The organism is Streptomyces sp. NPDC001153 (assembly GCF_053598315.1).
In genome coordinates this window covers 168269-223380 of the sequence record NZ_JBSFJZ010000005.1, presented here as the reverse complement: position 1 = coordinate 223380, position 55112 = coordinate 168269, and the positions used below count along the sequence as shown (strand labels likewise).

Here is a 55112-nt window from a genome sequence, read left to right as displayed (position 1 = left end):
CCGCTGAACTTCTCCTCGGTGCCCTGACGCAGTGCCTCGGCGCCCTGGAAGAAGGAGAAGCAGCCGCCCATGACGAAGATGCCGACGGCGGCGAGCAGGGACCAGAAGAAGCGTTCCTTGCCGTAGCCGAAGGGGTGCTGTTCGTCCGCGGGGCGCCGGCTGCGGCGCAGCGCGGCCAGCAGGAACACCTCGTTGAAGCTGTCGGCGACGGAGTGCGCGGCCTCGGACAGCAGCGCGGGCGAGCCGGCGAGGACCCCGCCGACGGCCTTGGCCACGGCGATCAGCACGTTGGCGGCGAGCGCCACCAGGACGGTGACCCTGGTGCTCCGGTCGGCCCTGACGACCGTGCCGGGCGTCCCGCGGCTCTGCTCACCGTTCCGCTCGCCCTCGGACGATGTCCCGCTCACCCAACGCCGACTGCCCCCGAGCAGGCGGATCACACCGTTCCACGCGCCGAAAGGGGCCAGAAGGAGTACGAGGAGGGGTGGGCGGGTGTCTTCCGGTGGCTGGAACCGATCGTCGAACGGCCGGCCGGACGGCGGTTCCCGGTCGGCGGCACCCGCACGGAAGCGGACATCCGGCTGTTCGCGACGCTGGTCCGGTTCGACGCCGTCCATCACGCCCCCCGGCGAACGGGTGGCCCCCGAGGGGCGGCCCGCATGAGGGCCGCCCGACGAGGAAGAAGTGACACATGGGCAAGACAAAGAAGAAGAAGCTTCCCTTCGTCTACCAGCCGATCGGTTTCGTGCTCAGCTGGGCGAGCGGTGCGCTGGCCGGTATCGCCTTCCGGAAGGCGTGGATGGCGCTCCGGCACGAGGAGGAGGCACCCGACGCCCTGGACCGGGACCGGGGGTGGGGGGAGATTCTGCTGGCGGCGGCGGTGCAGGGGGCGATCTTCGCCGTGGTGCGCAGTGCGGTGAATCGTACGGGAGCCAAGGCGATTGCCCGGTCCACGGGGGTCTGGCCTGTGGCCTCCGAGGAGGACACACGAGGCCGAGCCGCCCCTACGGGGCGCTGAGCCACTGCCCGTCGCGCATCAGCTCCCTGCCCTTCAGCTCGTTCTCCTCGCGCCACGCCTGCACACGCTGCGGGAGCACCCTGAAGTACAGGTAGCGCGTGGCGAGTTGGCGGGGGTCGAAGCCCGTCTTGCCGGCGAAGACCTCCGCGTCCTCCTCGGGGAGGTCCTCCGGGACGACCGACTGGACGGTGCCCTCGATCACGACGACGTCCCGGGTCGGGCCGAGGCCGAGGCGGGCCCGGCCGGTGGCCACGAGGTTGCGGCCGGTGGGGCTCTCGGCCGGGGTGGCGATCAGCAAGGTGGCGCCGTCCCACACGAAGGACAGCGGCACGAGATAGGGGGCGGCGCCGTCGGGGCCGGCGGTGGCGACCCACGCGTCGACGTCGTTCTCCAGCCGGTGGAGGGTGTCCTTCTTGCGCTCTGCGGCGGTGCGGGCGGGCGGTGGGGTCATGGCGTACGGCCTCCTCGGGATCCGGTCCCGTCCAGTGTGGCCGTCAGCCCCCGGTCCCCGCACGAATGTGATCAAGGCGTGTCCGGGCGGCCGTCAGGAGGAGTTCCAGGGCGGCCGGGTAGGAGCTGGAGCGCATGGTGGCGACGAGATGGGGGGCGGTGGCCGCGATGTGCGGGTGGGTCTCGGCGGGCAGCCGGCCGTAGGTGCTCCGCCACACCTCTGCCTCGGCCTCGCGCGCGGCCCGGGGCAGGGCGGTGCCCGCGGAGTCCAGGGCGCCGAAGGCGAGGGCCTGGTCGACGAACGCGTGGTAGATCCGCACCGCCTCCGGCGCCGGGAAACCCGCCCGGCGCAGCACCCCGAGGATGCTCTCCACGGCCTGGATCTCATGGGCGCGCCCGGTGACGCGGTGGGCGCTGAGCATCGCCGCCCGGGGGTGCGCGAGGGCCCCGGCGTGCATGCGCAGGCCCAGGTCGCGCAGGTCGGCGGCCCAGTCGCCGGTCGGCCGCCAGGTCCGCAGGGTACGGCCGATCAGCTCGTCGGCGATGGCCAGCATCAGGTCGTCGGTGTGCCGGAAGTACCGGTAGAGGGAGCTGGGGTCGGCGCCGAGGGCCCGGCCGAGGCGGCGCACGGACAGCGCGTCGGCGCCGTGCTCCTCGATCAGCCGGAGGGCGGTCTCCACGATCAGCTCCTCGGACAGCATCACGCCCTGTTTGGTGGGGCGGCGGCGCTGCCGGGCGGCGGCCGGGACGACACGGTCGGTCATGAGGCCTCCCTGGGGGTGTGCCCGGCACCTTATGACAACACCGTTGACCTGTTAAGTACCCCGGCAGTTACATGTCCGGTCACCGGGGCCGTCCGGGGCCCCGCGGTGCGAGCGGAGAACCGGCCATGAGCGACACACCCTTGGGAGTGGATCCCCCCGCGCGGCCCGAGCTGCGCAGGTCCCTGAGCGTGGTGGACGGCGTCGCCGTCGCCGCCTCCAGTACGGCCGCCACGACCAGCATCGGCATCGGGCTCGGGGTGACCGCTGGCGTGGTCGGCCCGCACCTGCCGGCCATCATGCTGCTGGCGTTCCTGCCCGTCCTCGGCATCGCCGGGGCCTACTCGCGGCTGAACCGGGTGGAACCGAACGCGGGCAACGGCTACGTGTGGGTGGGCCGTTCGCTCAGCCCCTGGCTCGGCTTCATGGTCGGCTGGGTGAACTTCGTGGCGAGCGTGGCGTTCCTCGCCTACACGACGGCCGTCACCGGGTCGGCGCTGCTGCAGCTCGCCGGTGAAGCGGGGCTGCACCGGATCGGATCCCTCGGCCTCGACCCGGGCTCGACCGCCCAGACGACGGCGGTGGGGATCGTCGTCCTGGTCGCCGTCACCCTGACCGCCGTGACCGGTGTGCGCACGGCGGCCCGGCTGCAGACCGGGCTGCTGGTCTTCGAGTACGTGGTCCTGCTCGGGTTCTGCGGCTACGGCATCGTCACCGGGGCGCACTCCTTCAGCCTCTCCTGGTTCGACCCGTTCGCGATTCCCTCGGCGACCGCGCTGGCGCAGGGCCTGCTGCTGTCCGTGTTCTGCTACTGGGGCTTCGAGGCGGCGTTCACCGTCAACGAGGAGGTGCGCGACCCCCGGGACGCCTCCCGGGCCGGGACCATCACCCTGGTGACGATGCTCGGGCTGTTCCTGCTCGGCTCGGTGGCCTTCCAACGGGTCCTGTCCCAGGGAGAGCTGGCCGGTCACGGCGCGCAGGGGCTCGCCTACTACGGGGACCGGCTGGCCGACCAGCCGCTGGCCGCGCTGCCGCTGGTGGCGCTGATGTTCTCGGCGGTGGCCTCGCTGCAGGCCGGGGTCATCCCGACGGCGCGCGGGATGTTCGCGATGAGCCGGGACCGTACCCTCGGACCGGTGTGGTCCCGGGTCAGTGCCCAGTACGGGACTCCGGCGGCCGGGACGCTGCTGATCGGGGCGCTGGCCGTCGCGGTGGCGGCGGGCGCGCTGGTGATCCCCCGCCTCGCCGACATGATCGACGCGATCGTGAACGCCGTCGGCATCGTCGTCGCCCTGTCCTACGCGCTCACCGCGCTGGCGGCCGCCGTACGCTTCCGCTCGCTGCTGCGGGACGACTGGCGGCAGGGTGTCCGGGCGGTGCTGCTGCCCACGCTCAGCGCGCTGGCCCTGCTGGGCCTCGGCGGCTATCTCTGCTGGTCCTTCTACACCTCCGCCGACCATCTCGAACTCCGCGCGGACAACGGCTGGTTCCTGCTGCTGATGCCGGTCGCGATGATCGTGTCCGGGTTCGCGGTGGCCGCGTGGGCCAGGTGGGTGCGCAGGTCGCCGTACTTCCGTACCGGGGCGGGCAGAGACGCCGACGCGCCCGAGCTGCTCACCACCTCCAACTGACCTGTCAGGAAAGGCATCATGCACGCTGATCTCCTCTTCACCGGCGGTCCCGTCCTCACTCCGGACGGCCGTACGGCAACCTCTGTGGCCGTCACCGGGGACCGGATCACCGCCGTCGGGCACGACGAGCTGCGCGACCTCGCCGGGCCGCGCACGGACGTGGTCGACCTCGCCGGCCGGCTGCTGCTGCCCGGCTTCCAGGACGCTCACGTACATCCGGTGCCGGCGGGTCTGGAACTGGCCCAGTGCGATCTGTCGGGCCGGGCGACGGCCGAGGAGACCGTGGCCGCCGTACGGGCGTACGCCGAGGCCCGTCCGGAGCGGGAGTGGATCCTGGGCGGCGGCTGGTCGATGGAGGCGTTCGAGGGGGGTACGCCGACGAAGGAGCTGCTGGACGCGGTGGTACCGGACCGCCCGGTGTATCTGCCCAACCGGGACCACCACGGCGCCTGGGTCAACAGCCGGGCGCTGGAGCTGGCCGGGATCGACCGGGACACGCCCGACCCGGCCGACGGGCGGATCGAGCGGGACGCCTCCGGAGAGCCGAGCGGCACGCTCCAGGAGGGTGCGATGCAGCTGGTCGGCCGGCTCACCCCGCCCGCCACACCGGCCGACCGGCTGGCCGCGCTGCTGCACGCCCAGCGGCATCTGCACGCGCTCGGCATCACCGCCTGGCAGGACGCGCTCGTCGGTGACTTCCTCGGGATGGACGACCCGGCCGCGGCCTATCTCACGGCGGCGCGGGACGGCTCGCTCACCGCGCGGGTGCGGGGCGCGCTGTGGTGGGACCGGGAACGCGGGGCCGAGCAGATCCCCGAACTCGCGGAGAAGCGGGCGGCGTTGAGCCGCGGCCGGTTCCGGGCGGGCACGGTGAAGCTGATGCTGGACGGGGTCGCCGAGAACGGTACGGCCGCCTTGCTGGATCCCTATCTGGACCGGTGCGGGTGCGCGACCGCCAACCGCGGCAAGAGCTTCATCGACCCGGGACAACTGCCCAAGTACGTCACCGAGTTGGACGCCCTTGGCTTCCAGTGCCACTTCCACGCGCTGGGCGACCGGGCCGTACGCGACGCGCTGGACGCGATCGAGGCGGCCCGTGCCGCGAACGGGCCGAGCGACACCCGGCCGCACCTGGCGCATCTTCAGGTCGTGCACCCGGACGACGTGCCGCGATTCGCCCGGCTCGACGCGACCGCGAACATCCAGCCGCTGTGGGCGGCGCACGAGCCGCAGATGGACGAGCTGACGATCCCGTTCCTCGGCGCGGAGAGGGCCGCGTGGCAGTACCCGTTCGGGGCGCTGCTGCGTTCGGGGGCGCGGCTCGCGGCGGGCAGCGACTGGCCGGTGAGCAGCCCCGATCCGCTGCAGGGCATCCATGTCGCGGTCAACCGGGTCGAGCCGGGCGGCAGCGGCCCGGTGTTCCTGCCGCAGGAGCGGCTCGGCCTCGCGGACGCGCTGACGGCGTACACGGCCGGGTCCGCGTACGTGAACCATCTGGACGACACCGGCCGGGTGGCCGTCGGCGCGCTCGCCGATCTGGTGGTGCTGGACCGCGATCCGTTCGCCGGGCCGCCGGAGGCGGTCGCGGAGACGGCGGTGGCGCTCACCTACGTGGGGGGTGAGCGGGTGTACGCCGCCGAATGAGTGCGTGGGCCGCCGTCCGGGTCCCCCGCAGCCGGCCGGAACGGTTCAGCGGGCCTGCTGGAAGGTCCGGCGGTACGTCTGCGGGGACACCCCGATCGCCGCGTGCAGGTGCTGGCGCAGCGAGGCGCCGGTGGCGAAGCCGACCTCGGCGGCGATCCGGTCGACCGGCAGGTCGCTGGACTCCAGCAGATGCCGGGCGCGGGCCACGCGCTGCTGGATCAGCCAGCGGCCGGGGCTGAGGCCGACCTCGTCGTTGAAGCGGCGGGCGAAGGTGCGCAGGCTCATCCGGGCGTGGCCGGCGAGGTCGGACAGCGTGAGCGGCTCGTCCAGGCGCTCCAGCGCCCAGGCGCGGGTCGCGGCCGTGCTCGCCGCGCCGCTGACGGGGACCGGCTGCTCGATGTACTGGGCCTGGCCGCCGTCCCGGAACGGCGGGACGACACAGCGGCGGGCGACGGAGTTGGCCAGCTCAGCGCCGTGGTCGGTGCGGACGATGTGCAGGCAGATGTCCACACCGGAGGCGGCGCCGGCCGAGGTGAGGATGCGGCCGTCGGCGACGAACAGGACGTCCGGGTCGAGGTCCACCCGCGGGAAGCGGCGGCGGAACAGGTCGGCCACCTGCCAGTGGGTGGTGGCCCGGCGGCCGTCGAGCAGGCCGGCCTCGGCGAGCACGAACGCGGCCGTGCAGATCGAGACGATCCGGGCGTCCGGGCGGATGTGGGCGAGGGCCGCGGCGACCTCGTCCGGCAGTCCGGCGGGGATGTGGGCGGGCGGCATCGAGGTGACCACCACGGTGTCCGCCGTCCGAAGGATCTCCGGGCCGTGTTCGACACCGATCGTGAAGTCGGCGTTGGTGCGCACCGGGCGGCCGTCGACCGTACAGGTCAGCACCTCGTACCGGCCGTCGGCGGCCCCCAGGATGCGGCTGGGGATGCCCAGCTCGAAGGGGTAGACGCCGTCGAGGGCCAGGACGACCACCCGCTCGGGACTCCGTTTGCCATGCATGGCACGATCTTATCGAAGGTTGGCATTCATGCCATTTTCCGGGAGGGCTGCTCCGGGCAGGCTGGGTGACCATGAGCGATGTGAACACGATGCGAGCCATCGGCCAGGACGTCCTCGGCGGTCCCGAGGTCCTGAAGGAAGTACGGATGCAGCGGCCGAAGCCGGGCCCCAACCAGGTGCTGGTCCGGGTCCGGGCGGCCGGGGTCAACCCCACCGACTGGAAGCACCGGGCCACCGGCGGCTTCCTGGGCGAGCCGCCGTTCGTCCTCGGCTGGGACGTCTCCGGCGAGGTCGTCGAGACCGGGATCGGCGTGGCCGCCTTCGAGCCCGGCGACGAGGTCTTCGGCATGCTGCCCTACCCGTACGGCCACGGCTCGCACGCCGAGTACGTGATCGCCCCGGTGCGCGCCCTGGCGCACAAGCCGGCCTCGATCGACCACACCCAGGCGGGCGCGCTGCCGCTGGTGTCCCTGACCGCCTGGCAGGCGCTGACCGAGCACGCGGACGTGCGGCCCGGACAGCGGGTGCTGATCCACGCGGCGGCCGGCGGGGTCGGGCATGTGGCGGTGCAGATCGCCAAGGCGCGCGGTGCGTATGTGATCGGCACGGCCAGCGCGGGCAAGCACGACTTCCTGCGGGAGATCGGCGTGGACGAGCCGGTCGACTACCGGGCGACCGACGTCACCGAGGCGGTGCGGGACGTCGACGTGGTCCTGGACACGCTCGGCGGCGAGACCTCCGTGGAGTCGCTGAAGGTGCTGCGGCCGGGCGGTGTGGTGGTGTCGATCCTGCCGGTGGGCTCGACGGAGTTCCACGACGAGGCCGAGCGGCGCGGTGTACGGGCCGTGCGCATGCTGGTGGACGCCGACCGGGCCGGGATGGAGAAGGTCGCGGAGCTGGCGGAGTCCGGGAAGCTGAAGGCGACGATCGCCGGGACGTTCCCGCTGGCCGAGGCGGCGAAGGCGCATGAAGTGGGCGACACCGGACGGACCACGGGGAAGCTGGTCCTTCTGGTCGACTGAGCGGCAACGCTCGGCCTGCTGAGAAGGGTTACCGGACGACACGCCTCAAACTCGAAGACATATGTCAACCGAACATGCTCAAATTCCTTCCATCGAGGGTAACTTGACGATCGGGAGACCGACGTCCGGGCACGGGTGGGAGGTGATGCCGTCGTGCGAGACGAGCCTGCACCGCTCACCCGTCACCTCCGTGTGTACGAGCACCGGGCGCACACGGTGCTGGAGTTGCGGGGCGAGATCGACCTGGTCTCGGCGACGGAGGTCGGCCCGTTGCTGGACCGGGTCACCGGCCGGCCCGGGGCACTCGTCGTCATCGACCTGCGGTCGGTGGAGTTCTTCGACTGTTCGGGGCTGCGGCTGCTGTACCGGGCCCGCGCCAGGGTGCTGGACGGCGGCGGGCAGGTGCACCTGGTGTGCACGCATCCGCTGACCCTGCGCGTCTTCCGGGTCACGGGTCTGTCCCGGCTGCTGCCGCCGCAGCCGACGCTGGACGCGGCCCTGGCTACGACTGCTCGAACAGGGCGCTGACCGATTCACCGTTGTGGATGCGCCGTACGGCCTCGGCGAGGGCCGGGGCGATGGTGAGCACCCTCAGCTTGTCGGTGTGCCGCTCCTCCGTGGGGGGCGGCACGGTGTTGGTGCAGACGATCTCCAGCACGTCCGGCTGCTCGCTCAGCCGCTTCAGCGCACCCGCCGCGAACAGCCCGTGCGTGCACGCCACCCGGACCGTTCGGGCACCCAGCTCCCGCAGCCGGGCCAGGAGTTCCACCACCGTGCTGCCCTTGGCGATCTCGTCGTCCAGCACGATGACGTCCCGGCCGGTGACATCGCCGATGACGGAGCTGATGGTCACCCGGTCGTCCGCGAACCGCTGTTTGGCTCCGGCCGCCACCGGAGCCCCGATCAGCCGGGCGAAGGCGGCGGCCTCTTTTGCGTTGCCGAGGTCCGGCGAGACGACCGTGGTGTGGGTCAGGTCGTACTGCCGGAAGTGCGCGGCGAGTTCGCGCAGCGCGTTCAGATGGTCCACCGGCACCGAGAAGAAGCCGTGCACCTGCGGGGAGTGCAGGGTCATGGCGAGCACCCGGCCCGCGCCCGCCGCCACGAGCAGATCGGCGACCAGCCGGCCGCCGATGGAGATGCGCGGCGCGTCCTTCTTGTCGGAGCGGGCGTAGGAGTAGTGGGGCATGACGACGGTGATCCGGGCCGCGGAGGCGCCCCGGGCGGCGTCGCACATCAGCAGCAGCTCCACCAGGTGCTCCTGCACCGGCCGGACCAGCGGCTGGATCAGGAAGACGTCCCGCTCCCGGCAGTTGGCCTGGAGCTGCACCCCGAGGCAGTCGTTGGCGAACCGGCTCATGCGGGTCGGGCTGAGCGGTACGCCGAGGTGGGCGCAGACCTCGTGGGCCAGGTCGGGGTGGGCACTGCCGCTGAAGACGGCGATGTCTCGCATGATCCGCTCCTCGCCTGATCACCGCAGGACCGGGATCATGCTACCGACCGGGGCCGCACCGGTAGAGGGTCTGGGCGGTCGCCGTCCGCGCGTCGCCGAACGGGGTCGTCCCGCCGTAGGCCGAGGCCGGGACCTCGGTGCAGGCGGACCGCACCCAGGCGGTGATCTGCGTGGCGGCCGTCCTCCCGGTGCCTGCGGACGCGGGGCCCATGCCGCGGCCGCCGCCCAGCAGCACGTACCGCACCTTGCCGTCGTCGACCAGCCGCCGGAACTGCGCCTGGGTGGGAAACGGCACACGGCCGCTGAAGCCGCCGAGCGGCAGCACGTGGGCGCCGGTCGCCAGGATGTACGGCGACGCGGTGCTCCAGCTCCCGGCGGCGAACACGTAGGTGGCGGCGCCCTGGTGCGCACGGGTGTAGTCGAGCAGCCGGCGCTGGTCCTCGCTCAGGGAGCCGCTGCCGTCGGCGCCCCCGAAGCCGCCCCAGCCGCCGGAACCGTCCCCGCCGACGGATCCGATCCGGCCCGAGCCGCGCATGCCACCGGGGACCGCCTGCCCGAACGTGCCGCCGCCGGCCCACGCCGCCCGGCCGAGCCGACCGGGTCCCGAACCTGCCGCCCCGGGACCGCGGTTCAGGGCGGACGGGCCGATCGCGCCCATGGCGGAGGTGCGGTAACCGGGGGTGAAGACCTGTACGGCCCATGCGCTCGGCGCGAGGAGCAGGGCGGCCAGGGCGGCGGCCGGCCCGGCGAGCGCGAGGCGGCCCGCCGCGCGGGGCCCTCCGGGCCGGGCGAGGAGGAGCAGCACCACCGCGGCGATGCCGAGCACGGTCACCGTGGGGGCCAGCCAGGGCAGGAACGACGGGAACCGGCCCGCCAGGTACGCACTCCAGGCGGCCGTCGCCGCGACCGCGCCCGGCAGGGCCCGGGCGCGGCGGCCGCCGGCCCGGTGGGCGCGCCACATCAGCACGCTCCCGGCACCGGTGAGCGCGGCGAGCGGTACCGCGATGACGCCCATGTAGTACGTGTGGCCGCCGACGCTGCCTGCGCTGAAGACCAGGAAGTACAGGGCGAGCCAGGCGGTCCACAGGACGTATCCGGCGCGCAGCCGGTCGGTGCGCGGCCGTCCCCGGCACCACAGCAGTCCGCAAACTGCGGCCACCGCGGCGAACGGGTAGAACCAGCCGGTCTGCGAGGCGAGCGCCGTACCGAACATCTTCGACCAGCCGTTCTGGCCCTCGCCGAACCCGCCGGCGCCGCGACGGCCCGCACCCGCCCCGGCCGTGGCCGGGGTGACCGCCGGTCCACGAGCGTCCCGGACGAGCCCGGCACCCGTGCCAACGGCGCCGCCGAATGTCCGTCCGGCGCCGGTGTGGCCGCCTCCGCCGCCCTGGGTCGCGCTCACGCTGCCCGTGGAGGCCGCGCTGATGCCGAGCGAGGAGAAGCGGTTCAGGAAGTTGTAGCCGACCACCATGCTGAACGCGGAGTTGTTGGTGGTGCCATCCACGTACGGCCGGTCCTGGGCCGGGGTGAGGGTGACGGCGAGCATCCACGACGCCGACACGGCGGTCATCACCAGGGCGGACACACCGAGGTGCAGCAGACGCCGCCGCAGGGTGAGGGGTGCCGACAGCAAATAGACCAGGGCGAGCGCCGGCAGTACGGCCCACGCCTCGAGCATCTTGGCCTGGAAGCCCAGGCCGACCCAGGCACCGGCCGCCAGCAGCGGGCGCAACCGGCCGTCGCGGGCGGCGCGCCCGGTGGCCTCGGCCGCCAGCAGCAGGCACAGCGTGAACGCGGGGTCCTCGACCGCGGTGCGGAACAACCCGACCGCCACGGGGGTCACCAGGAAGGCCGTGCAGGCGATCAGCGCCGCGTTCACCCCCGCCCAGCGGCGCACCAGGCGGTGCAGGACTAGCAGACTGGCCACTCCCTCCAGGACCTGCGGCAGGACCAGCGCCCAGGGGTGGAATCCGAAAAGCCTCGCGGAGAGCGCCTGCGGCCACAGGAATCCGGGCAGTTTGTCGAGCGTGATGGAATTCCCGGGGTCGAAAGAGCCGTAGAAGAACGCCTTCCAGCTCTCCGTCATGCTGCGGGCGGCGCTCGCATAGAACGTGTGGTACTGGCTGTGGTCGATGCCCCAGCTGTAGAGGACGGCGGCGAGCACGGTGAGGAGCAGCAGCGCCGGGCGCGCGTACGCGGGCTCGTCCGCCGGTGATCGCCAGAGTGCGCGGCGGGCGGCACCGGTGGACGCGGTTGTGTCGAGGACGTTCGTGGCCATGCGCAGCAGTGTTCGTCAACCGCCCGCCCCCACCACGCCGTAGCGGCCCGCTTCAAGGAAACTCTCACCACACCCAGGGCATCTCTTTAATCACACGACATGGAATTTGCGGCGGAAAAGCGCGTTCCTTACCTGCGACTGGATTCCGCTGTACACAGGAATCCGACAGCCGTCGCACAGGTGCCGGTCAGCCGCCGAACACCGCCGGCAGGGCCAGTACCCCCAGCACCGTGGCGCCCATCAGCAGCCAGGCCACGTAGTCGCCGACATGGCCGGACTGCAGCCGGCGCAGGAACCGGGACCAGTCGGGGGCGGCGGTCCAGTGCGGGCGGGCCACCGCGAGACCGGCGAGGGCCAGGGCCAGTGCGGTGGAGGCCAGGCCCAGCAGGACACCGTGCACCGTCCACTGCGCCGAGGCCTGGGCGCCGCCCGACCCCGCCTCGTTGACGGAACGGGCCACCAGGTCGCCGAATCCGGGGACCGATCCGACGGCGAGGGCGGCGGCGAGCAGCACGGCGGGGACCGTCGTCATGGTGTCCGGGATCCGGCTCAGCGGTCCGGTCGTCTCCGGTTCCTCCTCGGATCCGCTGGTCTCCAGGTCGGCGTCGGCTTCCTCGGGGCGCGGCCCGAGGCCGCGGAACACCCGTGCGGTGACCCGCAGGACGGCGCCGGCGGTGATCGCGGAGGCGGCCACGTACACCACGGTGAGCGGGCCGCCGACCGCCTCCTCGGTGACCGCCTTGCCGAGACCCGTACCGAACGGGGGCAGGCCCGCGAGACCGAGACCGCCCACGGCGAACATCACCGCGGTCGCGCGCAGTTCACGGGCCCGGCCGTACAGCGTGTGCTCGTCGAGGCCGCCGTAGCGGTCGAGCAGGACGCCCGCGCAGGCGAACAGCGCGGCCTTCACTCCGGCGTGCCCGAGGATGTAGAGGGCGACCCCGTCGTCGCCCCGCGGGGTGAGGACGCCGATGCCCACGAGGAACAGCCCCGTGTGGGCGACGGTGGAGTAGGCGAGGAGCCGCTTGATGTGCCGCTGGTACCAGCACATGACGGCGCCGGTCGCGGCCGTGAGCTCGCCGAGCGTCACCAGGGCCCGGGTCAGGTCGGCGGCGGGGATTCCGCCGGGTCCGGCGAAGACGGTGCCGTACACCCGCCAGACGCCGTAGACGCCGAGTTCGACCATCACCCCGGACAGCAGCATGCACACCGGGGTGGGGGCGACGGCGTGGGCGTCCGGGAGCCAGAAGTGGAAGGGCACGGCGGCCGCCTTCACCAGCAGCCCGGTCAGCACGAGGACGAAGGAGGCGAGGACCAGCGCGTCCGCACCGCCGTGCCCGGCCGCCGCGTCGAGACCGCGCCCGATCTTCGCCATGGCCAGCTCGCCGGTACGGGCGTACAGCAGGCCGATACCCATCAACATGGCGTAGGCGCCGAGGGAGTTGACGACACCGAAGGTCAGCGCGCCCTGTACGGCCTTCGGGTCGTCGATGCGGTAGCCGGTGAGCGCGTACGCGGTGACGCTCATCAGCTCGAAGAAGACGAACGCGTTGAACAGGTCGCCCGCGATGGCGAACCCGCACATGGCGCCCTGGAACACCAGCATCAGCGCGGTGAAGGCGCCGGGGTGACCGCGCGGCGGTTCGTCGAAATACCGCCAGGAGTAGGCGAGTGCGGCCAGTGTCAGCAGGCAGACCAGCGCGGCCATGCCGAGCGAGGGGCCGTCGCCGACGACGACGATGCCGACGCTCTCGCCGTCGACGGGCTGCCAGCCGCCGACCCACTCGACCATCGGCGGTGAGGAGTTCAGCAGCAGCACCAGCGCGAGGGCGGCCGTACCGCCGGAGACCACGAAGCCGGTGATCTCCGCGGCGATCCGGGGCAGACGGCGGCCGATGGCCACCAGCAGGGCGGCGCCGAGCAGGGGGATCGCGACCAGCAGCGGGAGCAGATGGGGCATCAGCCGCGCAGCTCCCGCAGTTCGTCGGGGTCAACCGTGCCGTGCCGTTTGGCGATCTGCAGGACGAGGGCGAGCAGCAGGGCGGTGGCGGTGGCGCCGACGACGATGTCGGTGAGGGTGAGCGCCTGGACGACCGGGTCGACCAGCGGCCGGGAGCCGGGCTCGAGGTCGGAGAAGACGGGTGCGGTGCCGCCGTTCCGGTAGCCGACCGCCAGCAGCAGCACATAGGTGGAGGACTGGCAGACCGCGAGACAGCCGACGGCATGGATGAGGTTGCGGCTGGTGGCGAGGCCGTAGCAGCCGGTCAGGAAGACGTAGGCGGCGACCAGGTAGGGAAGGACGTGCATCACGGTGGTCAACTCCCGTGCTCCTCCTCGATCTCGACGGCCTGGTCGAGGAAGTTCGCGAGCAGCACGACGACCGCGCTCGCCACCTCGATGCCGATGGCCGCGTTCAGCAGGGGGACGGTGCCGCCGGAGGACAGCGTGTTGAAGGTGCCGTACGGCAGCAGCGTGTTGGCCAGGAAGGCGGTGCCGGCCAGGACTCCGGCGAGGCCCAGCACCAGGTAGGAGGAGACGGCGAGGGCGTCGGAGGCCTCGTAGACGGCGAGCGGGCGGATGCGTTCCAGCGCGCGGTAGTCGGCGCCGAGGTACAGCAGGTGCAGGGCGGTCGCCGCGACGACTCCGCCCTGGAAGCCGCCGCCCGGGCTGAGCTGGCCGTGGGCGATGACGTAGAGACCGGTGACCAGGGCGACGGGCAGCACGATCAGGGCGTAGCGGCGGACCGGCCGGGCCACCTCGGCGGGTTGCGGCTGTGCCCGGTGCTCGTCGCGGGCCTGGCGCAGCAGCACCACACAGCCGAGGACGGCGGCGAACAGGATGGTCATCTCTCCGACGGTGTCGTAGGCGCGCTGGTCGAAGTTGACGGAGGCGATGGTGTTGGCGGTGTGCCGGGTGAGGGAGGCGTGCACGGCCCGGGTGCCGTACGGATGGCTCCGGCCGCCGAAGCCGGGCAGGTCGAGGCAGGCGGTGACGAGCAGGGCGGCCAGGCCGGCGCCGCCGACGGCCAGCAGGGCGAGCCGCAGCCGGTTCACTTCGCACCACCGTCCTCCGGGCGACCGCGGCGTCTGACCTTGCGCACGCTCAGCATGATCAGTAGCGGGGTGAGCGCGGAGCCGACGGCCAGCTGGGACAGGCCGACGTCCGGTGCCTGGAGCACGGTGAACAGGACGGCGAGCACGGACCCGAGCACGGACAGCACCAGTGCCTGCCGTGCGGGGTCGCGCTGGACGACGGCGGCGGTGGCGCAGCCGGCCATCAGCAGCAGGGCCACGACGATCACGGCATCGTCCACGCCGCACCTCCGCCCGGTCCGCCCGACAGTACGCCGGCCACCGCGCGCCCCTGCGACGCGCGTACTCCCCCATCGGCTCCGACGCACTGCTCCACCCGGTCCACCAGCACATCGGCGACGGCATGACCGGGCAGCCCTCGTGCGCTCACCCGGAACGCGACGCCTTCCCGCCGGCGCCTCGCGGGCACGTCGGCCGTCCCACGTCCCGGCGGCCCGTCGGCCCTCCCGGGTCCTGGCAGGCCCTCAGCGACCCCGCGCCCCTGGGGGTGCCTCACAGCCATGCCGCATCCGGGCCGCCGGGCCACTGGCAGGCTCACCGGCACGCCCGCCGCCGCGCAACGCCGCGCCAACACGCCCACGCCCGGGCGTCCATGGGGGCTGTCCGGGCTCCTGTCAGCCACCCCGCACCCCCCGGAATCCGCCGGACAGGGCGCGGGAGGCGATCACGTTGCCGCTGATGAGGAGGGCGCCGATGACCAGGAGCTTCGCCATGGCGCGGCCGGGGCCGGTGGCGGCGCAGACAGCGGCCACGACCGCCGCGCTGAGTGCGGCGGCGGTCCAGGTCAGCCCCCACGCGCTCGGCCGTTCGCCCTCCAGGTCGTCCGAGAGGAGCCGGGCGAAGACGAGCGTGCCGACCGGGCCGAGCAGGGCCAGCAGCAGGGCGAGGTCGACGTAGGCCGGGCGGCCGTAGCCCTGGGAGAACAGCAGCAGGGCCGGGCACAGGGCCGAGGTGGTCATGTTCTGGGCGACGACCCGGCGGGCCGGTCCTCCCGTGGTGACGCCCCACAGAGCGGCCGCCCCTCCCCCGCCCAGTTCGACGGTCGCCGCGAGGATCCAGCCGTTCACCGCCAGGTCACCGCCCGCCGGCCGGCCCGCGCCAGCAGCGCCCCGACCGCCGCGGCGCTCCCGCCGACGACCCGTTCGAGGGTGTCGACCGATGTGATGAACACCAGCCACAGCAGCGCCAGCGCACCCCACCAGGCCAGGAGTTCACCGAAGGTGAGGAGAACCGTGCGGGAGGCCGTACGCCGGGTCATCCGCCACCTCCTCGGTCCGCTCTGCACACGTGCGCGGCGATAGGTCCGATGCGCCGCTCGGGGCATCCAAGCACCGCCGGGTCCCTGGAGGGGCGGCGGCACGCGGGTCCGCAACCGGAGTGCCCCGGGAGCGTGAAAGGAAACGTCCCCTGGCATCCGGAGCTCGCCGCCCGGCAACCTCCCCACTGCGCGGGAGAGTTCACCGCCGGAGATGCCCGTGCCGCATGACGGCCCGTCAACAGCAGGTCTGCACCAGGGTATTGACGCCTCCTTTTCTCACTCCTTAAATCAAGAGGCAACTCCATCCCCCACGCCGAACGGAGAACCATGGCCTCCCCACGCCTGCTCCGCAGATGTCTCCTCGCCGCCCTGTCCGCCGCCCTGGTCGGTTCCGCCGCCGTCGGTCCGGCACGGGCCCAGGCCGCCGCGCCAGCGGCGGCGACCGTCACCACCTTCTCCGACAACTTCGACGGGCCCGCGGGCTCCGCGGTCGACTCCTCGAAGTGGAATCTGGAGACCGGCGACAACGTCAACAACCACGAACGGGAGTACTACACCTCGGGCACGAACAACGCGGCCCTGGACGGCCAGGGCCACCTGGTCATCACGGCCCGCAAGGAGAACCCGGCCGGTTACCAGTGCTGGTACGGCAGCTGCCAGTACACCTCGGCCCGGCTGAACACCGCCGGGAAGTTCAACGCCCAGTACGGGCACGTCGAGGCGCGGATGAAGATACCGCGCGGTCAGGGCATGTGGCCGGCGTTCTGGATGCTCGGCACGCCCGTGAACTGGCCCGACTCGGGCGAGATCGACGTGATGGAGAACGTCGGCTTCGAACCCTCGACCGTGCACGGCACCATCCACGGCCCCGGCTACTCGGGATCCGGCGGGATCGGCGCGGCCTACAGCCTGCCGAACGGACAGGCCTTCGCGGACGCCTTCCACACGTTCGCCGTCGACTGGGCGCCCGGCTCGATCACCTGGTCCGTGGACGGGACCGTCTACGAGCGGCGCACGCCCGCCGACCTGGGCGGAAAGACCTGGGTGTTCGACAACAAGCCGTTCTTCCTGATCCTGAACCTGGCCGTCGGCGGCTACTGGCCCGGCGACCCGGACGCGAGCACCCAGTTCCCGCAGCAACTGGTGGTGGACTCGGTGTCGGTGACGACGAGCGACAGCGCGGCCGGGGTGCCGATACGGGGCCTGGCCGGCAAGTGCGTGGACGTGGCCGGCGCGAACTCCGCGAACGGCACACCGGTGCAGCTCTACGACTGCAACGGCACGGCCGCGCAGCAGTGGACGGTCGGCTCGGACGGCACGATCCGGGCGCTCGGCAAGTGCCTGGACGTGACCGGCAACGGCACCGCGGACGGCTCGACCGTCCAGCTGTGGGACTGCACCGGCGGCCCGAACCAGAAGTGGACCGTCACCGGGGCGCACGACATCGTCAATCCGCAGGCCGACAAGTGCCTCGACGTGACCGGGAACAACTCGGCCAACGGCACCCGTCTGCAGATCTGGACGTGCACGGGCGGCGCCAACCAGAAGTGGACGGTCGGCTGAGCCGCGCGCCGCTCAGTGCAGCGTCCAGGTGTACTTGCCACCACCGACCCAGCGGACCATGTCGGGGTCGTCCAGGTCGTGGATGGTGATGCCGTACGAGGCGGCGGCCTCCAGTACGTCGGTGACGGTCCTGGCCTCACCGATGACCTGACCGTCGATCTCCATGATCCTAAAAGGCGGCTCGCCGGGCTTGCCGGGGCACACTCCGTGCACCAGGACCCGTGGATGGGAGATGTAGGGAGCTCCTTGTTCGGTCATGCAATAGAGCGTAGAACGCATCGCGTCCCGATGAGTCATCCACCGGAGCCGTCCAGAAGATCGAGAACCGCCGCCTCGACCATTCGGGCGCCCTGCCACCCCAGGTGCGGAAGTCCTTGGCGGTGACCTCGGCACCGGCCAGCCGGCGCGACGCCTCGTTGAGGTCGTCGCTGTGCGGGTCGCGCCAGAAGCCACCCACGCAGGAGGCGAGGAAGCGGTCGCCGCCGGGCAGGCGCCGCAACAGCGCCCGGGTGACGGCACGGACCTGTTCGAGGGCCCGGACCGTCTCCACGCCGCCCTTGGCCGCACAGCTGAAGGTGATCTCGCCCTGGCCGCAGCGGACGTGCTCGCGCAGCATGGTCGTCAGGCCGTACGTCTCACTGGAGCGCATGTGCCGGTCGCTGCCGCTACGGAAGAAGCCGAGGTCCAGCAGGCGCACCGCGCAGGCGGTGACCCGGGGCGGGCTCGGCCCGCGCCCCGCGAGGGGTCAGGGCCCGGATCCGGGTGAGCCGGCCGGAGCGGGTGAGGGGCCGGCCGGCGGTATCGGCGCAGCGGAAGCCCCGGCTACCGCCGCAACGGACGCGGCGGTAGCCGGGTCCGTCGCAGGAGCTGGTCCGCAGCCGCACGGTCTCAGGGCCGGCGCCAGTCGTCGGCGCTCAGGTGAGAGCCGGCCTGCGGGCCCATCCGCAGCATGCCGCCGTCGACGCTCCAGCACGCGCCGGTGACGTACGAGGCGTCCGGGCTCGCCAGAAAGGCGATGACGGCGGCGACCTCCGTGCGTCACCGGGTCGCCCGAGTGGCACGCCGGGCCGCCGCTCGGTGTGCACGTCGGTGTCCTCCTGGCCGGTCCTCGGCGTGGCGATCTCCCCCGGCGCGACCGCGTTCACGGTCCGCCCTTCACCGCACAGTACGGTGCCACGCCGACCCGGCACGTCGACGATCCGGCCCCCGTCGCCCTGCCGGATCGTGCGCCGGGCCGCGTGCTGCCCGCACAGGAACGGCCCGACGAGGTCGACGTCCAGGACCCGGCGTACGTCCGCGAGGGTCAGGTCGAGGAAGGGGTTCATGATGCCGGTACCGGCGTTGTCGACCAGGACGTCGAGGCGGCCCAGCCGGGCGACGGCGGCGCGGCGGCCCTTGCCGCGGACCTCCTCCGCCGTGCGTCCAGACCCGCCCCGGCCAGGCGTACGGCGGTGGCTCGGCCGATTCCGGAGTCCGCGCCCGTGACGATCGCTGCGCCGGGCATGGCCGGCCTCCGCAGCTTGCCTGGGCTTCGCAGTTCCCCGCGCCCCTTCGGAGCGTCTGAGGGAACCTTGGGTGCATGGATCCCGTGGCTGCTCTCGACCGGATCGCCTTTCTGCTGGAGCGGTCGCTCGCGCCCACCTATCGGGTGAAGGCCTTCCGGACCGCCTCGCGGACGTTGGCCGTCCTGCCCGCGGACGAGGTTTCCGAGCGGGCGGCGGCCGGGACGCTGGAGGCGCTCAAGGGGGTCGGGCCCAAGACCGCGCAGGTGGTGCGGGAGGCGTTGGCCGGGGAGGTGCCGGGGTATCTGCGGAAGCTGGAGGAGGAGGCCGGGGCGTCGGTCGGGGCGGAGGGCGCCGGGGCGGAGTTGCGGGAGCTGGTCCGGGGGGACTGTCACACCCATTCGGACTGGTCCGACGGAGGGAGCCCGATCGAGGAGATGGGGCGGGCGGCGGCCGAGCTCGGACACGAGTGGACCGCTCTGACCGACCACTCCCCCCGGCTGACGGTGGCCCGCGGCCTGTCGCCGGAGCGGTTGCGGGAGCAGCTGGAGCTGGTGGCGGAGCTGAACGCGCGGTGGGCGCCGTTCCGGCTGCTCACCGGTATCGAGTGCGACATCCTCGAGGACGGCTCGCTGGACCAGGAGCCGGAGCTGCTCGAGCGGCTGGACGTGGTCGTGGTGTCGGTGCACTCCAAGCTGCGGATGGACGCCCGCTCGATGACCCGCCGGATGGTGGCCGCCGTACGCCATCCGCACGCCGATGTGCTGGGGCACTGCACGGGCCGGCTGGTGACGGGCCGGGGGCGGCCGGAGTCGGAGTTCGACGCGGACGCGGTGTTCGCGGCCTGCGCCGAGTCCGGTACGGCGGTGGAGATCAACAGCCGTCCCGAGCGGCTGGACCCGCCCCGCCGGCTGCTGCGCCGGGCCGTGGAGGCGGGGGTGCTGTTCGCCGTCGACACCGATGCGCACGCGCCCGGCCAGCTCGACTGGCAGATCCTCGGCTGCGCCCGGGCCGAGGAGTGCGGGGTGCCCGCCGAGCGGGTGGTGACCACCTGGTCCGCCGACGAGCTGCTGGCCTGGACCCGGGAGGGCCGGGTCCCGGCGCGCGTGGCGGGTTCCTGACCCGCCCGGCGTGGCATCCGGCGCGCAGCGTGAGCCAGGAGGGGGCAGACCTGCTCGAAGGGCTCGACGGGAGGCCACTGGCGTGAGCATCATGGGAGGTGGTACACGTCACATGGCCCGCCGGAACACCACGGGATGGTTGTTCGTTGAACCGGCCGTGGGTACGGATGGGACAGTGTCCCCGGGCCTCACCTTCTGCCCACAGGGACGATCGTTCGGCTGAAGCCCTGTGGAGCCCTTCGCCGAGAGGCGACCGCCGTCCGTGCCCACCACCTGACCGCCCCGGTCGTGAATCCCCCGTCACGGCCGGGGCTCTTTCGTGTGCACCGGTTCACCGGCCGGCCGCTCCGACGCCCACCTGCTCACCGGTGCGCACGGCCCCGTCCTCGATGAACTCCCGCAGGTCGGCCGTGAGCCGGGCGGCGTGCGTGGCGAACAGCCCGTGGCCGCCGTTCTCGTACATCTTCAGGACGGCGCCCGGCAGCAGCCGGGCCAGGCGTTCACCGGTGAGTGCCGACGGCGCGGAGGTGTCGTGGGTGCCGTGCACCACCAGCACCGGGAGGTCCAGCGCGGGCAGCTCGGCGGCGAGGTCCAGCGCGGCGACGACGGCCCGGACCGCGGTCGCGGCGCGGGGCGTGGCGACCAGGCAGCGGTCGATCAGATAGCGGACGTAGGCCGGGGAGACGTCGTTGCCGGGCTGCTGGACGGCGAAGAAGTCGTCCGCGAAGCGCGTGAACCAGGCGGCCCGGTCACGACGGAAGGACTCCTCGTCGGCGCGTACGGCCGCGGGGTCGATGCCCTCCGGGAGGTTCGGCGAGCGGACCAGGCCGGGGCTGACGCCGGCGACGAGGGCGGCGCGGGCCACGCGCGCGGTGCCGTGCCGGGTGAGGCAGCGGATCACCTCGGCGGTGCCGACGGAGTGCCCGACGAGGGCGACCTCGCGCAGGTCGAGGTGGTCGAGCAGGCCGTGGAGGTCGTCGGCGAGGGTGTCGAGGTCGTATCCGTTCCAGGTGTCCTCGGAGCGGCCGTGTCCCCGCCGGTCCAGCGCCACGCAGCGGAATCCGGCCTCCGCGAGCGGCAGCGTCTGGTACTCCCACATCTCCTGGCCGAGGTAGGCGCTGGCCACGAAGACGGCGACCGGGCCGGTGGCCGGGCCGTGGTCGGTGTAGTGCAGGCGGGCGCCGTCGACCGGGCTGTCGAAGTACGGCATGGGGTGCCTCCTCGGCGGTGGGGAGCTGGTGCGACGCCGCTGCGTCGCGCTGACGTCCTCGATACTCTCCGGATCCGGCGCACCGGTCGATTACCTGTCGCGTCATGGCCGGGTGTGCGCGCGCCCGGGCCCGGGTACCCGGCCGGTCTCCCGGAGCGTGGGCCGAGAGGAGCCGAAGGTGAGCGGCGCAGCGGGCAGCAGGGTCGTGGTCACGGGTGCCACCGGCAATGTCGGCACGAGTGTGGTGCGGTTGCTCTCGGAGGACCCGGAGATCAAGTCGGTGCGCGGACTGGCCCGGCGTACGCCGGCCTGGTCGCCGCCGAAGACCGAGTGGTCCGCGGCCGACATCGCCTCCGAACAGGCGAACCTCGCCGAGCGCTTCGAGGGCGCCGACGCCGTCGTCCATCTGGCCTGGGCGTTCCGGCCGACGCACGATCCGGCGGTCACCTGGCGGACCAATGTGCTCGGCGGCATCCGGGTGTTCGAGGCGGTCGCCGCGGCGCGGGTGCCGGTGCTGGTGCACGCCTCGTCCGTGGGCGCGTACTCACCCGGCCCCAAGGACCGCGCGGTGGACGAGTCCTGGCCGACGCACGGCTGGCCGGACGCCGCCTACTGCCGGGAGAAGGCCTATCTGGAGCGCTCCCTGGACGTGTTCGAGCGGGACCACCCCGAGGTGCGGGTGGTGCGGATGCGCCCGGCGTTCCTGTTCAAGTGGCAGTCGGCGAGCGAGCAGCGGCGGATCTTCGGCGGGCGTTTCCTGCCGGGTCCGCTGGCCCGGCCGGAGCTGCTGCCGTTCCTGCCGGACATCCAGGGGCTCAGGGTGCAGGCGCTGCACACGGACGACGCCGCCCAGGCCTACCGGCTCGCCGTGCACCCGGACGGCGCGCGGGGCGCCTTCAACCTCGCCGCGGACCCGCCGCTCGACGCCGGCGTGCTCGCCGAGCTGCTGGGCAGCCGCCCGGTGCGGCTGCCGCGTACGGCGGCCCGGTCGGCGATCGCCGCGGCCTGGGGGCTGCATCTGCTGCCGGCCTCACCGCAGCTGTTCGACGCCGTGCTGCGGCTGCCGCTGATGGACTGCGGCCGGGCGCGCACCGAGCTGGGCTGGCGGCCGCGGCGTACGGCGACCGGGGTGGTGCAGGAGTTCCTCGACGGCCTGCAGAGGGGCGGAGGGATGGACACCGAGCCGTTGCGCGGGCGCAAGGTCGGCTGATCCGCCGCGCGCCCGGGCCGAGGGGAGTACGCCATGGCCGCACAACGAGAGCCGGAGCCGGACCGTGACACGAGCCCGGTCCCGAGGGACATGCCCGACCAGCAGGCGGGCGCCGGCGAGGACCCGTGGGAGGTCGGGCCGGACAAGCCGCGCGAGCACGAGGTGACTCCGGCGGAGGACGCGCCTGACGCGGACGAACCGCCGGCCTGAGCGGTCCCGGCGCCTTCGCAGCACCGGTCGTTCAGCGCGGCGCCCGCTCCCGGAGCGCCGCTCGCCACGCCGGCAGGCGGCCCTCGGTGACCGGCTCCGGGCGGCGGCCGCCGCTGGTGAAGAAGTCGGCCAGCGGCAGGATGGCCGCGCCGACGGTGACCGCGTCCGGGCCGAGCCGGCCGAGGTCGATGGTGACCTTGTCGGCCGGATGACGCAGCGCGTACGTCGCCGCGTGCCGCCGTACGGCCGGCAGGAAGCGGGCGCCCAGCTGGAGCCCGGCCCAGCCGCCGATGAGGATCCGCTCGGGCTGGAAGAGGTTGATCAGGTCGGACAGGCCGGCGCCGACGTACTCGGCGGTCTCCTCGAGGACGGCCAGCGCGACGGGGTCGTGCTCGGCGCCCTCGGCCGGATACGCGGCGGCGAGCATCGCGGTGAGCGCCGTCTCCTCGTCGGTGCCCTCGGGCGGCCGTCCGCCCTCCTCGCGCCAGCGGTCGAGCAGAGACTCGGCGCCCGCGTAGGCCTCCAGGCAGCCCGGCGCGCCACAGCGGCAGCGGCGCCCGCGCACCCGCACGGTCAGGTGCCCCCACTCCACCGCCCGCCCGTGCTCCACCTCGGGGGTGACCACGCAGGCGCCGACGCCGGAGCCGAAGAGCACGACCACGGCGTTGCGGGCGCCGCGTCCCGCGCCGAACCACATCTCCGCCTGGCCCAGCGTCTTGGCGCCGTTGTCGATGAAGTACGGGATCCCGTCCGGGAGCCGGGAGGAGGAGCGGAGCAGCCGTTCCAGCGGGACGGCGTCCCAGCCGATGGTCTGCCCGTGGACGACGGCGCCCTGCTCCGGGGTGTGCTCGACGATGCCGGGGACGCCGACTCCGACGCCGAGCAGCCGCTCGGGCACGGCCTGTTCGACGCCGAGGACCTCGGCGATGCCGTCGCGGATGTGGCCGGCGATCACCTCGGCGTCGTAGCCCTGCGGGGCCAGCCGGTGTTCGGTGCGGGCGAGTTCGGTCAGGGCCAGGTCGAACAGCTCGACCCGGACGCGGGTTTCGCCGACGTCGACGCCGATCATCTGTCCGCTGTCCGGGGCGACGCGCAGCAGGGTGCGGGGCCGGCCGCCGTCGGAGTCGACGCTGCCGGCCTCCTCGACCAGACCGTCCGAGATCAGGTCGGCGACCACGTTGCTGACCGAGCCGGAGCTCAGGCCGGTGGCCGGGCCCAGCTCGAAGCGGCTGAGGGGGCCGTCGAAGTACAGCTTCTGCAGCACCGCCGTGCGGTTGCCCCGCCTGAGGTCGCGTACCGTGCGCCCATTACGCCCCGCCATGCCGCTCCCTTCACGAACCCTTCCCGACCTGCAACATACCCCTTCGGACAGGCGGAACGCGAGATTCTCCCAACCCTTAGTTCACGATCTGAGCAAAGCGGCTCACCCCGCGGCGTACACGTCCTCCACGTAACGCCCCTCGGCCACCAGCGAGTCGAGCAGGCGCCCGGCCGCCGCCTCGTCGTCATCCGGCGTCCGTTCCCGGTACAGCGTGCGGAAGGCCTCGCGGACGCCGGGGGCCATCCGGGCGCCGTCGCCGCAGACGTACACCCGGGCGCCGGCGTCCAGCAAGGCGCGGACCTCGTCGGCCTCGGCGGCGATGCGGTGCTGCACGAAGGCGGCCCCGTTCTCGGGCGCGGCGCTGAAGGCCGGACGCAGCGAGACCGCGCCGGCCTCCTCGGCGGCCCGCAGCTCCGCGGCGTGCAGGAAGTCGGCGTCGGGGGCGTCGCAGCCGAAGTAGAGCAGCGCGGGCGGGAGCTCGGCGCCCGCGGCACGGGCCGCGACCCGGTCGGCGACGGCGCCGCGGAACGGGGCGAGTCCGGTGCCGGCGGCGACCATCACGACGGGTGCCGAGCCGTCGATCCGGAAGGCCTCGCGGCAGGGCTGGACGCGGGCGTACACGGTGTCGCCGGGCCGGAGGGTCGCCAGGTGGCCGGAGCCGGTGCCCCGGTGGCGGCCCTTCCCGGAGCGGGCGGGGGCGTCGAGGACGGAGACCATGAGGTCCACGTGGCGGGCGTCGACGACCGGCGAGGAGGACACCGAGTAGGTGCGGGGCCGCAGCGGGGGCAGCAGGTCGAGCAGGAGCGGCCAGCCGAGGGCGCCGCGCAGGGCGGGGTGGTCCTCGGCGAGTTCGACGAGGGTGCGCGGATCGTCGCCCGTCAGGGCGGCCAGGGCGGCGCGCTCGGGCGGGCAGGGGTTGGCCTCGGCGAGCAGGGCCAGCTGCCGTGCCGTCGGCCGCTGTTGCAGCTCGACGTGGTGGGTGAGGAGTTGCCGCACGGTGAGCGGGCGGTCCACGGCGAGGCCGTCGCGGCGCGGGCGGGTGGCCCGGATCTCCAGGACGGCGTCGGGCTCGAGGCCGAACGCGGCGACGGCGCGGTCCACCAGGTCCGGGGCGTTGGCGGGCAGCACGGTCAGATGGTCGGCGGTGCGGTAGGTGACGCCCTCGGGCAGCGCGATGCGCAGGAACCGCTTGGTGCGCGGGTATGCGGGGGCGGTGAGGTCGTACGCCTCGGTGACGGTCATCGGGACCAGCTCGTGCCGGGCGGCGAGGGCGTCCAGCGGGCCACCGGTCAGGGTGCGGACCTCGTACGCCGTCGTGGGCTCCGCCTCCCGGGTACCGGCGTCGGGGTCGCCGTACTCCGTCAGCAGCGCGGTGCGCAGCCGGGCCGTGAACTCCCGGACCCTGCCGGTGAGATCGCCGGAGGCGTCGGCGGCGGCCCGGTCGGTCAGGCGGGTGGCGCCGAGCTCGGCGAGGCGGGCGTCGACGCGGGTGGGAACCTGCTGGTAGGTGGCGGACCAGTTGCGGTCACCGACGCCGAGGACGGCGTAGGTCACGCCGGTCAGGTCGGGGGTGCCGTCGAGCCAGGCGGTGAACGCGCGGGCGTCGTCGGTGGGGTGGCCGTTGTAGGAGGCGGCGGTGATGACGACCACTCGGTCCGTGGGCAGTCCGTCCGCGTACGCGTCCAGCGCGGCGACCTCGGTGGCGCAGCCGACGGCGGCGGCCTCGTCGGCGAGCTGGGCGGCGAAGGCGCGGCAGGTGCCGTAGTTGCTGCCGTGCAGGAAGAGGACGCCGGTGCCGGGGCGGACCCGGGCGGGCAGCGTGTCCGGGGCCGGGCCCGTGTCGGCTCGCGCGGGGATGCCGCCCGGCAGCGGGGTGTGCACGCGGTCGGCGGGGGTGCGCGGGCTCAGCGTGAGGGTGAAGCCCTCGGGCTTGAGGGTGAGGGTCTCCTTCACGGTGAGCCGGTAGTCGGCGTGGTCGTGCAGCCGGTACCGGTGGACCAGCATGGCGAGCAGCATGGTCGCCTCATGCAGTGCGAACTGCCGCCCGATGCAGGCGCGTTCGCCGGTGCCGAAGGGCTTGAAGGCGTGCACCGGGCGGGCCGCCTCCGCCTCGGCGGTGAACCGCTCGGGGTCGAACAGCTCCGGGTTGTCGCCCCACACGGGCTGCCGGTGCAGCATCGGGGTGAGCACGGTGACGGCCTGGCCCGCGGCGAGCGGGATCCGGCCGCCGAGCAGGGTGTCCTCGCGGGCGTGCCGGCCGAAGGCGGCGGCCGTCGGCCACAGCCTGAGGGCCTCGTTCAGCACCTGGCGGGTGTAGGTGAGCCGGCCGATGTCGTCGTACGAGGGCTCCGGGTCGGCCGCGCCGCCCCACAGCGCGTCGGTCTCGCGCTGCACCAGCCGCAGCACGGCGGGGTGCTTGGCGAGGTAGTACAGGGCGAAGGACATCGCGCCGGAGGTGGTCTCGTGGCCGGCGATGAGGAAGGTGATGACCTGGTTGCGGATGTTGGCGGCGTCCAGGGTGGTGCCGTCGGCGGGGTGCGGCGCGCTGAGCATCAGCCCGAGCAGGTCCTCGGCGCCGCTCTGGTCGGTGCCGGTGCGGGAGGCGATGACGTCGTCGACGACCTTCGCGAGGTGGTCGGCGTCGGCCCGGAAGGCCGCGTCGGCGGCGGAGTGGTCCTGGCCCGGGGTGCGGGCGAGCCGGTGCATGCTCCACTCCAGGCAGCGGACCATCGACTCCACGAAGGGGTGCGGCTCGACGCGCTCGAAGGAGCCGAAGTCGTAGCCGAAACCGGCGAGGCCGATGGTGTCGAGGGTCATCCGGGTCATGTCGTCCGGCACGTTCACGGCCTGCCCGTCGCGGGCCGCGCGGTCCCAGGAGCCGATGAGCCGGCGGGCCACCTCGAGCATCACCGGGTGGTAGGTGCGCATCGAGCCGAGCGCGAAGGCGGGCATCAGGATGTCGTGCGCCTTGGCCCAGTTGGGTTCGTCGTTGTACGCCGTGAACAGACCGTCGGCGGCGAAAGAGCGCACGTTCTCCAGCGCGGGCCCGACGTGCTTGGCGAACCGCTCCTCGTCGGCGAGGTCCGCGACCAGGTCGGCGTCGGCGACGAACAGCACGTCCCGGCCGTGCAGCCTGCGCACGAGCACCGGGCCGTGGGTGCGCATCAGGTCCATGACCTGCTGGAGGGGGGTGTGGCCGGGACCGGTGGCGGTGATGTCGACGACGGGGACGCCGGGCAGGGTACCGGCGGGGTCGGGGTGCAGTGCGGTGGGGGACATGGCGCGACAACTGCCTTTCGCGGTAACGGAGTACTCGCGGTAACCGAGTACTGCGTTCCAGGGTGGGCGAGCGGCGGTGCGGGTCCGTGCTCCGGCACTACACGATCGCGCAGTCAAATCTCGGTCGCGGGCCTTGCGCCGAGCGGGCCCCACGGTCTCGGCAACGCGCACCGGGGCCGCACGGTTTGCCGCTGACCTGGATCTTCGTCTTGTATGAGGACGTGGCTCGGCACTTCGCGGGAGGTGGGCATGGACCTGGGGCGGGCCGACGGGGTCGTATGGCGCAACCGGGCCCTGGTGCTCTTCGACCGGGTGGCGGTGCCGGTCGCCGTGTGCGATGTGTACGGCCTGGTGGTGCTGGCCAACCCCGCGATGGCGGCGGAGTGCGGTACGACGCCGGGGCGGCTGCGCGGCCGGGACGTGCTGGAGCTGTTCCGGCCGCAGGAGGCCACGCAGGTGGAGCGGATCGCCGAGGCGCTGCGGCTGCGGCACCGCTCGCGCTACCAGGTGTCGGTGCGCTGGCGGGCACCGGGCGGCGCCGAGCGGTTCGGGGAGCTGACGGCGGACCCCGTCAGCGACAGCGTGGACGAGACACCGGCCCTGCTGGTGATGCTGCGGGTGCGGGGCGAGAGGGCGGCGCCCGAGCCGGAGCCGGCGCGGGTCACTCCGGTGGAGGGCCGTGTGCTGGCCCTGCTCGCGGGCGGCGCCACCACGGCCGGCGCCGCCCGCGAGCTGGGCCTCAGCAAGGACGGCGTCACCTACCACCTACGGCGCCTGTCGGCCCGCTGGAACGCCGCCAACCGCACCGAACTGGTCGCCCGCGCTTACGCGTTGGGCGTCCTGAGGCCGGGGGTGTGGCCGCCGGAGGCAAGGACGTCGGAGGCGGGGTAGGGCGAGCGTCCGGTTCGGCGGAGACCGGGCCGGGACAGGCGTACACCGGAACCGGCCGACCGTGTCGGCTGAGGTCACGGTCGGCCCCCCTGCCGTGCCGCCGGGCCGACTACGCCGTGCCGGACGGCACCACAGCCGATGGCGCCTCGCCCGGAGAGGCCGTACTCGTCCTGCGGCCGGTGCCGTCGGAAGGGGCCAGAGCCCGGTACGCCGTGCCCGCGCCCTCCGGGGCGCCGAAGCGGGCCAGGGTGTGCCAGACCATCTTCAGGTCCTGGAGCTCGTGGCGGCCGGTGCGGGCCGCGTCGCCGATGATGCGCGGGGTGAGCAGGCCGCGCTCGGCGATCAGCGCGCCGAGGTCGGCGTACTCCGGGCCCCGGTAGTCGGCGTGGCGGCGCAGTGCGGTGACGGTGAGCCGGTAGCCGGGGTGCCACTCCAGCGGGAAGGGCAGGTGCCGGGCCGCCGTCTCGACCGGGGTGCCGCGGTAGCTCGCGTCGAGCACGAGGGCCTCCACGTCCCGGGCGAGCAGCACACCGCCGTGCACATGGCTCTCGACGTAGTCGTTGAGGGGATCCTGCTCGTCCGCGTCCGCGAGCGCGATCAGCGGCATCGCCGGGGCCACGCCGAAGTCGGTGGGCTCGGCCGCGCTGTCCGGATAGCAGAAGGTGGCGCGGTCCAGGACCGGGCCGGCCAGCCTGAGATGCGAGGAGCCGAAGCGCGGGGCCGCGCCGACGACCTGGTCACGGAAGTTGAGGGCGCCGTACAGCGGGCGCTCGACCGGGGGCGCATCGTCGTAGGCGCCGCCGAAGATCCGGCTCTCCCAGCGCGTCCGGTCGCCTCCCGGGTGCGCGGTGAGACCGCCGTTGCTGGTGCCGGTGACGAACTGCGAGTGGTACGCGCCGTCCCGGGCCAGCGCCTGGAGGATCGGCAGTCCGCCGGAGACGCGGTCGGGGTGGAAGTTGAGGGTGATGCGCAGACCGGGGTCGAGCGGTGGGCCGTTCACCCCGGTGGCGACATGGTCCAGCGCCCGTCGGGCGTGCGGCGGCAACCCCTGCCGGAAATCCATTGGCCCACCCTCCCCTTGACTACCTAGGCTAGTCGTGAACCTAGACCTATTAGGTTCACGGACCACCAGGTTCACGGCACCGAATCCGGAAGGACTCCCCCCATGAGATCTCTCACCGAGCAGGACATCCGCAACTCCTTTGTCAACTGCTCCAAGGGGGAGGCCAAACGGCTGGCGGTGCCGCGGGATCTCGGCGAACGCCCGTGGGACGACCTGGACTTTCTCGGCTGGCGGGATCCGGGGGCGCCCGACCGCAGCTATCTGGTCACCGAACGGGACGACCGGCTCGTCGGCGTCGCGCTCCGCTTCCAGGCCTCTCAGCGCGGGTTTCTGCACCGCAGCATGTGCTCGGTGTGTCTGACCACACATCCCGGCGGCGGGGTGACGCTGATGGCTGCGCGCAAGGCGGGGGCGGCGGGCCGCGAGGGCAACTCGGTCGGCCTGTACATGTGCACCGATCTGGCGTGTTCGCTGTATGTGCGGGGCAAGAAGGTGCCGGAGTCCGGCATGCGGTTGGAGGAGAGCCTGACGACGGAGGAGCAGATCGTCCGGACGACGGGCAATCTGCACGCGTTCGTCGACAAGCTGTATGCCTGACGGTGCCGTCTCGCGAAAGCCGGGGTGCGCAGCCGGGCGGCCGCCACCCGGTGGAGGCGGATCAACAGGTCGTGGCCGCGGGCGAGGGCGAGGGCGACGAAGCGGTGGACGGCGCCGTCCGTGCCGGTGGCGTTGAAGGTGCCCCGGTCGACGGTCAGGCCCGCGCTCACCCACCTCGCCGCCACTCCAGCACGTTCGCGACCGTCGTCCGGTCGCGGTGGCCCATGCTCGCGGCGAGCCGGGAGGGCTCGTCGAAGTCGCAGGCGTACCGGCGGGCCGGCTGTTCCACCGTGGTGACCTTCCGCACGGCCGGCCATGTACCGGCCGCCGCCCCGGGCCACCCGCCGGCCCACCCCGTCACGACACCGAGGCACCCACGCGAGAGGCTCTCCCGTCAGGACTCCGGACGCGCCCACTCCGGGTCCCGGCCGAGGAAGGCGAGCAGGGCCGCCGCCTCGTTCTGGGGGCCGTGGGATGTGAGGGCGGGCGCGAACACGCCGTACTCGCGCAGCCGTGGGACCAGCTGGTCGGCGGTCGGCCGGAGGGCAGCCGCCAGCGCCGGTGTGAGTGGCCGGTTCTGACCGGTGGCGACGGCGATGTCCCAGGCGTGCACGGCGGCGTCCAGCGCGCCCGCACCGGCGGCCAGCGGCAGGGGCAGCGGGCCCAGCGGCGTCGGCACGGATCCGGCGTCGGCGGGCAGCCCCGCATAGGCGTCGGCCACGGCGTCCAGGACCTTGTCCAGCTCGGCCGTCGGATCGCCGTGCAGGGCGTCGGCCGGCTGGAACGGGTCCTCGCCCGGCCGGCCGGCGGTGAGCGCGAGGCCGTAGGCCTGCTGGTCGATCCGCGCGTGGTTGAGCACCTGCCGAACGGTCCACTCGGAGCACGGCGTCGGCCTGCCCCAGGCCTCCTCCGGCACCCCGGCGACCACCTCGCGCAGACAGGCGTGCGCCTGCCGGAGCAGCTCGACGCCCTCGGGCTCGCCCGCGCCCTTGTTCTCCCCCATGCCGACCCCTTCCCTGGCGGTTCGACGGCCTCCCGACCGCCGCTCGAATGTGGCGGCTTCTCAACCGCCGGGATCACTGTACGAACCCTTGCGGACAGGAACGGTCCGCAATCCCGGACGTTCGATCCGCCCGAGGAACGGGAACAGGCCAAGCGATGCACGACGTACCGAAGTGGTCCACGGGACTGCGGCGTCTGCTGGAGCGCCGCCGGGAGCCGGTGGTCGTCCAGACGCTGCGGTCGGCGACGGCTGCGACGATCGCCTACGTCATCGCCCTGCGGCTGAGCCCCGAGCCGGCCCCGCTGACCGCGCCGCTGACGGCGCTGCTGGTCGTCCAGGTGACCTTCTACGCCACCCTGACCAACGGCATCCGCCGGGTGAACTCGGTGGTCGCCGGCGTGCTGGTGGCGATCGCCTTCAGCGTGCTGGTGGGGCTGACCTGGTGGAGCCTCGCCCTGCTGATCGTGGCCTCGCTGGCCGTCGGGCACCTGGTCCGGGTCGACGAGTACGTGGCCGAGGTGGCGATCAGCGCCATGCTGGTCCTCGGGGTCACCACCGTCGGGTTCACCGCCTGGGCGCGCATCGTGGAGACGCTGATCGGCGCGGTCGTCGGCACGGCCTGCAATCTTCTGCTCCCGCCCCCGGTGTGGGTGGACGAGGCGGGCCGCTCGATCGATGACCTGGCGCGCCGGATGCGGCAGTTGATGCTGCGGATGGGCGAGGAGGCCGCGGGCCGGATCCCCTGGGAGCGGGCGGCCGAGCGGCTGCACGAGGCAAGGCAGCTGGACCAGCACATCACCCAGGTGGACGCGTCCCTCAGGCAGGCCGAGGACAGCCTGCGGCTCAATCCTCGGGTCAAGGAGGGGCTGCTGCACCGGGTGGTGCTGCGCACCGGCCTGGACACGCTGGAGATCTGCACGGTGGTGCTGCGGGTGCTGGCCCGTACCTTCACGGACCTGGCCAAGGTCCGCGGGACCGAGGAACTGTTCCCGCCCCGGGTCGGGGCGACCGTGGAACAGCTGCTGTCGGAGATGGCCGACGCGGTGGTCAGTTTCGCGGTCCTGGTCACCACGCATCTGAGCGAGAACGCCGAGTCGGCGGAGGCCCGGCTGTCCGCCGAGCTGCAGACGGCGGCCGGCACCCGGGACCGGCTGGCCGAGCTGCTCCGGGAGGAGATCGGCCAGGACTGGGCGAACTGGCAGCTGCTCGGCGCCGTCCTGACCGAGACGACGCGGATCATCGACGAGCTGAACACCGAGCACCGCACCCGGCGCCTGTTCGAGGAGCTGGACCGGGTCTCCCAGAGGCAGCGGGCGAAGCTGCCCCGGATGACCCGGATGCGCGAACGGCTCGGGGTGCAGGAGGAGCTGTGGCGGAACCGTGCGGGGTTCGGTGAGCGTTCTTGGTGAGGAGGGCGCCGGGCAGGGCGCGGCGCGAAGGGTGCCGGGAGCCCGGCACGGATGCGAGGGGGCGACCGGATGGCCGGTTCCGGGGTGCGGATCGAAGGGAACACACTGCGGTTGCCCGGCGGGGTGGCGGTGCGGTTCATCCGCACACTGCGGCTGCCGGAGACGGGCACGCATCCGCTGCCGCCCGGGCTGGGCGAGTTCCCCGTCCGGCGGGTCTCGGACCATCCGGACACCGTCCCGGCCGAGTGGCGGGCGCGCGGTGGGGTGATGCTGCCGGTGTATCTGCGCGAGGCGATGTGGCTGAGCTTCTCCGGCACGACGGAGCCCGCGGCGCTCCAGGTCGGGGTCGGCAAGGTGTGCGCGGTGTCCGGCCGGCCCTGGAGCGACCGGCTCGCCCGGGACCCGCAGAACTACGTCGTACTGCCCCGCCAGCCCTGGCTGGACGGCGTGAACTCCGGCAAGGGCACCGTCCGCCAGTTCGTCGCCGTGCCGCTCGGTCTCGGCGCGACGGTGGAGGGGCAGGTCACCGGCGAGGAGGTGTGGGGCGGGGTACAGCTGCAGTCCTTCCCGCTGCGGGAGCCGCTGCTGTCCGAGTGGCGGCGCCGTGAGCGGGAGCGGGAGGAGGCGCGGCGCAGGGCCCTGGCGGCTGCGCCGACGGGCGGGTACGGGGCGCCGATGATGGCGTCCGCGCCCGGGGCGATGCCGTCTCCCGCGGCCCCGGGCGGGGCGCCCCGGGGCGCCGCCATGGGCCTCGGCGTCGGCGGCTCGATGCGCCAGGAGGTGTACCGGGACGAGCGGCCACTGACGGACTGGTCCGAGGAGCCCGCCGGGCGCGTGTTCGTGCACCTGGTCACGCCGCCGGAGTGGCGGCGCATCACCGGCGAGGCGCCCCCGCCGTCGCCGGTCGACCGGGCGGCGTACACCCGGGCGGGCCTGCCCTGGTACGACTACTACGACGCCGATGCCCAGGATCTGGCCCCGACGGACACTCTCGGCGCCGTCAAGCCGGTCGGCGAGTGGCTCGGGGACGACCTGGACCCGTGGCAGGCGCCGTCCGCCGATCAGGTGACCCCGCTGAAGGACGCGCCGGGCAAGCCGGTCGAGGACGGCGAGTGGTAAGCAGCGTTGCATGGCACGCAACACCCGTTGCCGTGCTTGCCCTTCGCGGTCATCAGGGGCCAAGGTGGCTGTCACGACCGGGGCGAGCGACCACCTGAGGTGCTGCGTGGACACGGACGACGAGCCGGTGCCGGTGAACGGACGCTGGAGCCGGCGCCGGTTCGTCGGAGCCGTGGCGGGTACGGCGGCCGTGGTGGCGGTGCCGTCCCCGGCGGCCCTGCGGGCCGGCGGCCCGGCCGCGGCGGACGATCCCGGGCCCGCCGTGCCGGCCCGTGGGCCCTCCGGTCCGCGTCCGCTGTACGTGGGCACCTACACCTCGGTCGACGGCGGCGGCACCGGCATCGGGCTGGCCTCCTACGACCCGGCGACCGGCCGGATCAGCGGCTCCGGCACGCTCACCGGCGTCCCCGACCCGTCGTACCTCGCCGTGCACCCGGACGGCCGCACGCTGTACGCGGTGGACGAGCGCCAGGACGGCGGCGTGACGGCCGTACGCCTCGCCGACCGGCGGGTTCTCGGCGCCCGCGGTGCGGGCGGCGCGGGCCCCTGTCATCTGTCGGTGCATCCCTCCGGACGCTGGCTGCTGAGCGCCGACTACGGGTCGGGCAGTGTCGCCGTGCATCCCATCGACGCCTCGGGCGCCCTGGGCGAGCGCACCGACGTCGTCACGCACACCACCCCGCCTCCCGGGCCCGGTCAACAGGGCCCGCACGCACACCAGTTCACCACCAGCCCCGACGGCGGCCATGTCCTCGCGGTCGACCTCGGCACCGACACCGTCTACAGCTACCGCCTCGACCAGGCGAACGGCACGCTGACGGAGGTGGCGCAGGCGCACGCCCGGCCCGGGGCCGGACCGCGCCATCTGACCTTCCACCCGGGCGGCCGGTACGCCTATCTGGCCAACGAGGTGGACGACACGGTCACCGTCTGCGGCTATGACCCGGCCTCCGGCCGGCTGACCATCGGCGAGCCGCAGTCCACGGGCTCCGGCGGCGGCACCAACTACCCGGCGCAGTTCGTCGTGACGGCGAACGGCGGGTACGCGTTCCTGGCCAACCGGGGTGACAACAGCCTCGCGCGGTATGCGATCGAGGCCGACGGTGCCCGGCTGCGGCTGCTCGGCACGGCCCCGGTGGGCGGGGACTTCCCGCGGCAGATCGCTCTCTCGCCGGACGGCGGGCTGCTGTTCGCGGCGAACCAGCGCTCGGGGACGGTCACCGTCTTCCACGTCGACGCGGGCAGCGGTGAACTCCGGTCGGCCGGCGAGCCGTTCGCCTCACCCGTCGCCGTCTGCGCGCTGCCGCTGTAGCGCGCGGGGACAGGCGGCGGCGGTGGCCTGGGCCAGCAGGGCGTGCATGCGCTCGGTGAGCTGGCCGACGTCGTCGGCGGGCGCGTGGAAGGGCAGCCGTACGTCGCCGTGGGCGTGGGTGCGCTCGATGCGCAGGGTCAGTCCGTGGCGGTCGACGGCGAGGGGCAGCACCCGGGTCGCGGCGTGCAGGCTCTCCGGCCGCACCAGGCGGGTCAGCCGCTCGACGGCGTCCGGGTGGGCGTCGGCGAGGTGGGTCAGCAGCCGGGCCTCGGCCTCGGCGAGCGGGTCGGGCCGGGCGGCGGCGTACTCGCCCAGGTCGACCACCACGGCCCCGGAGGACCGCCGCAGCACCACGCGCGTGGGCCGGAACAGCAGGGCGCCGCGGTCCGCGGCGAACCAGCCGGCGAGGTGGAGCCGGGCCCGGATCCGGCCGCGCACCGGTACGGGGGCCACGTCGGCGAACTCGAGCACGGCGGAGGGTTCCTGGCGTGGGGCGCAGATGGCCGCGGTCAGCAGGGCGCTGTCGTCGGGCGCCGTCAGCCGCACGGCGCCGTCGTCGGTCACGGTGTGCGCGCCGACGTACTCCTCACGGGCGCCGTCCGCGGTCACCGCGCACGACCAGGCGGCGGCCAGCACCGACCGAGCCCGTTCCGCCGCGCCGGGTGCGGCCGTCCAGTCCTGCGTGTCACCCATCCGAGACCTCCTTAGGTAAGCCTTGCCTAACCTATCGGAGATCCGGGCGTGCGCCAACCGCACCCACCGGCGGAAAGGATCGGCCAGGGTCAGGTGATGACACCCAGCAGCGCCCGCGCGCACAGGTCGCGCACCTGCTCCCGGGTCAACTCGCCGTCGCGCAGCCACTCCAGACAGACGGCGGTGGTGAAGGCGAGCCAGCCGCGCACGGCCAGGCGGACGTGCGGGGCGCTCTCGAAGACGGGGCCGAACTCGGGGTCGGCGGCGAGCGCGGCGAGGATCTGCTGCTCCTGGGCGGCCAGGGCCCGCTGGTAGACCCGGCGGACGGCCTGGTCGCCGGCCGCGTCGGCGCGGTGGAAGGCGCGGAAGCCGTGGGCGTGGGCCTGGACGTAACCGAGGTAGGTGTCGAGCCCGGCGGTGAGCTGCTCGCGCACCGGCAGGCCGGGCACGGCCGCCGTCATGCGCAGCATCCGCTCGCTCTCGCGCTCGACGACCGCCGCGAAGAAGTCCCGCTTGGTCGGGAAGTAGTGGTACAGCAGCCCGCGGGAGACCCCCGCGATCTCGGCGACCTGCTCGATCCACACGTCGTCGTAGGGGCTCTCCGAGAACAGCTTCGCGCCGACCGACAGCAGCTGCTCACGCCGTTCCTGGGTGCTGAGTCTGCGCCGGGCGCGCTCCCCCTGGTTCGCGGGCATGGCGTCACTTTACTTGACGCGGGTTCAACAAGCGGACCAGACTGAAACCGGTTATTGAACCCACGTACAACACGGCGCGCGCACAGCTTCACCTCGCAGGTTCAACGGTCCGCTGGATCAAGGGAGATCGGCGTCATGGCGGAGACGACGCAGGGGACGCAGACGACGGAGACACGGCTGCCGAAGGGTTTCCGGAGCGCCGAACTGGGCTGGCCCGAGCTGCACCGGATCCCGCATCCGCCGCACCGGGTGCCGTTGCTCGGCGATGTGCTCGGCGCCGACCGGCGCAAGCCGGTGCAGGACTCCATGCGCTTCGCGCGCGACCTGGGGCCGATCTTCCGGCGGCGGGCCTTCGGCAAGGAGTTCGTGTTCGTGTGGGGCGCGCGGCCGGCCGCCGACCTGGCCGACGAGTCCCGGTTCGCCAAGCACGTCGGTCTCGGCGTGGCCAATCTGCGGCCGGTCGCCGGGGACGGCCTGTTCACCGCCTACAACCACGAGCCCAACTGGCAGCTGGCGCACGACGTCCTGGCGCCCGGCTTCAGCCGGGAGGCCATGGAGGGCTACCACGGGATGATGCTGGCGGTCGCGGAGCGCCTGACCGCTCACTGGGACCGTGAGGCGGCGGCCGGGCGCACGGTGGACGTGCCCGGGGACATGACCAAACTGACCCTGGAGACGATCGCGCGCACCGGGTTCGGGCACGACTTCGGCTCCTTCGAGCGGGACCGCCCGCATCCCTTCGTCACCGCGATGGTCGGCACGCTCACCTACGCCCAGCGCCTCAACAGCGTGCCCGGACCGCTGGCCCCGCTGCTGCTGCGCACCGCCGCCCGGCGCAACGCGGCCGACATGGCCCTCCTGAACAGGACGGTCGACGACCTGGTCGCGCAGCGGCGCCGGTCGGGCCGCGGGGACGGCGACCTGCTGGACCGGATGCTGGAGACGGCGCATCCGGAGACGGGCGAGAGGCTGTCGGCGGAGAACGTCCGCAGGCAGGTGATCACATTCCTGGTCGCGGGCCACGAGACCACCTCCGGCGCGCTCTCCTTCGCCCTGTACTACCTCGCCCGGCACCCGGAGATCGCCGCCCGGGCCCGCGCCGAGGTGGACCGCGTCTGGGGCGAGGACGCACGGCCCGGCTACGACCAGGTGGCCAAGCTGCGCTATGTCCGCCGGGTGCTGGACGAGTCCCTGCGGCTGTGGCCGACCGCCCCGGCCTTCGCCCGGGAGGCCCGGCAGGACACCGTGCTCGCCGACGACCACCCGATGCTCCGGGGCGCGTGGGCACTGGTGCTGACCCCGATGCTGCACCGCGACCCGGAGGTCTGGGGCGAGGGGGCCGAGCGCTTCGACCCGGACCGCTTCGAGGCGGCGGCCGTACGGTCTCGTCCCCCGCACACCTTCAAACCGTTCGGCACCGGGGCGCGGGCCTGCATCGGCCGCCAGTTCGCCCTGCACGAGGCCACCCTGGTCCTCGGCCTCCTGCTGCGCCGCTACGACCTGCTGCCCGACCCGGCCTACCGGCTGACCGTGACCGAACGGCTGACGGTGATGCCGGAGGGGCTGCGACTGGGCTTGGAGCGGTGCAAGCACCCCGAAGGGGCGCGCGGCGATGACGGCCGCGCGGCCGCCGCCGCGGAGGCGCGAGCGGCCACGACGGGCCCGCAGGCGCACGACGCCGTGTCCCGGTACCCCCAGTGGATCGCTCGATCAGCCGCCGGTTGTCCGGTGCACCGGGCGGGTGACTGACGCGGGCAGCCGGGTCCCGACGCCACCGCGGACCGCGTGGCGCATGATCGCTCCCCTGCCACGCCACCGCCACCGGTGCACGGGTCAGGACCACCGGACGAGCCCGTATTCACCCGTTCGGCCCACGTGAGATCGCCTGCCCGTACCGGAGGGCCTTCAGTCGTGGATGGAGACCTTCCGGTACTCAGACGTTCCGGCAAAGGAGTCGCTCATGACCGCCAGGCCCCACTTTGCCCTTGTCGCCGCGCTGAGCGGTGCCGCGCTCACCGTCCAGCTCCTGTTCGGCGCCGCCCCGTCCACGGCCGCCGCGAGTCCGTCGCCGTCACCGTCCTTCAAGGTCGGCGAACCCATACCGGCGTCCAGCGCCGGACTCCCGATCTGTCTCACGCGCGTCGACACCACGTTCGTGCTGCTCTACCGGCAACGCGCGATCGTCGTGGCCGGCACCGGCCATGTCGTCCAGCGGATCCTGTCGCCCGGCGGGGCCTACGACGACGGCACCGTGCAGCTGCGCTTCAACACGGACGCCAAGAGCATCACGTACACGCCGCAGGGCGAGCGGTCCCCCAGCACCGAGGTGTGCAGGCCTCGCAGGTAGAACTCATCGTCCGAACACCTCGAAGGCCACCGCCGGTGTGCCGCCGAAGCGTTCACCGGTGGTCCTGGCGCTGGTGGTCAGGAAGGTGCGGGCATACGTTTCCGGGTCCTCGTCGGTCAACGCCTCGACGTAGGTGCGGTGTTCGACCAGCGAGCGCACCGCCCGCTCCAGGCCGGGCCCCGCGTCGACCGCGTGGGTGGGCCGGCTGGAGCCGGCGACCGCCACCCAGCGGACACCGTCCCAGGGTTCGAGGCCCTGCTCGGTGAGTTCCGGGAAGATCCACCGGTTGCCGGCGTCCGCGACGGCGTCCAGGGTGGCCCGGCCCACGGCGACGTGGTCCGGTGTGTTCCAGGCGGCCTCGCCCCAGGTGTCGCGGTGGTTGAGGCTGAGGACGAGTTCGGGCCGGTGCCGGCGGATCGCGGCGGCGATGTCCCGGCGCAGCGCGGGGCCGTACTCGATCACACCGTCCCGGTGGTCGAGGAACTCCACGGTGGTGACGCCGACGACGGCGGCACCGGCCCGCTGCTCGCGCTCGCGCAGCGGGCCGCACGTGGCGGGGTCGAGGGTGTCGATGCCGGCCTCGCCGCGGGTCGCCGGCACATAGCCGACCTCGCGGCCGCCGTCGGTCCAGGCCGCGACGGCCCCGGCGCAGCCGTATTCGAGGTCGTCGGGTGCGCCACCACGGCCAGGGCGCGCTGCCAGTCGTCGGGCATCGGCTGGAGTCGAGTGCTCCGGGGCTCGGTCATGGGCCGCACAGTACGCTCCGCCGGGGGCCGCGATGGGTGGGTGCCCCCATGGGGCGTCGGCCGGCCGGGCCCGTCGTGGCTTGTCGCGCCCACGCGGCGGTTGCCGCAGCTCGGCACAGCCCCGCGCCCCTTCGGGGCGCTCCTCACACCTCGTCTCTTGCCATCGCCAGCAGGCGGTCCAGTACCCGCGGTGCGCCCGTGCGCAGGCCGTCGTGTTCGAACTCGTCGGTGACCCAGGTGCGCAGGCCGCGGATCGCGCGGGCGGTCTCCAGCGAGTGTGCGGTGTCGACGTACATGTCGTCGTGGTAGACGGCCGCCACGACCGGGACCTCGTTGGCGGCGAGGCGGGCGGGGTCGTACAGGGGCTGCCAGTCGGTGCGGGCGGCGAGCAGGTCGGCCGTCTCGCGCAGCGGGCGCAGGGCCGGGTCCGCCTCGAACATCCAGGGGTGGACCGTCTCGCCGGTGAACAGCACCGGGGTGTCACCGGCGAGGGCCTTGGCCGCGTCGAACTGCGGGAACTCGGCGCGGACACGCTCGGCGGACCAGGCCGTGGGCCGGGCGTCCTGGCCGTAGATCGACTCGTGGACGAGCGCGTAGAGGGGGTGGGCGGCGTACGACAGCAGGGACTGGGCCTGTTCCTGGAAGGCGTCGGACAGTTCCAGGCCGACCGGTGTGCGCACGAAGGCGTCCTCCAGGAGGTGGTGCAGCCGGTGGCTGCCCTCGCTGGTGCCGAGCATCAGCCCGAGGGACTGGAAGGCCTCGACGGTGAAGCGGTAGCCGTTCGGGAGGGTCACATCGTGGGTCAGCAGGTGGTCGGCGATACGGCGGGCCCGCTCGACGTCCTGGGGGTAGCGGGCGTAGTGCGCGGTGACCTTGCGTTCGATGCGCGGGTAGGCCGCGCGGTAGACGGCGTCGGCGTGGGCGTGCAGGGAGGGCAGGCCTCCGGTGATGACGGCGGTGTCCAGGCCCTCGGGGGCGAGGGAGAGGTACGACACCGTGCAGAAGCCGCCGAAGCTCTGGCCGAGCACGGTCCAGGGGGCGCCGCCGGTGACCTGCGGGCGGATGGCCTCGCAGTCCCGGACGATGGAGTCGGCGCGGAAACGGGTGAGGTAGTCGGCCTGCTCGGCGGGGCCGCCGCGCAGCGGGAGCGTCTGCCGGGAGGCCGGGGTGGAGCCGCCGGTGCCGCGCTGGTCGAGCAGCAGCACGCGGTAGTCCTTCAGCGCCCGGTCGAGCCAGGACTGACGTCCGACGAAACGATTCGCCCCGAAGCCGGGACCACCCTGGAGATACAGCAGCCACGGCAGCTCCTGCCCGGCCCTGTCGCTCGCGACCACCTCACGGGCGTACAGCTCGATCGTCTCCCCGTCCGGGGCGGCGTGGTCGAGGGGCACGGTGAAACGGCGGTCGGTGAGGATGACACCGGGCTGGCGGTAGCTGAGGCTCAACGGGTCTCCCGGGACGGACGGTACGGACGGGTCCCAGTTCAGCACATGACCGGACCCGCGCAGAGCCCAGGGATCATGGATTGTTACTGAATTTCCGGTCAGCGCCCGGCCCGCGGTGCTCAGCGTGCGGCGAGGCTGGAGCGGCGCACCACCAGCTCCGGCTGGAGCACCACCCTGCGGTGCTCGTGGGTCCGCTCGCCCTCCCCCTGCTCGGTCTCCTCCAGCAGCAGCTCGGCGGCGAGGGAGCCCATCGTGACGGCGGGCTGCCGTACGGAGGTCAGCGGTACGGCGGCGGCCGCCGCGAACTCGATGTCGTCGTAGCCGACGATCGCCAGGTCGTCGGGGACGGTGACACCGGCCGCGTACATGGCCTGCAGCACGCCGAGGGCGAGCAGATCGTTGGCGCAGAACACGGCGGTGGGGCGGTCCGCGAGGCCCAGCAGGCGGGCACCGGCGTCGCGGCCCGCGGCCACGTCGAGGCGTTCGGTGGGCAGCTCGCGCAGCGCCTCGGGGCCGAGCCCCGCCTCGGCCAGGGCGTTCAGGGCGCCGGTACGGCGGTCGCGGACCTGGTTGAGGCCGGGCGGTCCGCTGACATAGGCGATGGAGCGGTGTCCGGCGTCCACCAGGTGGCGGACCGCCAGCGCACCGCCGGCCACGTCGTCCACGGACACCGAGCACTCGCTGGTGCCCTCGGCGACCCGGTCGACCAGCACGAACGGGATGCCGTGCCGGCGGAAGGCCTCGATGTTGCGGCCGGTGGCGTCGGCGGGGGTCAGCAGCACGCCCCGCACCCGCTGCTCGGCGAAGAGCGCCAGGTAGTCGGCCTCTTCGGCGGCGTTCTGGGCGCTGTTGCACACCATCACACCGAGCCCCGCCTCACGGGCCGCCCGCTCGGCGCCACGGGCCACGTCCACGAAGAACGGGTTGCCCATGTCGAGCACGAGCAGCCCCATGATCCGGCTGCGGCCCGCGCGCAGCTGCCGCGCGGACTCGCTGCGGACATAGCCGAGCCGCTCGATCGCGGACTGCACCCGCGCCCGCGTCTCACTGGCGACCGTGTCCGGGCGGTTGATGACGTTCGACACCGTGCCCACCGACACTCCGGCGGCGCGGGCGACGTCCTTGATACCCACCGACTGGGCCATCGGATTTCAGACCTCCAGGGATGACGAGGGGCGGCGGGCGGATCCTCACATTACCGTCACCGCCCCCTGTGACGGTCGGCTCAGGCAGGCAGGGAGAACTCCACGACGCGCAGCGCCGAGGGCGTCGTACCGGTGGACCTCTCCTGGTACATGAACGACAGCACGTCGTCGGACTTCGCGCGCATCTCGTCGATCACGACCTCGCCGAAGGCGCCCAGGCCGCCGCCGTCGAAGAGCAGGGTCCAGTCGGTGTAGCCGGAGGACCTGGAGGCGCCGGCGATACGGCCGTACGGGAAGACCGCGTAGGCGTTGTCGTACTTGTCCAGGACCAGCTTGGTGCGCTGGCTGGACTCCAGGGGGACCGGGATCTCGGTCTTGGTCCAGTCGCCGGAGGAGTTCTTGCGGAGGTGGAACGCGCGGCCGTTCGCGGTGCGGTCGGCGACGTAGTCGGTGGTGCACTGGCCGAAGCGGCCGGGGACATAGCTGATGATCGCGTGCGGCAGACCGGTGGAGTCGGCCCACTGGCTCTCCTGGTTCATCAGGCAGTGGTCGGGGCCGAGGGGGTCGACGACCAGTCCCGGGTCGGTGACGGAGACGGTGTCCGGGGTGCCCGTGGTGGCGACGGGGGTGCCCGCGTCGTTGCGCCAGGTGCGGCCGCGGTCGGTGGAGTACACGTAGCCCGTGTCGTGGTTGGTGATGCCGCCGCTGCCGCACATCACGGCGGCGTTCTGCTCGCGCCAGGTGAAGAAGGAGTGCAGCCGGCCGCCGGCGTCGTAGTCGATGCCGTGCAGGTACATGTTGCGGGCCGTGCTGGAGCCGTGCGAGCTGGTGTAGGTGCCGGTGGAGCCCGACCACTCCCCCAGTGCCGTCCAGGACGAACCGTCGTACTCCGCCAGGGCGTTGCGGCCGTCGCCGGAGATGCCGGCCCGGTAGCTGAGCTGGAGCCTGCCCTCCGGGGTGGAGACGAACTGCGGGTAGGTGAACTGCGAGGTGAGCGCGAGGCCGTCGAGGGAGGTCTGGACGGGGCCGAAGACGGACGGGCTCCACGGTGTGGACGCCGGGTCGTCGAGGAGGCCGGCGACGGACTTCACGTAGAAGAAGCCGTCGCTGTGGGAGTCCATGTCGAGGTGCAGGCGGCCGTCCAGCCGGGAGACGCCCATGGAGATGACGTTGTGCGAGTCGCTCGCCTTGAGGACGTGCGCGAGGGTGACCGCCGACCAGGTGCCGCCGCCGGCGGCCCGGCGGGCGACGACCGCGTTGCCGGTGGCGGTGTACCAGGCGGCGTACTGGTGGCCCTTGTACGTCAGCAGCCCGTTCTTCTGGAACGAGTTGTTGTTGACCAGGCCGTCGTAGGAGACGAAGTAGACGGCCCGGGAGTCGAGCAGGGTCGTGCTCCTCCTTCTGACCGAGGGACCGGGGCCGGCGGCCCGTGCGATGCCCGGCGTCGCCACGGCGGCCAGTACGGCCGAGGCGAGCACGGTGCGGCATTTCATGAGCGGCTCCGGGGAAGGGGGTGTCAGGCGAGGTGGAAGACCTCGGTGAGCGGCTTCATGGCCTCGTCGGGGCGGGATCCGTCGAGGGACTCGAAGAAGGGGGTCATCTCGGCCTGCCAGCGGGCGTTGACCTCGGTGGCCTCCATGCCGGCCAGGGCGGCACCGAAGTCCTCGGTCTCCAGGTAGCCGACGAGCAGGCCGTCGTCGCGCAGGAAGAGGGAGTAGTTGTGCCAGCCGGTGGCGGAGAGCGCCTCGCGCATCTCCGGCCACACGGCGGCGTGGCGTTCGCGGTACTCGGTGATCCGGTCCTCGCGGACCGTGAGCAGGAAACAGACGCGCTGCATGAAGTACCGCCCCCGGGTCAGAAGTCGAAGTCGTCGATGTTCTTGGCGTTGAACACGGTCGGCTTGCCGAGGTTGATCACGCCGGCCTTGCCGATGGTGTACGTCGTGCCGCCGGCCTTGAACGTCTCGCCCTCCTTGCCGGTGATCTGTCCCGACGCCAGCGCCACGGCGGTCCGCGCGGCCAGGTCGCCGAGCTTCGCCGGGTCCCACAGCTCGAAGGCGTCGACGGTGCCGTTCTTGACGTACTTGCGCATGTCGTTCGGGGTGCCGAGGCCGGTCAGCCTGACCTTGCCCTTGTACTTGGAGCCGGACAGGTACTGGGCGGCCGCCTTGATGCCGACGGTGGTCGGGGAGATGATCCCCTTCAGGTCCGGGTACTGCTGGAGCAGGCCCTGGGTCTGCTGGAAGGACTGCTGGGCGTCGTCGTTGCCGTAGGCGACCTTGACCAGCTTGACGTTCTTGTACTTCGGGTCCGCCAGCTCCTTCTTCATGTAGTCGATCCAGGTGTTCTGGTTGGTCGCGGTCTGCGCGGCCGACAGGATCGCGATCTGGCCCTTGTAGCCGATCTGCTGCGCGAGCAGCTGCACCTCGGTACGGCCCAGGTCCTCGGCGCTTGCCTGCGAGACGAAGGCGTTGCGGCAGTCGGCGGTGGTGTCGGAGTCGTAGGTGACGACCTTGATGCCGTTCTTCATGGCTTGCTTCAGCGCGGTGCACAGGGCGCCGGGGTCCTGCGCGGAGACGGCCATCGCGTCGACCTGCTGCTGGGTGAGCGTGTTGACGTAGGAGACCTGGCCGGAGGTGTCGGTGGCGCTGGACGGGCCGACCTCCTTGTACTTCGAGCCGAGGCCGGCGAGGGCCTGCTCGCCGCCTTTGTCGGCGGAGGTGAAATAGGGGTTGTTGACCTGCTTGGGCAGGAAGCCGACGGTCAGGCCCTTCTTGGTGGCCGCGTTCGGGTCGGCCTTGCCGGCCGCCGCGCCCGAGCCGCCGTCGCTCTTCACGTCGTTCTTGGTGGTGCCGCCGCAGGCGGTCAGGGCGAGTGCGAGGGAGGTGGCGGCGGCGAGGGCCGCGCAGGCACGGCGGATCGACGACTTGCGCATGGCGAGGTTTCCTTTACGGGGGTGGGCGGAGGAACGGGTCATGCCACAGGCGTGGGGGGAGCCTCGGGCACCGGCGCCGAGGCGGCTCTGCGGCCGGCCCTGGCGACGGAGACCTGCCGTGCGACCCGGGGGCCGAGCACGGAGACGACGAGCAGCACGCCGGTGACCACGATCTGGGACTGCGCGGAGACGTTCAGCAGGCTCATCACGTTCTGCAGCGCCCCCAGCAGGAACACACCGGCGATGGCACCGCCGAGCGTGCCCTTGCCGCCGTCGAAGTCGATGCCGCCGAGCAACACGGCCGCGACGACGGACAGTTCGAGGCCGGTGGCGTTGTCGTAGCGGGCGCTGGCGTAGTGCAGGGCCCAGAAGACGCCGGTGAGGGAGGCCATGAAGCCGGTGACTGCGAACAGCAGCAGCTTGGCCCGCTTGACCCGGATCCCGGCGAACCGCGCGGCCTCCTCACTGGCGCCGATCGCGAACAGCGAGCGTCCGAAGGGGGTGGCGTGCAGGACGACGACGGCGACGGCGAGCAGCACCAGGAAGGGCGGGAAGGCCTGCGGGAGGAAGGAGTTCCCGATCCGTCCGGCCGCGAAGTCGAGGTACTGGGTGGGGAAGTCGGTGACCGCGTCGGAGCCGAGGACGATCTGGGCGATGCCCCGGTAGGCGGCGAGGGTGCCGATGGTGACGGCGAGCGACGGCAGTCCGAGCCGGGTCACCAGCAGGCCGTTGACCAGCCCGCACACCACCCCGAGCAGCAGGCACAGCGGGATGATCGTCTCGATGGCCATGCCCTCGTTCCACAGCCTGCCCATGACCGCGCCGGACAGACCGGCCGTGGAGGCCACCGACAGGTCGATCTCGCCGGAGACGACCAGCAGGGTCATCGGCAGCGCGATCAGTGCGATGGGCAGGGTGTTGCCGATCAGGAACGACAGGTTGAGGGCGTTGCCGAAGCCGTCGACGAAGCAGAAGGACAGCAGGAGCAGGACGATCAGCAGGGCGCCGACGACCGTGTCCCAGCGGACGGCACGGGTCAGGGACTCAGGCACGAGCCTCCCCCTTCTGTACGGCGGACTTCGCGGAGGCCGGGTTCTCCTTCAGGGCGGCCGCCACCCGCAGCGCGACGATCCGGTCGACGGCGATGGCGAGCAGGAGCAGCACGCCGTTGATGGCGAGGACCCACACGGAGCTGACGCCGAGTGCGGGCAGCACGCTGTTGACGGAGGTCAGCAGCAGGGCGCCGAGCGCGGCGCCGTACACGCTGCCCGAGCCGCCGGTGAAGACGACACCGCCGACGACGACCGCGCTGACGACGGTGAGTTCGTAACCGTTGCCGGTGCCGGAGTCGACGTTGCCGAACCGGGCCAGGTACATGGCCCCGGCGAGGCCCGTGAGGGCGCCGCAGAAGGTGTAGGCGAGCAGGATGCGCCTGCGGACCGGGATGCCGGCGAGACGGGCGGCCTCCGGGTTGGAGCCGAGGGCGTACAGCTCGCGGCCGCTGCCGAAGTGCTTGAGGTAGTACGCGGTGGCGACCAGCACGGCGAGGGCGATGAGCGCCAGGTACGGCACGGCGGACAGTCCGCCGGAGCCGAAGTCGACGAAGCCCGGGGGGAGGTCGGCCGCGGTGATCTGGCGGGAGCCGACCCAGATGGAGTCGATGCCGCGGATGATGTAGAGCGTGCCCAGGGTGACCACCAGCGCGGGCACCTGGCCGAGGCTGACCAGCAAGCCGTTGACCAGGCCGAAGCCGATGCCGAGCAGCACCGCGAGGACGATCGCGACGACCGGGTCGCCGCCGCCGTGCAGACAGGTGCCGGCGGCGAAGGCGCTGATGCCGAGGGTGGAGCCGACGGACAGGTCGACGTTGCGGGTGATGACCACCAGCGACTGGCCGGTGGCGACCAGGACCAGGATGGTCGCGTTCAGCAGCAGGTCCTTGATGCCCTGCTCGGACAGGAACTGGCTGTTGCCCGCCTGCGTGACCACGATCATCACCAGGAAGACGGCCAGGATGGCGAGTTCACGCATCCTGAAGACGCGGTCGACCAGACGGGTGCCGCCGGAGCGGGGCGCCTCGGCGACGGGGGTGGGGTTGGGGCTGGTCACCGTCATGCGACGGCCCTCCTGATGGCTGCGGCCATGGTCGTCGTCCCCGTTCCTGCGTCCCGCGCAACCGCCCACGGGCGGCTGCGCTGCGCGCAGGCCGTTTCGATGCGTGCGTCGCTCACGCGGCCCTCCCGGTGGCTGCGGCCATCACGGCTTCCTCGGTGGCGTCGGAACGGGGGATCTCTGCGGTGAGCCGGCCCTCGTGCATCACCAGCACCCGGTCGGCCATGCCGAGGATCTCCGGCAGGTCCGAGGAGATCATCAGCACCGCCACCCCCTCGGCGGCGAGCTGGGACAGCAGCCGGTGCACCTCCGCCTTGGTGCCGACGTCGATGCCGCGGGTGGGCTCGTCGACTATCAGCACCTTGGGGGCGGTGGCCAGCCACTTGGCGAGGACCACCTTCTGCTGGTTGCCGCCGGAGAGCGTGGAGACGGCGTCGGCGATCCGGGCGTACTTCACCTGGAGCTTCACCGCCCAGTCCAGCGACCGGCTGCGCTCGGCACCCCGGTCCACGAGCCCTGCCCGCACGGTCGTCCGCAGCCCGGTCAGGCCGATGTTCCGCTCGATGGACATGTCCATCACCAGGCCCTGGGCGCGCCGGTCCTCGGGGACGAGGGCGAGCCCGGCGGCCATCGCGGTGGACGGCGCGCCCTTGGTCAGCTTCCGGCCGCAGACCTCGACCTCCCCGGCGTCCCAGCGGTCGACGCCGAACACCGCGCGGGCCACCTCGGTACGGCCGGCGCCCACCAGCCCCGCGAGACCGACGATCTCGCCGCGCCGCACCTCGAAGGAGACATCCGTGAACACGCCCTCGCGGGTCAGCCGACGGACGCTCAGGGCCACCTCGCCCGGCGCCACCTGCTGCTTGGGGTAGAGCTCGTCGAGGTCGCGGCCGACCATCCGGCGGACCAGGTCGTCCTCGGTCATGCCGGCCAGCGGCTCACTCGCGATCCAGGCGCCGTCGCGCAGGGTGGTCACCTTCTGGCAGATCTCGAAGATCTCCTCCAGCCGGTGGGAGATGAACAGCACCGCCGCGCCCTGTTCGCGCAGGGTGCGCACGACGCCGAAGAGGCGGGCGACCTCGCTGCCGGTGAGGGCCGCGGTGGGCTCGTCCATGATCAGGACCCGGGCGTCGAAGGACAGCGCCTTGGCGATCTCGACGATCTGCTGGTCGGCGATGGACAGACCGCGCGCGGGGCGGTCGGGGTCGAGGCCGACGCCGAGGCGCTTCATCAGGGCGGCGGTGGCCTCGCGGGTGGCCTTGTGGTCGATACGGCCGAGTGCCCGCCTCGGCCGGCGGCCCATGAAGATGTTCTCGGCGATCGACAGGTCGGGGAAGAGCATGGGCTCCTGGTAGATCACGGCGATCCCGGCGTCGCGGGCGTCTCCGGGCCCGTGGAACTGGACGGGCTCACCGTCGAGCAGCACCTGGCCGGCATCCGGACGGTGCACCCCGGCAAGCGTCTTGATCAGGGTCGACTTGCCCGCGCCGTTCTCCCCGGCGAGGGCGTGGACCTCACCGGCGAACAGCTCGAGGGAGACGCCCCGCAGGGCGCGAACGGCACCGAAGGACTTGGCGACGTCCCTCAGCGCCAGCACCGGGGCCGGTCCCGTGTCGGACGGGTGGGTCATGGGTGGCTCCTCGACGACGCCGGCGCGGCGAAGTCGGAGAGCCGTCGCAGCGTCGTGAAAGGTTTCAACTGGATGGCGGGGACGTTAGGCATGGCAGACATGTCACGTCAATGGCTGTCGCTCGAAAAAATTTCAATAGCCGAAGGTCACCCGGAGGTCACGGAGAACGCGCCTGGACAAAGGGCTTGACACGCCTTCGGTGGGCTCATAGCTTCCCGTGCTGAATCGTTTCATACAAAGCCTTTCCGGCCGATGCCACAGGAGCCCGAAGTGACCGACCTCGCCGCGGTGAAGGCCGCGCTGAAGACCCAGGCCGTCGAGACGCCGTCGTGGGCGTACGGGAACTCGGGGACGCGCTTCAAGGTGTTCGCGCAAGCGGGCGTTCCCCGCACACCGTGGGAGAAGGTCCAGGACGCGGCCCAGGTGCACGCGTTCACCGGTGTCGCGCCGACCGTGGCCCTGCACATCCCCTGGGACAGGGTCGAGGACTATGCCGCGCTGGCCGGGTTCGCCGAGGAGCGGGGGGTCAGGCTCGGGGCGATCAACTCCAACACCTTCCAGGACGACGACTACAAGCTGGGCAGCATCTGCCATCCGGACCCGGCGGTGCGGCGCAAGGCCGTCGATCATCTGCTGGAGTGCGTCGACATCATGGACGCGACGGGCTCCGTCGATCTGAAGCTGTGGTTCGCGGACGGTACGAACTATCCCGGGCAGGATGATGTGCGGGCGCGGCAGGACCGGTTGGCGGAAGGGCTGGCCGCGGTGTACGAGCGGCTCGGGGACGGGCAGCGGATGCTGCTGGAGTACAAGTTCTTCGAGCCGGCCTTCTACACCACCGATGTGCCGGACTGGGGGACCGCCTACGCGCATTGCCTGAAGCTGGGTCCGAAGGCGCAGGTCGTGGTCGACACCGGGCATCATGCGCCGGGGACCAACATCGAGTTCATCGTGGCCACTCTGCTGCGGGAGGGGAAGCTGGGGGGCTTCGACTTCAACTCCCGGTTCTACGCCGACGACGACCTGATGGTCGGCGCGGCCGATCCCTTCCAGCTGTTCCGGATCATGTACGAGGTCGTGCGGGGCGGTGGCCTCGGGCCGGACGTCGCGTTCATGCTCGATCAGTGCCACAACATCGAGGCGAAGATCCCGGCGATCATCCGGTCCGTGATGAACGTGCAGGAGGCCACGGCGAAGGCGCTGCTCGTCGACCGGGAGGCTCTTGCCGAGGCTCAGCGGTCCGGGGACGTGCTGGGCGCCAACGCCGTGCTGATGGACGCGTACAACACGGATGTGCGGCCGTTGCTTCGTGACGTGCGTGAGGAGATGGGGCTGGATGTCGACCCCCTTGCCGCGTACCGCCGGTCGGGGTGGGCCGAGAAGATCGTCGCCGAACGCGTTGGCGGGGAGCAGGCCGGTTGGGGGGCGTAAGCGTCTGCCCTGTTCTGTTTCGTCGCGGGCTCAGGGGCCGTCGTTGCCTGTCGCGCAGTTCCCCGCGCCCCTCAGGGAATCCGCTCACCCTCCTTCGAGAAGTAAGGAATGTCCATGTCCACCACCCGTCCCGAAGCCGCCGCCCTGCTCGCGCGATCCCATCGACTCGGCGCCGATCCCCGTAACACCAACTACGCCGGCGGCAACGCGTCCGCCAAGGGCACCGGCACCGATCCCGTCACGGGCGGAGACGTCGAGCTGATGTGGGTCAAGGGATCGGGCGGGGATCTCGGGACGCTCACCGAAGCAGGGCTCGCCGTGTTGCGGCTGGACCGGCTGCGGGCGCTCGTGGACGTGTACCCGGGGGTCGAGCGCGAGGACGAGATGGTCGCCGCGTTCGACTACTGCCTGCACGGCAAGGGAGGGGCCGCACCCTCCATCGACACCGCGATGCACGGGCTGGTCGACGCCGCCCACGTCGATCATCTGCACCCGGACTCCGGGATCGCGCTCGCCTGCGCGGCCGACGGGGAGAAGCTGACCGCCGAGTGCTTCGGCGACTCGGTGGCATGGGTGCCGTGGCGGCGGCCGGGGTTCCAGCTGGGGCTGGACATCGCGGCGATCAAGGAGGCCAACCCGCAGGCCATCGGCGTGGTGCTGGGCGGGCACGGGATCACCGCGTGGGGAGACACCGCCGAGGAGTGCGAGCGCAACTCGCTGCACATCATCCGCACCGCGGAGGCGTTCCTGGCGGAGCGCGGCAGGGCCGAGCCCTTCGGGCCCGTGATCGAGGGGTACGCGGCCCTCCCCGAGGCCGAGCGCCGGGAGCGGGCCGCCGCGCTCGCGCCGTACGTCCGGGCGCTCGCCTCCCAGGACAGGGCGCAGGTCGGGCACTTCGACGACGGTGACGCCGTACTGGACTTCCTCGCCCGGGCCGGGCATCCCCGGCTGGCCGCTTTGGGCACCTCCTGCCCCGACCACTTCCTGCGCACGAAGGTACGGCCGCTGGTACTGGACCTGCCGCCCACCGCGCCGCTGGAGGAGGCCGTGGCCCGGCTGAAGGGACTTCATGCCGAGTACCGGGAGGAGTACGCCGCCTACTACCAGCGGCACGCCCTGCCCGACTCCCCCGCCATGCGCGGCGCCGACCCGGCCATCGTGCTCGTCCCCGGCGTGGGCATGTTCAGCTTCGGCAAGGACAAGCAGACCGCTCGCGTGGCCGGCGAGTTCTACGTCAACGCCATCCATGTGATGCGCGGCGCGGAGGCGGTGTCGTCGTATGCGCCGATCGAGGAGTCGGAGAAGTTCCGCATCGAGTACTGGGCGCTGGAGGAGGCCAAGCTCCGGCGGATGCCGAAGCCGAAGCCGCTGGCGACCCGGGTGGCGCTGGTGACCGGTGCGGGCAGCGGGATCGGGAAGGCCATCGCGCACCGGCTGGCGGCCGAGGGCGCGTGTGTCGTCGTCGCCGATCTGAACGGCGAGAGCGCCCGGGCCGTGGCCGAGGAACTGGGCGGCCCGGACAGGGCGGTCGCCGTCACCGTCGACGTCACGTCCGAGGAACAGATCGCGGACGCCTTCAAGGCGGCGGTGCTCGCCTTCGGCGGAGTCGACCTGGTCGTCAACAACGCCGGGATCTCCATCTCCAAACCGCTGCTGGAGACCTCGGCACGCGACTGGGACCTCCAGCACGACATCATGGCCCGCGGTTCCTTCCTCGTCTCGCGGGAGGCGGCGCGGGTGATGATCGCGCAGGGGCTGGGCGGTGACATCGTCTACATCGCCTCCAAGAACGCGGTCTTCGCCGGGCCGAACAACATCGCCTACTCCGCGGCCAAGGCCGACCAGGCCCACCAGGTGCGGCTGCTGGCAGCCGAGTTGGGCGAGCACGGCATCCGGGTCAACGGGGTCAACCCGGACGGCGTGGTGCGCGGTTCCGGGATCTTCGCGGGCGGCTGGGGCGCCCGGCGGGCCGCGGTGTACGGGGTGCCGGAGGAGAAGCTGGGCGAGTTCTACGCCCAGCGGACCCTCCTGAAGCGCGAGGTGCTGCCCGAGCACGTGGCGAACGCCGTGTTCGCGCTCACCGGCGGCGACCTGACCCACACCACCGGGCTGCACATCCCGGTCGACGCGGGTGTGGCGGCCGCGTTCCTGCGATGAGCGCCGGTGTGAGGTCGTACGCCGCGGTCGACCTGGGCGCCTCCAGCGGGCGGGTGATGGTCGGCCGGGTCAGCCCGGACTCGCTGGAGCTGAGCGAGGCACACCGGTTCGCCAACCGGCCGGTGCGCCTCGCGGAGGGGCTGCGCTGGGACATGCTCGCGCTGTACGGCGGGGTCCTGGACGGGCTCCGGGCGGCGGGCCGGGTGGACTCCGTCGGCATCGACAGCTGGGCCGTGGACTACGGCCTGCTGGACGCCGACGGGGCCCTGCTGGGCAACCCGGTGCACTATCGCGACGCCCGCACGGCAGGGGTCGCGGAGAAGGTGTGGGCGACCGTGCCGGCCGGGGAGCTGTACGCGGCGACGGGCATCCAGTACGCGCCGTTCAACACCCTGTACCAGCTCGCGGCCGCCCGCTCCACCGCTCAACTCGCCTATGCGGAGCGGCTGTTGCTGATCTCGGACCTGGTGTCGTACTGGCTGACCGGCGAGCAGGGCACCGAGCTGACCAACGCCTCCACGACCCAGCTCGTCGATCCCCGGACGCGGACGTGGTCGTACGACGTCGCCGAGCGGCTCGGTATCGACCTCGGGCTGTTCGCGCCGCTGCGGCAGCCCGGCGATCCGGCCGGACTGCTGCGGCCTGAGGTGCTGGAGGAGACCGGCCTGACCGGCCCGGTGCCGGTGACGGCCGTCGGCTCGCACGACACCGCCTCCGCGGTGGCCGCCGTCCCGGCGACCGGCACGTCCTTCGCCTACATCTGCACCGGCACCTGGTCCCTGGCGGGGCTGGAGCTGACCGCTCCGGTGCTCACCGAGGAGAGCCGGGCCGCCAACTTCACCAACGAGCTGGGGCTCGACGGCACGGTCCGCTATCTGCGCAACATCATGGGGCTGTGGCTGCTCCAGGAGTGCCAACGCGCCTGGGACGGACCGGACCTGGGGCTGCTGTTGCGTGAGGCCGGTACCGTGCCGGCGCTGCGCTCGGTGGTGGACGCCGGGGACGCGGCGTTCCTGGCGCCGGGGCGGATGCCGGAGCGGATCGCCGAGGCGTGCCGGGCGTCCGGGCAGCCGGTGCCGGCGACGCGGGGCGAGGTCACCCGGTGCATCCTGGACTCGCTGGCCCTCGCCCACCGGCGGGCCGTCGAGGACGCCCAGCGGCTGGCCGACCACCCGGTGGACGTGGTGTACGTCGTCGGCGGCGGAACCCGTAACGCGCTGCTGTGCCAGCTGACCGCCGACGCCTGCGGGCTGCCCGTGGTGGCCGGTGCGACGGAGGCGGCGGCCCTGGGCAACGTCCTGGTCCAGGCCCGCGCCCACGGGCTGGTCGGCGACCTGGCCGCGATGCGCGGGCTGCTCACCCGTACGCAGCCGCTGACCCGGTACACGCCCCGCGGCGACCGTGCGCGCTGGCGGGAGGCAGAGGCAAGGCTCGCCACACGGTGAGCGGCGGTCTCCCTTCGCCGGTATTCGCCTACTACCCTGCACTCGTCCGATGACCGATCCCGAGGAGCCGCGATGCGTGTCGCCCTGTTCCTGACCTGTGTCAACGACACGCTCTATCCGGACACCGGCCGTGCCATGGTGAAACTCCTGACCAGACTGGGTGTCGACGTCGACTTCCCGATGGGCCAGAGCTGCTGCGGGCAGGCGCACTACAACACCGGTTACCGCCACGAGGCGGAGCCCCTGGCCCGGCACTTCTCCGATGTCTTCCGCGAGTACGACGCGATCGTCACTCCCTCCGGATCCTGCGGGGCGATGGTGCGGGAGCTGTATCCGCGGATGGGCGAGCGGGCGCGTGCCGAGGGGCGAGGGGACTCGCTGACGCGGACGCTGGCGCCGGTGGTGGCCAGGACGTACGAGTTGACGGAGTTCTTGGTGGACGTGCTGGGCGTGACGGACGTCGGCGCCTCCTACCCGCACACGGTCACCTATCACCCCACCTGCCACGGCCTGCGCTCGCTCGGACTCGGCGACCGGCCGCGCCGGCTCCTGCAGGCCGTCAAGGGGCTGGAGCTGGTCGAGCTGCCCGGTGCCGAGGAGTGCTGCGGTTTCGGGGGCACCTTCGCGTTGAAGAACGCGGAGGTCTCGGCGGCCATGGGCACGGACAAGGTGCGCAACGCCGAGTCGACGGGCGCGGAGGTGCTGTGCGCGGCCGACAACTCGTGTCTGATGCACATCGGCGGCACGATGAGCCGGCTGCGGACGGGCATGCGGCCGGTGCACATCGCGGAGATCCTGGCGAGCACGGAGGAGGAACCGGCGGCATGAGCGGAACGTTCGTCGGCATGCCGGCCTTTCCGAAGGCGGCTCACGACGCCCTGGCCGACGCGAACCTGCGGCGCAATCTGCGGCACGCCACGCACACCATCCGCGCCAAACGGGCCCGCGCGGTGGCCGAGTTGGACGACTGGGCGGCGCTGCGCGAGGCGGGCCGCCGGATCAAGGACCACACGCTGCGCCATCTCGACCGCTATCTGGTGCAGTTGGAGGAGTCGGTCACGGCGGCGGGCGGTACGGTCCACTGGGCCGCGGACGCCGAGGAGGCGAACCGGATCGTCGCCGGGCTGGTGAAGGCGACCGGCGAGTCGGAGGTCGTCAAGGTCAAGTCGATGGCCACGCAGGAGACCGGGCTCAACGAGGCCCTTCTCGAGGAGGGCATCCACGCCTACGAGACCGATCTCGCCGAGCTCATCGTGCAGTTGGGCAAGGACCGGCCCTCGCACATCCTCGTGCCCGCCATCCACCGCAACCGGGGTGAGATCCGGGACATCTTCCGCTCGGAGATGGGCGAGTGGGGCCGGCCCGCTCCCGAGGGTCTGACCGACGCCCCCGCCGAACTCGCCGAGGCCGCCAGGCTGCATCTGCGGGAGAAGTTCCTGCGCGCCAAGGTCGGCATCTCGGGCGCCAACTTCATGGTCGCCGAGACCGGCACGCTCGTCGTCGTCGAGTCCGAGGGCAACGGCCGGATGTGCCTGACGCTCCCCGAGACGCTGATCTCGGTCGTGGGCATCGAGAAGATCGTGCCCACCTGGCGGGACCTGGAGGTCTTCCTGCAGACCCTCCCCCGCTCCTCCACCGCCGAGCGCATGAACCCGTACACGAGCATGTGGACCGGCACCACGGACGGCGACGGGCCCCGGGCCTTCCACCTGGTGCTGCTCGACAACGGCCGCACCGACGCCCTCGCCGACCAGGTCGGCCGCCAGGCCCTGCGCTGCATCCGCTGCTCGGCCTGCCTGAATGTGTGCCCGGTGTACGAGCGGGCCGGCGGCCACGCCTACGGCTCGGTCTATCCGGGCCCGATCGGCGCGATCCTCAGCCCCCAGCTCCGGGGCACGGCGAGCGAGATCGACGCC

Annotated in this window: 51 protein-coding genes and 3 pseudogenes (2 of these 54 running past the window's edge); 22 read left to right on the top strand and 32 right to left on the bottom strand. The window is 72.7% G+C overall.

Annotated features, from left to right (window positions below):
- On the bottom strand, nucleotides 1–407 hold the start of the coding sequence (locus tag ACWDEN_RS07800; RefSeq protein ID WP_450857894.1) for a cation diffusion facilitator family transporter. It extends 610 nt beyond the left edge of the window; the window shows 407 of its 1017 coding nt (coding positions 1–407); it begins with the start codon at nucleotides 405–407; its stop codon lies beyond the left edge, outside the window.
- A gap of 57 nt (nucleotides 408–464) precedes the next feature.
- On the opposite strand from ACWDEN_RS07800, the pseudogene ACWDEN_RS07795 reads away from it, so the two are divergent.
- Both ACWDEN_RS07795 and ACWDEN_RS07790 read left to right on the top strand, forming a co-directional pair.
- Nucleotides 465–632 (top strand): annotated as a pseudogene (locus ACWDEN_RS07795) (glutathione S-transferase C-terminal domain-containing protein); the annotation flags it as partial.
- A gap of 59 nt (nucleotides 633–691) precedes the next feature.
- Nucleotides 692–1018, top strand: coding sequence for a DUF4235 domain-containing protein (locus ACWDEN_RS07790; RefSeq protein ID WP_450857892.1), 327 nt, complete (start codon nucleotides 692–694; stop codon nucleotides 1016–1018).
- Here the strand turns inward: ACWDEN_RS07790 and ACWDEN_RS07785 are convergent.
- Nucleotides 1005–1469: a pyridoxamine 5'-phosphate oxidase family protein gene (locus tag ACWDEN_RS07785; RefSeq protein WP_450857890.1), complete on the bottom strand. Its 465-nt coding sequence runs from the start codon at nucleotides 1467–1469 to the stop codon at nucleotides 1005–1007. The genes ACWDEN_RS07790 and ACWDEN_RS07785 overlap by 14 nt on opposite strands.
- 43 nt (nucleotides 1470–1512) lie before the next feature.
- Nucleotides 1513–2232, bottom strand: a complete 720-nt coding sequence (locus tag ACWDEN_RS07780) for a TetR/AcrR family transcriptional regulator (protein ID WP_351618111.1) — start codon at nucleotides 2230–2232, stop codon at nucleotides 1513–1515.
- Nucleotides 2233–2357: 125 nt separating this feature from the next.
- On the opposite strand from ACWDEN_RS07780, the gene ACWDEN_RS07775 reads away from it, so the two are divergent.
- The gene (locus ACWDEN_RS07775; protein ID WP_450857888.1) at nucleotides 2358–3860 is read left to right on the top strand and encodes an APC family permease; all 1503 of its coding nucleotides are present in this window, start codon (nucleotides 2358–2360) and stop codon (nucleotides 3858–3860) included.
- A gap of 18 nt (nucleotides 3861–3878) precedes the next feature.
- Entirely contained in the window at nucleotides 3879–5504 is a 1626-nt protein-coding gene (locus ACWDEN_RS07770) for an amidohydrolase (RefSeq protein ID WP_450857886.1), read from the top strand.
- A gap of 45 nt (nucleotides 5505–5549) precedes the next feature.
- On the opposite strand, the gene ACWDEN_RS07765 is transcribed toward ACWDEN_RS07770, so the two are convergent.
- Nucleotides 5550–6506 (bottom strand): GlxA family transcriptional regulator, encoded by a 957-nt coding sequence (locus ACWDEN_RS07765; protein ID WP_450857884.1) that lies wholly within the window; start codon nucleotides 6504–6506, stop codon nucleotides 5550–5552.
- Nucleotides 6507–6577: 71 nt separating this feature from the next.
- Here ACWDEN_RS07765 and ACWDEN_RS07760 point away from each other — a divergent pair, with 71 nt between their 5' ends.
- Together ACWDEN_RS07760 and ACWDEN_RS07755 are read left to right on the top strand one after the other, a co-directional pair.
- Nucleotides 6578–7528 carry an NADP-dependent oxidoreductase gene (locus tag ACWDEN_RS07760; RefSeq protein WP_351618104.1) on the top strand — a complete coding sequence of 317 codons (951 nt, stop codon included), beginning with the start codon at nucleotides 6578–6580 and terminating at the stop codon, nucleotides 7526–7528.
- A gap of 153 nt (nucleotides 7529–7681) precedes the next feature.
- On the top strand, nucleotides 7682–8056 hold the full coding sequence (locus ACWDEN_RS07755; protein WP_351618103.1) for an anti-sigma factor antagonist: 375 nt from the start codon (nucleotides 7682–7684) through the stop codon (nucleotides 8054–8056).
- Here ACWDEN_RS07755 and ACWDEN_RS07750 read toward each other — a convergent pair.
- The 8 genes from ACWDEN_RS07750 to ACWDEN_RS07715 all read right to left on the bottom strand — a co-directional run bounded on the left by ACWDEN_RS07750 (nucleotide 8031) and on the right by ACWDEN_RS07715 (nucleotide 15606).
- Complete coding sequence (locus ACWDEN_RS07750) at nucleotides 8031–8978, bottom strand: ribose-phosphate diphosphokinase (RefSeq protein ID WP_351618101.1); 948 nt, start codon at nucleotides 8976–8978, stop codon at nucleotides 8031–8033. The two genes, ACWDEN_RS07755 and ACWDEN_RS07750, sit on opposite strands and share 26 nt — an antisense overlap.
- Before the next feature lie 40 nt (nucleotides 8979–9018).
- A complete protein-coding gene (locus tag ACWDEN_RS07745; protein WP_450857881.1) occupies nucleotides 9019–11256 on the bottom strand; it encodes an ArnT family glycosyltransferase in 2238 nt (745 codons plus the stop codon).
- A 187-nt stretch (nucleotides 11257–11443) separates the two neighbouring features.
- Nucleotides 11444–13216 carry a complex I subunit 5 family protein gene (locus ACWDEN_RS07740; RefSeq protein WP_450857879.1) on the bottom strand — a complete coding sequence of 591 codons (1773 nt, stop codon included), beginning with the start codon at nucleotides 13214–13216 and terminating at the stop codon, nucleotides 11444–11446.
- Nucleotides 13216–13563: a sodium:proton antiporter gene (locus ACWDEN_RS07735; protein ID WP_351618150.1), complete on the bottom strand. Its 348-nt coding sequence runs from the start codon at nucleotides 13561–13563 to the stop codon at nucleotides 13216–13218. Before ACWDEN_RS07735 ends, ACWDEN_RS07740 begins: the two co-directional genes overlap by 1 nt.
- An 8-nt stretch (nucleotides 13564–13571) precedes the next feature.
- The gene (locus ACWDEN_RS07730; RefSeq protein ID WP_351618096.1) at nucleotides 13572–14309 is read right to left on the bottom strand and encodes an MnhB domain-containing protein; all 738 of its coding nucleotides are present in this window, start codon (nucleotides 14307–14309) and stop codon (nucleotides 13572–13574) included.
- Nucleotides 14306–14569 (bottom strand): Na(+)/H(+) antiporter subunit B, encoded by a 264-nt coding sequence (locus tag ACWDEN_RS07725; RefSeq protein ID WP_351618095.1) that lies wholly within the window; start codon nucleotides 14567–14569, stop codon nucleotides 14306–14308. The genes ACWDEN_RS07730 and ACWDEN_RS07725 overlap by 4 nt, the downstream gene beginning before the upstream one ends.
- A gap of 393 nt (nucleotides 14570–14962) precedes the next feature.
- Complete coding sequence (locus ACWDEN_RS07720) at nucleotides 14963–15415, bottom strand: MrpF/PhaF family protein (protein WP_450857877.1); 453 nt, start codon at nucleotides 15413–15415, stop codon at nucleotides 14963–14965.
- Nucleotides 15412–15606 (bottom strand): hypothetical protein, encoded by a 195-nt coding sequence (locus ACWDEN_RS07715; protein ID WP_351618091.1) that lies wholly within the window; start codon nucleotides 15604–15606, stop codon nucleotides 15412–15414. The genes ACWDEN_RS07720 and ACWDEN_RS07715 overlap by 4 nt, the downstream gene beginning before the upstream one ends.
- Before the next feature lie 327 nt (nucleotides 15607–15933).
- On the opposite strand from ACWDEN_RS07715, the gene ACWDEN_RS07710 reads away from it, so the two are divergent.
- A complete protein-coding gene (locus tag ACWDEN_RS07710) occupies nucleotides 15934–17169 on the top strand; it encodes an RICIN domain-containing protein (protein ID WP_351618088.1) in 1236 nt (411 codons plus the stop codon).
- 12 nt (nucleotides 17170–17181) lie between these two features.
- On the opposite strand, the gene ACWDEN_RS07705 is transcribed toward ACWDEN_RS07710, so the two are convergent.
- The 3 genes and pseudogenes from ACWDEN_RS07705 to ACWDEN_RS07695 form a co-directional block, all read right to left on the bottom strand.
- Nucleotides 17182–17427, bottom strand: coding sequence for a hypothetical protein (locus ACWDEN_RS07705; protein WP_228623721.1), 246 nt, complete (start codon nucleotides 17425–17427; stop codon nucleotides 17182–17184).
- Nucleotides 17339–17866: a hypothetical protein gene (locus ACWDEN_RS07700; RefSeq protein WP_351618085.1), complete on the bottom strand. Its 528-nt coding sequence runs from the start codon at nucleotides 17864–17866 to the stop codon at nucleotides 17339–17341. Before ACWDEN_RS07700 ends, ACWDEN_RS07705 begins: the two co-directional genes overlap by 89 nt.
- 191 nt (nucleotides 17867–18057) lie before the next feature.
- Nucleotides 18058–18673, bottom strand: a pseudogene (locus ACWDEN_RS07695) (SDR family oxidoreductase).
- Nucleotides 18674–18748: 75 nt separating this feature from the next.
- On the opposite strand from ACWDEN_RS07695, the gene ACWDEN_RS07690 reads away from it, so the two are divergent.
- On the top strand, nucleotides 18749–19792 hold the full coding sequence (locus ACWDEN_RS07690; protein ID WP_351622843.1) for a PHP domain-containing protein: 1044 nt from the start codon (nucleotides 18749–18751) through the stop codon (nucleotides 19790–19792).
- Between the two features lie 331 nt (nucleotides 19793–20123).
- On the opposite strand, the gene ACWDEN_RS07685 is transcribed toward ACWDEN_RS07690, so the two are convergent.
- Entirely contained in the window at nucleotides 20124–21002 is an 879-nt protein-coding gene (locus ACWDEN_RS07685) for an alpha/beta fold hydrolase (protein WP_351622846.1), read from the bottom strand.
- 178 nt (nucleotides 21003–21180) lie between these two features.
- Here ACWDEN_RS07685 and ACWDEN_RS07680 point away from each other — a divergent pair, with 178 nt between their 5' ends.
- Nucleotides 21181–22212 (top strand): SDR family oxidoreductase, encoded by a 1032-nt coding sequence (locus tag ACWDEN_RS07680; protein ID WP_351622849.1) that lies wholly within the window; start codon nucleotides 21181–21183, stop codon nucleotides 22210–22212.
- A 33-nt stretch (nucleotides 22213–22245) separates the two neighbouring features.
- Entirely contained in the window at nucleotides 22246–22422 is a 177-nt protein-coding gene (locus tag ACWDEN_RS07675; RefSeq protein ID WP_351622852.1) for a hypothetical protein, read from the top strand.
- A 31-nt stretch (nucleotides 22423–22453) separates the two neighbouring features.
- On the opposite strand, the gene ACWDEN_RS07670 is transcribed toward ACWDEN_RS07675, so the two are convergent.
- Both ACWDEN_RS07670 and ACWDEN_RS07665 read right to left on the bottom strand, forming a co-directional pair.
- Nucleotides 22454–23743, bottom strand: coding sequence for an ROK family protein (locus ACWDEN_RS07670; RefSeq protein WP_351622854.1), 1290 nt, complete (start codon nucleotides 23741–23743; stop codon nucleotides 22454–22456).
- Between the two features lie 102 nt (nucleotides 23744–23845).
- Complete coding sequence (locus ACWDEN_RS07665) at nucleotides 23846–27022, bottom strand: cytochrome P450 (RefSeq protein WP_351622857.1); 3177 nt, start codon at nucleotides 27020–27022, stop codon at nucleotides 23846–23848.
- Between the two features lie 249 nt (nucleotides 27023–27271).
- On the opposite strand from ACWDEN_RS07665, the gene ACWDEN_RS07660 reads away from it, so the two are divergent.
- On the top strand, nucleotides 27272–27913 hold the full coding sequence (locus ACWDEN_RS07660; RefSeq protein WP_450857872.1) for a PAS domain S-box protein: 642 nt from the start codon (nucleotides 27272–27274) through the stop codon (nucleotides 27911–27913).
- Nucleotides 27914–28022: 109 nt separating this feature from the next.
- Here the strand turns inward: ACWDEN_RS07660 and ACWDEN_RS07655 are convergent, their stop codons facing one another.
- On the bottom strand, nucleotides 28023–28976 hold the full coding sequence (locus tag ACWDEN_RS07655; protein WP_351605684.1) for a DUF3626 domain-containing protein: 954 nt from the start codon (nucleotides 28974–28976) through the stop codon (nucleotides 28023–28025).
- A gap of 102 nt (nucleotides 28977–29078) precedes the next feature.
- Between ACWDEN_RS07655 and ACWDEN_RS07650 the strand changes: the two genes are divergently transcribed.
- Nucleotides 29079–29573, top strand: a complete 495-nt coding sequence (locus ACWDEN_RS07650) for an FBP domain-containing protein (protein ID WP_351605681.1) — start codon at nucleotides 29079–29081, stop codon at nucleotides 29571–29573.
- 166 nt (nucleotides 29574–29739) lie between these two features.
- Here the strand turns inward: ACWDEN_RS07650 and ACWDEN_RS07645 are convergent, their stop codons facing one another.
- Together ACWDEN_RS07645 and ACWDEN_RS07640 are read right to left on the bottom strand one after the other, a co-directional pair.
- Entirely contained in the window at nucleotides 29740–29880 is a 141-nt protein-coding gene (locus ACWDEN_RS07645) for a hypothetical protein (protein WP_351605679.1), read from the bottom strand.
- An 87-nt stretch (nucleotides 29881–29967) separates the two neighbouring features.
- On the bottom strand, nucleotides 29968–30576 hold the full coding sequence (locus tag ACWDEN_RS07640; protein ID WP_351605677.1) for a TIGR03086 family metal-binding protein: 609 nt from the start codon (nucleotides 30574–30576) through the stop codon (nucleotides 29968–29970).
- 155 nt (nucleotides 30577–30731) lie between these two features.
- On the opposite strand from ACWDEN_RS07640, the gene ACWDEN_RS07635 reads away from it, so the two are divergent.
- From ACWDEN_RS07635 to ACWDEN_RS07625, 3 genes are all read left to right on the top strand, one after another.
- The gene (locus tag ACWDEN_RS07635; protein WP_351605674.1) at nucleotides 30732–31985 is read left to right on the top strand and encodes an FUSC family protein; all 1254 of its coding nucleotides are present in this window, start codon (nucleotides 30732–30734) and stop codon (nucleotides 31983–31985) included.
- Nucleotides 31986–32054: 69 nt separating this feature from the next.
- Nucleotides 32055–33104 (top strand): hypothetical protein, encoded by a 1050-nt coding sequence (locus ACWDEN_RS07630; protein ID WP_450857868.1) that lies wholly within the window; start codon nucleotides 32055–32057, stop codon nucleotides 33102–33104.
- Nucleotides 33105–33276: 172 nt separating this feature from the next.
- A complete protein-coding gene (locus ACWDEN_RS07625; protein ID WP_450858008.1) occupies nucleotides 33277–34416 on the top strand; it encodes a lactonase family protein in 1140 nt (379 codons plus the stop codon).
- Here the strand turns inward: ACWDEN_RS07625 and ACWDEN_RS07620 are convergent.
- Together ACWDEN_RS07620 and ACWDEN_RS07615 are read right to left on the bottom strand one after the other, a co-directional pair.
- Nucleotides 34384–35109: a DUF2470 domain-containing protein gene (locus ACWDEN_RS07620; RefSeq protein WP_450857866.1), complete on the bottom strand. Its 726-nt coding sequence runs from the start codon at nucleotides 35107–35109 to the stop codon at nucleotides 34384–34386. The two genes, ACWDEN_RS07625 and ACWDEN_RS07620, sit on opposite strands and share 33 nt — an antisense overlap.
- 89 nt (nucleotides 35110–35198) lie before the next feature.
- On the bottom strand, nucleotides 35199–35804 hold the full coding sequence (locus ACWDEN_RS07615) for a TetR/AcrR family transcriptional regulator (RefSeq protein WP_351605666.1): 606 nt from the start codon (nucleotides 35802–35804) through the stop codon (nucleotides 35199–35201).
- A 135-nt stretch (nucleotides 35805–35939) separates the two neighbouring features.
- Between ACWDEN_RS07615 and ACWDEN_RS07610 the strand changes: the two genes are divergently transcribed.
- Nucleotides 35940–37553: a cytochrome P450 gene (locus ACWDEN_RS07610; RefSeq protein ID WP_450857864.1), complete on the top strand. Its 1614-nt coding sequence runs from the start codon at nucleotides 35940–35942 to the stop codon at nucleotides 37551–37553.
- 211 nt (nucleotides 37554–37764) lie between these two features.
- Nucleotides 37765–38151 (top strand): hypothetical protein, encoded by a 387-nt coding sequence (locus ACWDEN_RS07605; protein ID WP_450857862.1) that lies wholly within the window; start codon nucleotides 37765–37767, stop codon nucleotides 38149–38151.
- A gap of 3 nt (nucleotides 38152–38154) precedes the next feature.
- On the opposite strand, the pseudogene ACWDEN_RS07600 reads toward ACWDEN_RS07605, so the two are convergent.
- The 9 genes and pseudogenes from ACWDEN_RS07600 to ACWDEN_RS07560 all read right to left on the bottom strand — a co-directional run bounded on the left by ACWDEN_RS07600 (nucleotide 38155) and on the right by ACWDEN_RS07560 (nucleotide 48163).
- Nucleotides 38155–38897, bottom strand: a pseudogene (locus ACWDEN_RS07600) (PIG-L deacetylase family protein).
- Nucleotides 38898–39040: 143 nt separating this feature from the next.
- Entirely contained in the window at nucleotides 39041–40342 is a 1302-nt protein-coding gene (locus ACWDEN_RS07595) for an alpha/beta fold hydrolase (protein WP_450857860.1), read from the bottom strand.
- A 119-nt stretch (nucleotides 40343–40461) separates the two neighbouring features.
- Entirely contained in the window at nucleotides 40462–41487 is a 1026-nt protein-coding gene (locus ACWDEN_RS07590) for a LacI family DNA-binding transcriptional regulator (RefSeq protein WP_450857858.1), read from the bottom strand.
- Nucleotides 41488–41567: 80 nt separating this feature from the next.
- Nucleotides 41568–42980: a BNR repeat-containing protein gene (locus ACWDEN_RS07585; RefSeq protein WP_351605653.1), complete on the bottom strand. Its 1413-nt coding sequence runs from the start codon at nucleotides 42978–42980 to the stop codon at nucleotides 41568–41570.
- A gap of 23 nt (nucleotides 42981–43003) precedes the next feature.
- Entirely contained in the window at nucleotides 43004–43324 is a 321-nt protein-coding gene (locus ACWDEN_RS07580; protein WP_450857856.1) for an L-rhamnose mutarotase, read from the bottom strand.
- Nucleotides 43325–43341: 17 nt separating this feature from the next.
- Entirely contained in the window at nucleotides 43342–44421 is a 1080-nt protein-coding gene (gene rhaS / locus ACWDEN_RS07575; protein WP_450858006.1) for a rhamnose ABC transporter substrate-binding protein, read from the bottom strand.
- A gap of 38 nt (nucleotides 44422–44459) precedes the next feature.
- Nucleotides 44460–45473 carry an ABC transporter permease gene (locus tag ACWDEN_RS07570; protein WP_351605644.1) on the bottom strand — a complete coding sequence of 338 codons (1014 nt, stop codon included), beginning with the start codon at nucleotides 45471–45473 and terminating at the stop codon, nucleotides 44460–44462.
- Nucleotides 45466–46536 carry an ABC transporter permease gene (locus ACWDEN_RS07565; RefSeq protein WP_450857854.1) on the bottom strand — a complete coding sequence of 357 codons (1071 nt, stop codon included), beginning with the start codon at nucleotides 46534–46536 and terminating at the stop codon, nucleotides 45466–45468. The genes ACWDEN_RS07570 and ACWDEN_RS07565 overlap by 8 nt, the downstream gene beginning before the upstream one ends.
- A gap of 112 nt (nucleotides 46537–46648) precedes the next feature.
- Nucleotides 46649–48163 (bottom strand): sugar ABC transporter ATP-binding protein, encoded by a 1515-nt coding sequence (locus ACWDEN_RS07560; RefSeq protein ID WP_450857852.1) that lies wholly within the window; start codon nucleotides 48161–48163, stop codon nucleotides 46649–46651.
- Between the two features lie 270 nt (nucleotides 48164–48433).
- Between ACWDEN_RS07560 and rhaI the strand changes: the two genes are divergently transcribed.
- The 5 genes from rhaI to ACWDEN_RS07535 all read left to right on the top strand — a co-directional run.
- Nucleotides 48434–49594: an L-rhamnose isomerase gene (gene rhaI, locus ACWDEN_RS07555; RefSeq protein ID WP_450857850.1), complete on the top strand. Its 1161-nt coding sequence runs from the start codon at nucleotides 48434–48436 to the stop codon at nucleotides 49592–49594.
- A gap of 114 nt (nucleotides 49595–49708) precedes the next feature.
- On the top strand, nucleotides 49709–51751 hold the full coding sequence (locus ACWDEN_RS07550) for a bifunctional aldolase/short-chain dehydrogenase (RefSeq protein WP_450857848.1): 2043 nt from the start codon (nucleotides 49709–49711) through the stop codon (nucleotides 51749–51751).
- The gene (locus tag ACWDEN_RS07545; protein ID WP_450857846.1) at nucleotides 51748–53196 is read left to right on the top strand and encodes a rhamnulokinase; all 1449 of its coding nucleotides are present in this window, start codon (nucleotides 51748–51750) and stop codon (nucleotides 53194–53196) included. Before ACWDEN_RS07550 ends, ACWDEN_RS07545 begins: the two co-directional genes overlap by 4 nt.
- A gap of 72 nt (nucleotides 53197–53268) precedes the next feature.
- Nucleotides 53269–54024: a (Fe-S)-binding protein gene (locus tag ACWDEN_RS07540; RefSeq protein WP_450857845.1), complete on the top strand. Its 756-nt coding sequence runs from the start codon at nucleotides 53269–53271 to the stop codon at nucleotides 54022–54024.
- Nucleotides 54021–55112: the 5' portion of a lactate utilization protein B gene (locus tag ACWDEN_RS07535; RefSeq protein WP_450857843.1), read on the top strand. 387 nt of this gene lie beyond the right edge of the window; the window shows 1092 of its 1479 coding nt (coding positions 1–1092); the start codon lies at nucleotides 54021–54023; its stop codon lies off the right edge, out of view. Before ACWDEN_RS07540 ends, ACWDEN_RS07535 begins: the two co-directional genes overlap by 4 nt.

What these genes read in the sequence shown, in the direction of transcription:
- ACWDEN_RS07790 (WP_450857892.1), top strand. Translation starts at nt 692, where the DNA reads ATGGGCAAGACAAAGAAGAAGAAGCTTCCCTTCGTCTACCAGCCGATC.
- ACWDEN_RS07785 (WP_450857890.1), bottom strand. Translation starts at nt 1,469, where the DNA reads ATGACCCCACCGCCCGCCCGCACCGCCGCAGAGCGCAAGAAGGACACC.
- ACWDEN_RS07780 (WP_351618111.1), bottom strand. Translation starts at nt 2,232, where the DNA reads ATGACCGACCGTGTCGTCCCGGCCGCCGCCCGGCAGCGCCGCCGCCCC.
- ACWDEN_RS07775 (WP_450857888.1), top strand. Translation starts at nt 2,358, where the DNA reads ATGAGCGACACACCCTTGGGAGTGGATCCCCCCGCGCGGCCCGAGCTG.
- ACWDEN_RS07770 (WP_450857886.1), top strand. Translation starts at nt 3,879, where the DNA reads ATGCACGCTGATCTCCTCTTCACCGGCGGTCCCGTCCTCACTCCGGAC.
- ACWDEN_RS07765 (WP_450857884.1), bottom strand. Translation starts at nt 6,506, where the DNA reads ATGCATGGCAAACGGAGTCCCGAGCGGGTGGTCGTCCTGGCCCTCGAC.
- ACWDEN_RS07760 (WP_351618104.1), top strand. Translation starts at nt 6,578, where the DNA reads ATGAGCGATGTGAACACGATGCGAGCCATCGGCCAGGACGTCCTCGGC.
- ACWDEN_RS07750 (WP_351618101.1), bottom strand. Translation starts at nt 8,978, where the DNA reads ATGCGAGACATCGCCGTCTTCAGCGGCAGTGCCCACCCCGACCTGGCC.
- ACWDEN_RS07745 (WP_450857881.1), bottom strand. Translation starts at nt 11,256, where the DNA reads ATGGCCACGAACGTCCTCGACACAACCGCGTCCACCGGTGCCGCCCGC.
- ACWDEN_RS07740 (WP_450857879.1), bottom strand. Translation starts at nt 13,216, where the DNA reads ATGCCCCATCTGCTCCCGCTGCTGGTCGCGATCCCCCTGCTCGGCGCC.
- ACWDEN_RS07735 (WP_351618150.1), bottom strand. Translation starts at nt 13,563, where the DNA reads ATGCACGTCCTTCCCTACCTGGTCGCCGCCTACGTCTTCCTGACCGGC.
- ACWDEN_RS07715 (WP_351618091.1), bottom strand. Translation starts at nt 15,606, where the DNA reads ATGACCCGGCGTACGGCCTCCCGCACGGTTCTCCTCACCTTCGGTGAA.
- ACWDEN_RS07710 (WP_351618088.1), top strand. Translation starts at nt 15,934, where the DNA reads ATGGCCTCCCCACGCCTGCTCCGCAGATGTCTCCTCGCCGCCCTGTCC.
- ACWDEN_RS07705 (WP_228623721.1), bottom strand. Translation starts at nt 17,427, where the DNA reads ATGACCGAACAAGGAGCTCCCTACATCTCCCATCCACGGGTCCTGGTG.
- ACWDEN_RS07690 (WP_351622843.1), top strand. Translation starts at nt 18,749, where the DNA reads ATGGATCCCGTGGCTGCTCTCGACCGGATCGCCTTTCTGCTGGAGCGG.
- ACWDEN_RS07685 (WP_351622846.1), bottom strand. Translation starts at nt 21,002, where the DNA reads ATGCCGTACTTCGACAGCCCGGTCGACGGCGCCCGCCTGCACTACACC.
- ACWDEN_RS07675 (WP_351622852.1), top strand. Translation starts at nt 22,246, where the DNA reads ATGGCCGCACAACGAGAGCCGGAGCCGGACCGTGACACGAGCCCGGTC.
- ACWDEN_RS07670 (WP_351622854.1), bottom strand. Translation starts at nt 23,743, where the DNA reads ATGGCGGGGCGTAATGGGCGCACGGTACGCGACCTCAGGCGGGGCAAC.
- ACWDEN_RS07665 (WP_351622857.1), bottom strand. Translation starts at nt 27,022, where the DNA reads ATGTCCCCCACCGCACTGCACCCCGACCCCGCCGGTACCCTGCCCGGC.
- ACWDEN_RS07660 (WP_450857872.1), top strand. Translation starts at nt 27,272, where the DNA reads ATGGACCTGGGGCGGGCCGACGGGGTCGTATGGCGCAACCGGGCCCTG.
- ACWDEN_RS07655 (WP_351605684.1), bottom strand. Translation starts at nt 28,976, where the DNA reads ATGGATTTCCGGCAGGGGTTGCCGCCGCACGCCCGACGGGCGCTGGAC.
- ACWDEN_RS07650 (WP_351605681.1), top strand. Translation starts at nt 29,079, where the DNA reads ATGAGATCTCTCACCGAGCAGGACATCCGCAACTCCTTTGTCAACTGC.
- ACWDEN_RS07640 (WP_351605677.1), bottom strand. Translation starts at nt 30,576, where the DNA reads ATGGGGGAGAACAAGGGCGCGGGCGAGCCCGAGGGCGTCGAGCTGCTC.
- ACWDEN_RS07635 (WP_351605674.1), top strand. Translation starts at nt 30,732, where the DNA reads ATGCACGACGTACCGAAGTGGTCCACGGGACTGCGGCGTCTGCTGGAG.
- ACWDEN_RS07630 (WP_450857868.1), top strand. Translation starts at nt 32,055, where the DNA reads ATGGCCGGTTCCGGGGTGCGGATCGAAGGGAACACACTGCGGTTGCCC.
- ACWDEN_RS07620 (WP_450857866.1), bottom strand. Translation starts at nt 35,109, where the DNA reads ATGGGTGACACGCAGGACTGGACGGCCGCACCCGGCGCGGCGGAACGG.
- ACWDEN_RS07615 (WP_351605666.1), bottom strand. Translation starts at nt 35,804, where the DNA reads ATGCCCGCGAACCAGGGGGAGCGCGCCCGGCGCAGACTCAGCACCCAG.
- ACWDEN_RS07610 (WP_450857864.1), top strand. Translation starts at nt 35,940, where the DNA reads ATGGCGGAGACGACGCAGGGGACGCAGACGACGGAGACACGGCTGCCG.
- ACWDEN_RS07605 (WP_450857862.1), top strand. Translation starts at nt 37,765, where the DNA reads ATGACCGCCAGGCCCCACTTTGCCCTTGTCGCCGCGCTGAGCGGTGCC.
- ACWDEN_RS07590 (WP_450857858.1), bottom strand. Translation starts at nt 41,487, where the DNA reads ATGGCCCAGTCGGTGGGTATCAAGGACGTCGCCCGCGCCGCCGGAGTG.
- ACWDEN_RS07585 (WP_351605653.1), bottom strand. Translation starts at nt 42,980, where the DNA reads ATGAAATGCCGCACCGTGCTCGCCTCGGCCGTACTGGCCGCCGTGGCG.
- ACWDEN_RS07580 (WP_450857856.1), bottom strand. Translation starts at nt 43,324, where the DNA reads ATGCAGCGCGTCTGTTTCCTGCTCACGGTCCGCGAGGACCGGATCACC.
- rhaS (WP_450858006.1), bottom strand. Translation starts at nt 44,421, where the DNA reads ATGCGCAAGTCGTCGATCCGCCGTGCCTGCGCGGCCCTCGCCGCCGCC.
- ACWDEN_RS07565 (WP_450857854.1), bottom strand. Translation starts at nt 46,536, where the DNA reads ATGACGGTGACCAGCCCCAACCCCACCCCCGTCGCCGAGGCGCCCCGC.
- ACWDEN_RS07560 (WP_450857852.1), bottom strand. Translation starts at nt 48,163, where the DNA reads ATGACCCACCCGTCCGACACGGGACCGGCCCCGGTGCTGGCGCTGAGG.
- ACWDEN_RS07550 (WP_450857848.1), top strand. Translation starts at nt 49,709, where the DNA reads ATGTCCACCACCCGTCCCGAAGCCGCCGCCCTGCTCGCGCGATCCCAT.
- ACWDEN_RS07545 (WP_450857846.1), top strand. Translation starts at nt 51,748, where the DNA reads ATGAGCGCCGGTGTGAGGTCGTACGCCGCGGTCGACCTGGGCGCCTCC.
- ACWDEN_RS07540 (WP_450857845.1), top strand. Translation starts at nt 53,269, where the DNA reads ATGCGTGTCGCCCTGTTCCTGACCTGTGTCAACGACACGCTCTATCCG.